The 57,671-nt window shown below is 56.1% G+C and carries 51 protein-coding genes, 1 tRNA gene and 6 pseudogenes (1 of these 58 running past the window's edge); 24 read left to right on the forward strand and 34 right to left on the reverse strand.

Annotated features, from left to right (window positions below; all coding sequences use genetic code 11):
• From PMI11_RS17930 to PMI11_RS37355, 3 genes and pseudogenes are all read right to left on the reverse strand, one after another.
• On the reverse strand, positions 1–424 hold a 424-nt coding region (locus PMI11_RS17930), incomplete at its 3' end, for a YHS domain-containing protein (RefSeq protein ID WP_007819668.1).
• Positions 425–532: 108 nt separating this feature from the next.
• Positions 533–3,142, reverse strand: coding sequence for a malto-oligosyltrehalose synthase (gene treY / locus PMI11_RS17935; RefSeq protein WP_007819670.1), 2,610 nt, complete (start codon positions 3,140–3,142; stop codon positions 533–535).
• Between the two features lie 434 nt (positions 3,143–3,576).
• Positions 3,577–3,696 (reverse strand): annotated as a pseudogene (locus PMI11_RS37355) (IS110 family transposase); the annotation flags it as partial.
• A 267-nt stretch (positions 3,697–3,963) separates the two neighbouring features.
• Here PMI11_RS37355 and PMI11_RS17940 point away from each other — a divergent pair.
• The 3 genes and pseudogenes from PMI11_RS17940 to PMI11_RS17945 all read left to right on the forward strand — a co-directional run.
• Positions 3,964–5,529 carry a Fic family protein gene (locus PMI11_RS17940; protein WP_007819672.1) on the forward strand — a complete coding sequence of 522 codons (1,566 nt, stop codon included), beginning with the start codon at positions 3,964–3,966 and terminating at the stop codon, positions 5,527–5,529.
• A 69-nt stretch (positions 5,530–5,598) separates the two neighbouring features.
• A pseudogene (locus tag PMI11_RS37360) lies at positions 5,599–5,702 on the forward strand (DUF736 family protein); the annotation flags it as partial.
• Between the two features lie 418 nt (positions 5,703–6,120).
• Positions 6,121–6,309, forward strand: a pseudogene (locus tag PMI11_RS17945) (DUF736 domain-containing protein); the annotation flags it as partial.
• A 17-nt stretch (positions 6,310–6,326) separates the two neighbouring features.
• Here the strand turns inward: PMI11_RS17945 and pbpC are convergent.
• Together pbpC and PMI11_RS17955 are read right to left on the reverse strand one after the other, a co-directional pair.
• Positions 6,327–8,408 (reverse strand): penicillin-binding protein 1C, encoded by a 2,082-nt coding sequence (gene pbpC, locus PMI11_RS17950; RefSeq protein WP_007819675.1) that lies wholly within the window; start codon positions 8,406–8,408, stop codon positions 6,327–6,329.
• Positions 8,405–13,885 carry an alpha-2-macroglobulin family protein gene (locus tag PMI11_RS17955; protein WP_007819677.1) on the reverse strand — a complete coding sequence of 1,827 codons (5,481 nt, stop codon included), beginning with the start codon at positions 13,883–13,885 and terminating at the stop codon, positions 8,405–8,407. Before PMI11_RS17955 ends, pbpC begins: the two co-directional genes overlap by 4 nt.
• A 203-nt stretch (positions 13,886–14,088) precedes the next feature.
• Here PMI11_RS17955 and msrA point away from each other — a divergent pair, with 203 nt between their 5' ends.
• From msrA to PMI11_RS17970, 3 genes are all read left to right on the forward strand, one after another.
• Entirely contained in the window at positions 14,089–14,799 is a 711-nt protein-coding gene (gene msrA, locus PMI11_RS17960; protein ID WP_007819678.1) for a peptide-methionine (S)-S-oxide reductase MsrA, read from the forward strand.
• A 227-nt stretch (positions 14,800–15,026) separates the two neighbouring features.
• Positions 15,027–15,467 carry a response regulator gene (locus PMI11_RS17965; RefSeq protein ID WP_007819680.1) on the forward strand — a complete coding sequence of 147 codons (441 nt, stop codon included), beginning with the start codon at positions 15,027–15,029 and terminating at the stop codon, positions 15,465–15,467.
• A gap of 214 nt (positions 15,468–15,681) precedes the next feature.
• A complete protein-coding gene (locus PMI11_RS17970) occupies positions 15,682–16,488 on the forward strand; it encodes a hypothetical protein (RefSeq protein ID WP_007819682.1) in 807 nt (268 codons plus the stop codon).
• A gap of 52 nt (positions 16,489–16,540) precedes the next feature.
• Here the strand turns inward: PMI11_RS17970 and PMI11_RS17975 are convergent, their stop codons facing one another.
• Genes PMI11_RS17975 through PMI11_RS18050 form a run of 16 tightly spaced genes read right to left on the reverse strand, consistent with a single transcriptional unit; the run spans position 16,541 to position 32,368 of the window.
• Complete coding sequence (locus PMI11_RS17975) at positions 16,541–17,335, reverse strand: glycosyltransferase family 2 protein (protein WP_007819684.1); 795 nt, start codon at positions 17,333–17,335, stop codon at positions 16,541–16,543.
• Positions 17,336–17,394: 59 nt separating this feature from the next.
• Entirely contained in the window at positions 17,395–18,567 is a 1,173-nt protein-coding gene (locus PMI11_RS17980; protein WP_007819686.1) for a glycosyltransferase family 4 protein, read from the reverse strand.
• A complete protein-coding gene (locus PMI11_RS17985; protein WP_007819688.1) occupies positions 18,564–19,514 on the reverse strand; it encodes an NAD-dependent epimerase/dehydratase family protein in 951 nt (316 codons plus the stop codon). Before PMI11_RS17985 ends, PMI11_RS17980 begins: the two co-directional genes overlap by 4 nt.
• A 6-nt stretch (positions 19,515–19,520) precedes the next feature.
• A complete protein-coding gene (locus PMI11_RS17990) occupies positions 19,521–20,378 on the reverse strand; it encodes a class I SAM-dependent methyltransferase (protein ID WP_348257845.1) in 858 nt (285 codons plus the stop codon).
• Positions 20,378–20,965, reverse strand: coding sequence for an acyltransferase (locus PMI11_RS17995; protein WP_007819692.1), 588 nt, complete (start codon positions 20,963–20,965; stop codon positions 20,378–20,380). The genes PMI11_RS17990 and PMI11_RS17995 overlap by 1 nt, the downstream gene beginning before the upstream one ends.
• Positions 20,962–22,053, reverse strand: coding sequence for a glycosyltransferase family protein (locus PMI11_RS18000; RefSeq protein WP_007819694.1), 1,092 nt, complete (start codon positions 22,051–22,053; stop codon positions 20,962–20,964). The genes PMI11_RS17995 and PMI11_RS18000 overlap by 4 nt, the downstream gene beginning before the upstream one ends.
• A gap of 5 nt (positions 22,054–22,058) precedes the next feature.
• Positions 22,059–23,420 carry an oligosaccharide repeat unit polymerase gene (locus PMI11_RS18005; protein WP_007819696.1) on the reverse strand — a complete coding sequence of 454 codons (1,362 nt, stop codon included), beginning with the start codon at positions 23,418–23,420 and terminating at the stop codon, positions 22,059–22,061.
• Entirely contained in the window at positions 23,410–24,573 is a 1,164-nt protein-coding gene (locus PMI11_RS18010) for an N-acetyl sugar amidotransferase (protein WP_007819699.1), read from the reverse strand. Before PMI11_RS18010 ends, PMI11_RS18005 begins: the two co-directional genes overlap by 11 nt.
• A complete protein-coding gene (locus PMI11_RS18015) occupies positions 24,566–25,324 on the reverse strand; it encodes a HisA/HisF-related TIM barrel protein (RefSeq protein WP_007819701.1) in 759 nt (252 codons plus the stop codon). Before PMI11_RS18015 ends, PMI11_RS18010 begins: the two co-directional genes overlap by 8 nt.
• Positions 25,324–25,923, reverse strand: a complete 600-nt coding sequence (gene hisH, locus PMI11_RS18020) for an imidazole glycerol phosphate synthase subunit HisH (protein WP_244430611.1) — start codon at positions 25,921–25,923, stop codon at positions 25,324–25,326. Before hisH ends, PMI11_RS18015 begins: the two co-directional genes overlap by 1 nt.
• Positions 25,924–25,935: 12 nt before the next feature.
• Positions 25,936–27,534, reverse strand: a complete 1,599-nt coding sequence (locus PMI11_RS18025) for a lipopolysaccharide biosynthesis protein (protein WP_007819704.1) — start codon at positions 27,532–27,534, stop codon at positions 25,936–25,938.
• On the reverse strand, positions 27,531–28,634 hold the full coding sequence (locus tag PMI11_RS18030) for a DegT/DnrJ/EryC1/StrS family aminotransferase (protein WP_007819706.1): 1,104 nt from the start codon (positions 28,632–28,634) through the stop codon (positions 27,531–27,533). The genes PMI11_RS18025 and PMI11_RS18030 overlap by 4 nt, the downstream gene beginning before the upstream one ends.
• A gap of 47 nt (positions 28,635–28,681) precedes the next feature.
• Positions 28,682–29,176 (reverse strand): acyltransferase, encoded by a 495-nt coding sequence (locus PMI11_RS18035; protein ID WP_007819707.1) that lies wholly within the window; start codon positions 29,174–29,176, stop codon positions 28,682–28,684.
• Entirely contained in the window at positions 29,173–30,237 is a 1,065-nt protein-coding gene (locus PMI11_RS18040) for a Gfo/Idh/MocA family protein (protein ID WP_007819708.1), read from the reverse strand. The genes PMI11_RS18035 and PMI11_RS18040 overlap by 4 nt, the downstream gene beginning before the upstream one ends.
• 31 nt (positions 30,238–30,268) lie before the next feature.
• Positions 30,269–31,387: a GDP-mannose 4,6-dehydratase gene (gene gmd, locus PMI11_RS18045; RefSeq protein WP_007819709.1), complete on the reverse strand. Its 1,119-nt coding sequence runs from the start codon at positions 31,385–31,387 to the stop codon at positions 30,269–30,271.
• A complete protein-coding gene (locus PMI11_RS18050; protein ID WP_007819710.1) occupies positions 31,388–32,368 on the reverse strand; it encodes a GDP-L-fucose synthase family protein in 981 nt (326 codons plus the stop codon). It abuts the gene before it with no gap.
• Positions 32,369–32,830: 462 nt separating this feature from the next.
• Between PMI11_RS18050 and PMI11_RS18055 the strand changes: the two genes are divergently transcribed.
• The 9 genes from PMI11_RS18055 (at position 32,831) to PMI11_RS18095 (ending at position 42,928) form a co-directional block, all read left to right on the forward strand.
• Positions 32,831–33,757 carry a lysylphosphatidylglycerol synthase transmembrane domain-containing protein gene (locus PMI11_RS18055; protein WP_007819711.1) on the forward strand — a complete coding sequence of 309 codons (927 nt, stop codon included), beginning with the start codon at positions 32,831–32,833 and terminating at the stop codon, positions 33,755–33,757.
• A 3-nt stretch (positions 33,758–33,760) separates the two neighbouring features.
• On the forward strand, positions 33,761–35,080 hold the full coding sequence (locus PMI11_RS18060; protein ID WP_007819712.1) for a glycosyltransferase family 2 protein: 1,320 nt from the start codon (positions 33,761–33,763) through the stop codon (positions 35,078–35,080).
• Positions 35,077–35,856, forward strand: coding sequence for a class I SAM-dependent methyltransferase (locus PMI11_RS18065; protein WP_007819713.1), 780 nt, complete (start codon positions 35,077–35,079; stop codon positions 35,854–35,856). The genes PMI11_RS18060 and PMI11_RS18065 overlap by 4 nt, the downstream gene beginning before the upstream one ends.
• On the forward strand, positions 35,853–36,605 hold the full coding sequence (locus PMI11_RS18070) for an FkbM family methyltransferase (protein WP_007819714.1): 753 nt from the start codon (positions 35,853–35,855) through the stop codon (positions 36,603–36,605). Before PMI11_RS18065 ends, PMI11_RS18070 begins: the two co-directional genes overlap by 4 nt.
• A gap of 10 nt (positions 36,606–36,615) precedes the next feature.
• Positions 36,616–37,464, forward strand: a complete 849-nt coding sequence (locus tag PMI11_RS18075) for an FkbM family methyltransferase (RefSeq protein ID WP_007819720.1) — start codon at positions 36,616–36,618, stop codon at positions 37,462–37,464.
• A 56-nt stretch (positions 37,465–37,520) separates the two neighbouring features.
• Positions 37,521–39,050: a hypothetical protein gene (locus PMI11_RS18080; protein WP_007819723.1), complete on the forward strand. Its 1,530-nt coding sequence runs from the start codon at positions 37,521–37,523 to the stop codon at positions 39,048–39,050.
• Between the two features lie 110 nt (positions 39,051–39,160).
• Positions 39,161–40,168: a fatty acid desaturase family protein gene (locus tag PMI11_RS18085; RefSeq protein ID WP_007819729.1), complete on the forward strand. Its 1,008-nt coding sequence runs from the start codon at positions 39,161–39,163 to the stop codon at positions 40,166–40,168.
• On the forward strand, positions 40,125–41,147 hold the full coding sequence (locus PMI11_RS18090) for a class I SAM-dependent methyltransferase (RefSeq protein ID WP_244430615.1): 1,023 nt from the start codon (positions 40,125–40,127) through the stop codon (positions 41,145–41,147). Before PMI11_RS18085 ends, PMI11_RS18090 begins: the two co-directional genes overlap by 44 nt.
• 461 nt (positions 41,148–41,608) lie before the next feature.
• Positions 41,609–42,928: a hypothetical protein gene (locus tag PMI11_RS18095; protein WP_007819733.1), complete on the forward strand. Its 1,320-nt coding sequence runs from the start codon at positions 41,609–41,611 to the stop codon at positions 42,926–42,928.
• A gap of 741 nt (positions 42,929–43,669) precedes the next feature.
• Here PMI11_RS18095 and PMI11_RS18100 read toward each other — a convergent pair.
• The 3 genes from PMI11_RS18100 to PMI11_RS18115 all read right to left on the reverse strand — a co-directional run bounded on the left by PMI11_RS18100 (position 43,670) and on the right by PMI11_RS18115 (position 45,677).
• On the reverse strand, positions 43,670–44,344 hold the full coding sequence (locus PMI11_RS18100) for a hypothetical protein (RefSeq protein WP_007819737.1): 675 nt from the start codon (positions 44,342–44,344) through the stop codon (positions 43,670–43,672).
• Positions 44,345–44,471: 127 nt separating this feature from the next.
• Positions 44,472–44,645 carry a hypothetical protein gene (locus PMI11_RS18105; protein ID WP_007819739.1) on the reverse strand — a complete coding sequence of 58 codons (174 nt, stop codon included), beginning with the start codon at positions 44,643–44,645 and terminating at the stop codon, positions 44,472–44,474.
• A gap of 576 nt (positions 44,646–45,221) precedes the next feature.
• Positions 45,222–45,677: a hypothetical protein gene (locus PMI11_RS18115; protein ID WP_007819742.1), complete on the reverse strand. Its 456-nt coding sequence runs from the start codon at positions 45,675–45,677 to the stop codon at positions 45,222–45,224.
• Between the two features lie 388 nt (positions 45,678–46,065).
• Here PMI11_RS18115 and PMI11_RS18120 point away from each other — a divergent pair, with 388 nt between their 5' ends.
• The 4 genes from PMI11_RS18120 (at position 46,066) to PMI11_RS18135 (ending at position 48,830) form a co-directional block, all read left to right on the forward strand.
• Complete coding sequence (locus PMI11_RS18120) at positions 46,066–46,995, forward strand: hypothetical protein (protein WP_007819743.1); 930 nt, start codon at positions 46,066–46,068, stop codon at positions 46,993–46,995.
• Positions 46,996–46,999: 4 nt separating this feature from the next.
• Positions 47,000–47,326 carry an STAS-like domain-containing protein gene (locus PMI11_RS18125; RefSeq protein WP_037071650.1) on the forward strand — a complete coding sequence of 109 codons (327 nt, stop codon included), beginning with the start codon at positions 47,000–47,002 and terminating at the stop codon, positions 47,324–47,326.
• A complete protein-coding gene (locus PMI11_RS18130) occupies positions 47,319–47,801 on the forward strand; it encodes a hypothetical protein (RefSeq protein WP_037071641.1) in 483 nt (160 codons plus the stop codon). Before PMI11_RS18125 ends, PMI11_RS18130 begins: the two co-directional genes overlap by 8 nt.
• A gap of 228 nt (positions 47,802–48,029) precedes the next feature.
• Positions 48,030–48,830 (forward strand): hypothetical protein, encoded by an 801-nt coding sequence (locus tag PMI11_RS18135; protein ID WP_007819748.1) that lies wholly within the window; start codon positions 48,030–48,032, stop codon positions 48,828–48,830.
• A gap of 321 nt (positions 48,831–49,151) precedes the next feature.
• Here the strand turns inward: PMI11_RS18135 and PMI11_RS18140 are convergent.
• Positions 49,152–49,826, reverse strand: a pseudogene (locus tag PMI11_RS18140) (IS66 family transposase); the annotation flags it as partial.
• Positions 49,827–49,898: 72 nt separating this feature from the next.
• On the opposite strand from PMI11_RS18140, the gene PMI11_RS18145 reads away from it, so the two are divergent.
• A complete protein-coding gene (locus PMI11_RS18145) occupies positions 49,899–50,294 on the forward strand; it encodes a tyrosine-type recombinase/integrase (protein WP_157179655.1) in 396 nt (131 codons plus the stop codon).
• Positions 50,295–50,314: 20 nt separating this feature from the next.
• Here PMI11_RS18145 and PMI11_RS18150 read toward each other — a convergent pair.
• A tRNA-Val gene (locus tag PMI11_RS18150) sits at positions 50,315–50,390 on the reverse strand.
• 159 nt (positions 50,391–50,549) lie between these two features.
• On the opposite strand from PMI11_RS18150, the gene PMI11_RS18155 reads away from it, so the two are divergent.
• Positions 50,550–51,167 carry a class I SAM-dependent methyltransferase gene (locus PMI11_RS18155; RefSeq protein WP_007819751.1) on the forward strand — a complete coding sequence of 206 codons (618 nt, stop codon included), beginning with the start codon at positions 50,550–50,552 and terminating at the stop codon, positions 51,165–51,167.
• Between the two features lie 11 nt (positions 51,168–51,178).
• Here PMI11_RS18155 and PMI11_RS18160 read toward each other — a convergent pair whose 3' ends face one another.
• The 5 genes from PMI11_RS18160 to PMI11_RS18175 form a co-directional block, all read right to left on the reverse strand.
• Complete coding sequence (locus PMI11_RS18160) at positions 51,179–52,204, reverse strand: NAD-dependent epimerase/dehydratase family protein (protein ID WP_007819752.1); 1,026 nt, start codon at positions 52,202–52,204, stop codon at positions 51,179–51,181.
• 159 nt (positions 52,205–52,363) lie between these two features.
• Entirely contained in the window at positions 52,364–53,305 is a 942-nt protein-coding gene (locus PMI11_RS18165) for a HEPN domain-containing protein (RefSeq protein ID WP_007819753.1), read from the reverse strand.
• A gap of 206 nt (positions 53,306–53,511) precedes the next feature.
• Entirely contained in the window at positions 53,512–54,174 is a 663-nt protein-coding gene (locus PMI11_RS38115) for a hypothetical protein (protein ID WP_244430617.1), read from the reverse strand.
• Positions 54,171–54,293, reverse strand: a complete 123-nt coding sequence (locus tag PMI11_RS38400) for a hypothetical protein (protein ID WP_007819757.1) — start codon at positions 54,291–54,293, stop codon at positions 54,171–54,173. The genes PMI11_RS38115 and PMI11_RS38400 overlap by 4 nt, the downstream gene beginning before the upstream one ends.
• Positions 54,290–54,532 carry a hypothetical protein gene (locus tag PMI11_RS18175; RefSeq protein WP_037071644.1) on the reverse strand — a complete coding sequence of 81 codons (243 nt, stop codon included), beginning with the start codon at positions 54,530–54,532 and terminating at the stop codon, positions 54,290–54,292. The genes PMI11_RS38400 and PMI11_RS18175 overlap by 4 nt, the downstream gene beginning before the upstream one ends.
• Before the next feature lie 204 nt (positions 54,533–54,736).
• Between PMI11_RS18175 and PMI11_RS36610 the strand changes: the two are divergent.
• Both PMI11_RS36610 and PMI11_RS38120 read left to right on the forward strand, forming a co-directional pair.
• Positions 54,737–54,853, forward strand: a pseudogene (locus tag PMI11_RS36610) (type IV toxin-antitoxin system AbiEi family antitoxin domain-containing protein); the annotation flags it as partial.
• Positions 54,822–55,066 (forward strand): annotated as a pseudogene (locus tag PMI11_RS38120) (nucleotidyl transferase AbiEii/AbiGii toxin family protein); the annotation flags it as partial. The pseudogenes PMI11_RS36610 and PMI11_RS38120, both read left to right, overlap by 32 nt.
• Before the next feature lie 116 nt (positions 55,067–55,182).
• Here the strand turns inward: PMI11_RS38120 and PMI11_RS18180 are convergent.
• Genes PMI11_RS18180 through PMI11_RS18185 form a run of 3 tightly spaced genes read right to left on the reverse strand, consistent with a single transcriptional unit; the run spans position 55,183 to position 56,843 of the window.
• Entirely contained in the window at positions 55,183–55,695 is a 513-nt protein-coding gene (locus PMI11_RS18180; protein ID WP_007819759.1) for a hypothetical protein, read from the reverse strand.
• Positions 55,692–55,916: a type II toxin -antitoxin system TacA 1-like antitoxin gene (locus PMI11_RS36620; RefSeq protein ID WP_280110103.1), complete on the reverse strand. Its 225-nt coding sequence runs from the start codon at positions 55,914–55,916 to the stop codon at positions 55,692–55,694. The genes PMI11_RS18180 and PMI11_RS36620 overlap by 4 nt, the downstream gene beginning before the upstream one ends.
• Positions 55,917–55,940: 24 nt before the next feature.
• Entirely contained in the window at positions 55,941–56,843 is a 903-nt protein-coding gene (locus PMI11_RS18185; RefSeq protein WP_007819764.1) for a ribokinase, read from the reverse strand.
• A gap of 164 nt (positions 56,844–57,007) precedes the next feature.
• Between PMI11_RS18185 and PMI11_RS18190 the strand changes: the two genes are divergently transcribed.
• Positions 57,008–57,671: the 5' portion of a FadR/GntR family transcriptional regulator gene (locus PMI11_RS18190; protein WP_007819766.1), read on the forward strand. The gene runs 92 nt beyond the window's last position; the window shows 664 of its 756 coding nt (coding positions 1–664); the start codon lies at positions 57,008–57,010; the stop codon falls past the right edge of the window.

The raw sequence follows: 57,671 nt of genomic DNA on the forward strand, positions 1-57,671 counted from the left end.
GCATGGCGCCTGCCGTTGGCTTTTTGCCATGGCGATAGGTTTCGGGATCGGCCTCGAACTTCGCCTTGCAGCCCGCGGAGCAGAAATAGAATTTTTCGCCCTCGTGCTTCAGGAAGTGTTTCGCGTTCGAGCGGTCTACGGTCATGCCGCAGACCGGGTCCTTGGCGGTCAGATAATCCTGCGGTGCCGCCTCGAATTTCTTGCGGCAGCCATCGCTGCAGAAGTGATAGGTGTGACCTTCATAATCGAGGGAAGGTTTTCCAGCGTTCGGATCGACCGTCATGCCGCAGACGGCATCGCGCACCACCACTTCAGCCTTTTCGTCGTGGCCGCAGCCACATTGCGCACCGTCGGCATGATGGTGATGGTCGTGGCCATGCCCATGATGATCGTGGTCGTGGTGATGATCGTGCTTGTTATCCATAAACTGCGCCTTTCATGCCTTTCTGGCATCCGGACAGCTTTATGAACCTTCCAGCAACTGGAAGGTCAACGTCTTTTTTCGTCCGTGCAGATTTTTTCGAGATTGCCGTCAGGCCGGCACAATCAGAGCCGCCGGCTGGTCTCCGAGAAGCGTAGCAAGCGAGATCTTGCTTCCGGGCTCCAGCATCTTGCCGGTCAACAGATCGGCCTTGAGACCGTGCATGGGCGAGGGCACTGATATTGCCGTATCTTCCCAGAACTCCGGTCCGGCAAAGAGCACGCCGGGATCGAGCCAGCCGAACATCAGTCGCGGCACAACTGTGATGGCGAAGTTCTCCTGGTGCAGGCGGGCAAAGGCGACGACATGATCACTTCTGATGCCGTTGACGGCAACCGGGAGGTAATCGCCTTCCGTGAATAGCCGGGCGCGCTCCATCCGGAGCCTCAGGCCGATCTGGATGATGCGCTGTTTCAATGCCGCGGCCTGCAGCCGCGCGAGCGCACCGCCTTCTGCAAGCCAGCCGCTCAATGTCTCGAAATCCGGCACGCGCCTGTTATCGGGATCGACGAAACTGAAATCGAAGCCCTCTGCCCCCTGATAAATGTCGGGAATGCCCGGCGCCGTCAGTTTGATCAGCGTCTGCGACAGGCTGTTGACGTAGCCGGCTTCGATGAAGGGCTGCAGGACGCGGGCGAAATCCTCGGTGAATGCGTCATTATCGGTTGAGAGGAGCGCGGCCGTATAGGTGCGCACCGCCTCCTCATAGTCCCTGTTCGGCGTCGTCCAAGCCGTGCGCAGCTTGGCTTCGCGAATGGCCTTTTCCGCATAAGCGGTGAAGCGGTCGCGTAGTGTATCGGCATGATGGCGGTCGAAATCCTCGGGCCAGGCGCCGGCAAGCGCCTGGTAGAGCATCCATTCCAGATTGGGATCGGGTGCTGCGCCATCCATAAGTTCGGTGCGGTGGCTCTCATTCAGTCTTCGCCAGTGTTCGACGGCGTCGGCAAAGACGCCGGCGCCTTCGCTCAAAGCATAAAGCCGCGCCCGCGCATCCTCGCCGCGCTTTGTGTCATGCGTCGATGTTGCCGAAAGACCTGAGGGCTGGGAGCGCGCGCGCGCTTGCATGAATTGGTGAAATTCTTCGACGCCTCCTGGCACATGATCCAGCTCGCCTCCGACCTCGTTTACCGCCAGCAGCCGGTTGTAGCGATAGAAGAGTGTGTCCTCCATTGCCTTTGCCATGACGGGGCCGGAGAGCTGCTGGAAGCGGAGGCGGAATTCGCGAACCGCCTCGTTGTCGATCGTGCCTTCGAGTATGGCCGCGATGCTCTGCAGCGGCTGCGCATAGTCCAGATGTCCGGCGGCCGCCATCTCGGCTTTTTTCAGGAGATCAGCATCTCGCGCATCGAGCGGACCATCGGCCCCATAGGTGCGATAGACGGAAAAGGCGATCAGAAGCTCGCAGATCGCCCCAGTGATTTCCTCCATAGACAGTTCGGGAAAGAGGCCGGCTGCAATGCGTGCAAGGCGGGCCGTCTCGCCGGCGAAATTCCGTTCGACCATCAGCCGCTTGGCCGTCCGCCGCCCGGCTTCAAAATCGCCATTGCCATCCGCCAGTCGGCGATAGGCTTCATCGAGCTTCTGTAAACCATCGCCCTCCACGAAAAGCCCGCTCAAGGCCGCAATGAACTCGTAGCCCGTCGTTCCCTGCACCGGCCAGTCGGCGGGCAATTCCTCACCCGCGCCGAGGATCTTTTCGACGACGATATAGGTGTGTGCGCCGACAGCTTCGCGCAGGCGGTTGAGATAGGCTCTCGGTTCCGCCAGCCCGTCGATATGGTCGATGCGCAGGCCCTGCACCTGGCCCTGACGCACGAGATCGAGAAGCAGCCGGTGGCTCTCATCGAAAACCCTGGTATCCTCGACCCGCAGGCCGACCAGCCCTGTCACCTCGAAAAACCGCCGATAGCTCAGATGCTCCGAAGCCTCCTGCCAGCGCTGAAGCTTCCAGTGCTGTCTCCCGTGCAGCCGCGTCATGAAGGCATGGTCCTTCGAAAGTTCGGCAAGCTTTTCGCTCAGGCTTTTGAGATCGCCGCCCTCGAAGATCATGTCGCGCAGGCCGCGATGCAGGTCACCGCCGTCGACAGAGGCCGTCAGTTCCGTCATCGCCGTGAGAACCGGATCATCCAGTTCCGCCGAGAGCAAAGGGTAGCTTTCCATGCTCAGCGGAAAGAGGCTGTCATAGTAGCCGATCGCCAGATTGCCATGCGCCTCGTCGACGGTGATCGTCAGTTCGCCGGCAGCAACGCTTTCATCGAAGCTCTTAGCGAGCTGGGGCAGGGTCAGCGGCTCGCTCCAGTCTATGTCGAAATAGTCTGCAAACGGGCTGTGTTTGCCGAACTCCAGGACGCTCCGCCACCAGGCGTTCTCCAGCGAAGCGGCCATGTGGTTCGGCACGATGTCGAGGATCAGGCCCATGCCTGCTTCTGACAGCGCCTCCGTCAGGCGATCGAAGCCCGCCCTTCCGCCAAGTCCCGGATCGATCTCGTTGGCATCGGTCACGTCGTAACCGTGGGTCGAGCCCGTCGTGGCGGTGAAGACCGGCGAGGCGTAGAGGTGGCCGATGCCGAGCGACTTCAGATAGGGTACGAGCCCGCATGCGTGATCGAATGTCATGCCGTTGCGGAACTGGACCCGGTAGGTCGCGGAGGGGAGCGTCATGGGGTCATTTTTGCCGTTTGGAGGAGATATATTCCAACGGTTGCGAAGCGCTTTTGTTCCCGTTCCTTAAGGTAGGTTCGTTGATGGTAGTGAATGCGAAACCATGAGGAGTGGATGTCTGAAGCCTATCCACACCGCGACCGTTCCTGACCTTGCCCCCATATGTGGAATGGCCCGCGTGGCAAGAGCTTTTTTAGTCGATTTCACACATTGGAACGGTGCGGTCATATGTCCGGCCTTTACGCGCGGCAACTGGCCACTGGCCTTGATGAGATCTGCGAAACGAGGAGCTAAATCAAGTTTACGCGCTTGGAGCGCATTGGGGGCAGTAGCTTCACTCGTGTCAGGATTATGTCCCATGGGTTCATCGCCTGTTATTGCACCTTGCCCTCTGCCAGCCTGCGCCGGTCAGATCGTTTTGGGGGCCACGGCGTTCATACGACGGAGACCGCTGTAGTCACCAGTGGAGCGGCACGCCGATAGGTTCCGCCCTGGTTTAGAAGCGCCCAGATGATCCGCGCCGTCTTGTTGGCCTGCGCGACGGCTGCAACCTTGAAGTCGGGCGAGCGGGGATACGGATCGACCTGTCCCGCATTGGAGGTCAGCCATAGCGTTGAGTTCGGTTCACCGCGGGCGGCGAGGAGGGGTCTCCAAAGTGCGGCGCATGAAATTAGTGCATTTCAAATGCATAAAATTAGTGTTGGGAAAACACATTAAATTAGTGTAGACGCAATGCATGAAATTAGTGTTCTTCCAAGGCGCTAAATTAGTGCAACAACAATGCACGTAAGTAGTGGCCCACACGGTAGCCGGAGGCCAACATGGCGAAGCCCCACGAACTGCTCGCGACATCCCTGGCTGAGCTCAGGGGGGTGACGCAGAACGGCACCCGGTCGGTGGTGAAATCCGAGGAACTCAGCCGTGTTCACCGGGAACGGCTCCAGGACAATGGCTTCCTTGAGGAAATCATGAGGGGCTGGCTGGCGGTGAACTCGCGACCGTCCGCCAATAACAGGATCGATGCCGCCTGGAGCACGGTCTACTGGGAGTTTGTTGCCAGATACCTGGATGACCGCTTTGCCGACGAATGGCGGCTCTCCGCGGAGGCATCTGTGGCTTTGTGGTCCGAAAACCATTCCATTCCTGCGCAGGTTATCGTCAGAAGTCCGAAGGCGAACAATCAACTTGTGAACCTGCCAAGCAACACGTCGCTCTATCTGTTGCGCTCCAACCGAAACGAGCCGGCCGTGACAAGGGAACGATTGAGATTGATGCCGATGGAGGAGGCGATCTGCAACCTTTCGCCGGAGACGTGGAAAACGTCGGCGACCGATGTCATCGCCATCATCGGCTCGATCCGCGGCACAAACACATTGCTGCAATATCTCTTGGACGGCGGACGGAGCCACGTCGGCGGTCGCATCGCGGGAGCCCTGCGCCATCTGGGAAGAGTACGCGACGCAGACACGATCATGAAGGCGCTGGAGTCGGCCGGCTATACCCCGCGCGAAGACAACCCGTTCGATCCGATGGTTGACCTGATCACGCTGGATGCTCGACGAGCTCAGGCGCCGGCCGCCACCCGGATCAAGAACCTCTGGGCGAAAATGGGAAAAGACGCCCTCGATCACATTGGATTTGACCAAGTGCGGATAAACGACCGCGAGGGGTATATCGCCGACATCGATGAGCGTTATGTGGCCGACGCGCTGAATTCGCTTTCGATCGAGGGATACGAAGTTTCCGAGGAGCTAATCCAAAGGGTCCAGGACGGCAAATGGGAGCCGGACGCCGACGCCCGGGATCACGAAACGAAGAATGCACTCGCCGCCAAAGGGTACAGGCTGGCCTTCGAGGAAGTTAGGGAGGATATCAGGAAGATCCTCGATGGCGCGCCCACGGGTGAACTGCTCGAGGCACGGCACCAGGACTGGTTTCGTGCCATGTTCAGCCCCTCGGTGAACGCGGGCATCATCAAGGCGCATCAACTGGCTGGCTATCGGTCGCACAATGTCTATCTGCAGGGATCTTCGCATGTCCCCTTGCCGCCGCACGCAATCGCTGACGCCATGGATGCGCTATTCGAGAGCATTTCTGAGGAATCCGATCCGCGCGTGAAAGTAATTCTCGCGCCGGTTCTCTTCACCTACATCCATCCATTCCCGGACGGGAACGGACGCACGGCGCGCTTTATTATGAACGCGCTTCTTGCCGAGAGCGGAGCTCCGTGGACCGTCATTCCTGTCGCGCGCCGCGACGAGTACATGAACGCCCTCGAGCAGGCGAGCCAGCACGAGAACATCGTACCCCTCACGAACTTTGTGTCCGAGCTCGTCAGGGCCCCACCGCCATCCACGGAAGTTGGAGTCGCGGGGAAAGGCAACTAGAGCGGGCCCGTTCGGCTCATACCCGGCTGCTCCGTGCCAATAGCCTCAAGGCCGGCCATAGCCCCGGACAAGCTGGACGACCCGAGGTTCCCCGCCCCGATCTACGCGACGCTTGCCGAAGTCGAAGCGAAGACGGCCTGCTGCTGATCTGGTCGCGCCCCAAACGCGACTGAAGTCCTCGAGGCTCCGCTGCGAGGGCGGGGCCTTTGCCTCTACCTTTTTCCGCCATTCTTCCATATTGGATGAAAATGGATGGAAAAATGGAGCCCGGTGTGTCGCCGGGATCGGAGGTTGGCAATTACGCAAGGCCGCCATTGTCAGGTTCCTCAGCCTGATGTTGGCGGCGCTCCATTTGCGGTCTCGATGAGGCATGTCTGACCGGTGAGCGGCTTCGCCTCGATCGTCTTACCGCAACGGCCATCCAGAACTTTCTTTCCTGTCGGCTCCGCCGCCGTTCCTCGCGCGGAAACAAAGTTCCTCCCCGGCCGCCCTCCATTTCATGTTGGCCCTGCGGTCCGATCGTCTCCGGTCATTGCGACAGCCATCGAGGCCGCAATGGAGTGGCCCGAGACAGCAAAAGGAACTTGGACAATGGCTACCATCGGCGCCTTCACCTCCACCGAAAATGGCTTCTCCGGCTCGATCCGCACTCTCGCCCTCGACGTCAAGGCCCGCATCGCCCGCGTCGAAAGTCCCTCCGACAAAGGGCCGCACTTTCGCATCTACGCCGGCAACGTCGAGCTTGGCGCCGCTTGGCAGAAGACCTCCGAGCAGGGCCGCGTCTTGAGGCTCCACATCTAGTCGACGAAGACGCCGACACTTGCCGCCCGGCCCATGGAATCGATCACCGTCAGCTTCGAATAACCGCCGCCGTCAGGCATCCAGCTTTGCGTGCGCCGGCGGGAAAGATCGGGCAGCGGCTTGCCGTTGGCAAGCCAGCGGAAAGGCGCACGGCCGCCTTGCAGCTTCAGCATCAGCGGCGAAAGATCGCCTGCTTTTGCTCCAAGATCGACATGGGCGCCTTCCGGCGGATAGACGATCTGCGGTGACGGCTCGCGGCCCGACGCGACGAGCAGCCCGTTGGCATTGACGGCAAAACGCCGCTGGCTGATCGGCAGATCGGTCTGGGCGATGCGCACGGCGCCTGCTGGTGGACGCGGCAGCGGCGTGGTGGCGATGCCGGATTTCGCAAGCGCCTCGAAGAGGATGGGTGCGGCCGTGCCATAACCCGTCAAACCGGGTACGGCGCTGTTATCAGGCCGTCCGACCCACACACCAAGCACATAGCGTCCGTCATAACCGACCGACCAGGCGTCGCGATAGCCGTAGCTCGTGCCGGTCTTGTAGGCGATGCCGCGTTGCGGCGCGCCGGCCGGCGGTATGACGCCCGAGAGTATGTCGGCGACATTCCAGACAGCGACCGGCTCCAGCAAGGGCTCGCCATCGATCTTGCCCGGCGCATTCGTCACACCGTCGCCGATCCTGACCGGCTGGCCGCGATTGGCAAGCGCTGTATAGAGCTGCACGAGATCCTTCAGCGTGATGCCGACGCCGCCAAGGCCGATCGCCAGGCCCGGCGTCTCGTTTGGCGGCAAAACGGGGCGCACCTCGGCGCGGCGGAAACGCACCATAAGGCGAGACGGGCCGACCGCATCGAGCAGCTTGACGGCCGGCACGTTGAGGGAGAGTTGCAGGGCCTCGCGCACAGTAACGTCGCCCTGGTAACTCATGTCGAAATTGCGCGGCCGGTAGCCGAAGAAATCGGCCGGCCGGTCCTCGATGATGGTCTCCTGGCTGACCAGTCCCTGCTCGAAGGCAAGGCCATAGATGAAGGGTTTGAGCGTAGAGCCGGGCGATCGGTTGATACGCGTCATGTCGATCCAGCCGGAGCGGCTGGCATCGAAATAATCAGCGGAACCCACCTCACCGACGATCTCGCCGGTCTCGGCGTCCGCCATCACCATGGCGAGCGACAGTTTTGGTCCGAGCTTCATCGTCGCGGCACGCGCGACGGATTCGAGACCCGTTTGGACCTGTTTCTTCAGCGTCGTCTGATACTGGATCGCTTTCGGATCCTTGCGCAGGGCGGCTTCCGCGACATGGGCGGCAAGGGCTGGAAGCTGCAGCCTGCGGGCGGGAATGGCGACACCCTCGGCGCGCTCGGCTTCGCCATCGCCGACCACCTCGGCCACGGCGATACGGTCGAGCACCCGCTTGCGCGCCGCTTCCGCAGCTTTCAGGTTCCGGTCCGGGCGGCGCTTTTCGGGCAATTGCGGCAGCGCGACGAGCAGGGCGGCTTCGGCCACCGTCAGCCGCTTCGGCTCCTTGCCGAAATAGGCAAGGCTTGCGGCGCGCACGCCTTCCAGATTGCCGCCATAGGGCGCATGGGTGAGATAGAGATCGAGGATTTCACCCTTCGAAAGCCGCCGCTCGATCTGCACGGCTCGCATGATCTGCAGGAGCTTTGCCGAAAACGACCGGCTTTCACGCGGCTCGATCAGCCTTGCCACCTGCATGGAGAGCGTCGAGGCGCCAGACACGATTCGGCCGTTGCTGACAAATTGCAGTGCCGCGCGCCCGAGCGCCCAGACATCGATGCCGGAATGCTCGTAGAAACGCTGATCCTCGTAGGCGACCAGCATGCGAGTGAACTGGGAATCGACGTCGGAAACGTCGGTCTTCAGCCGCCAGCGCCCCTCCGGTGTGGCAAAGGCGCGCAGCAACTGCCCGTCGGAATCCAGCACTTCGGGCGAGACGGCTTCTGCTTGCTCCAGCGGCGGCGGATAAGCACGGTCGGCGGCATCGAGCACGAAAAGACCTGCGCCGGCAATGATGATGCCGGCCGCTGTCCCGATCGCAAACTTTTGCCACCGCCTCATTGTCGAGCCGCAACGACCTCCATCTTGCCGGTCGCCGTCCGCGCAGACATATCGGGACGGTACATGTCCTCGACTGTCGCTGCCGGATGATCGTAGGCGCCAGGTGTTACGGCGCGCACGACATAGGCGACGTTGAAGTCACGCGCTGAACTTTCGTCGCGGTTGAAGGCGGCGACGAAGCGGTCGTAGCGGAATTCCGTATGGGCGGCGGACATCTCGCCAACCCAGTCGAAATTCGTCATCTGGGCGCTGTCGACAAGGTTCGGATTGTCGATCTCGAATCCGGCCGGCAGGAGATCGGTGATGACGATGCGCGAGGCCCAGTCGTTCTGCTCGGTAACATGCAGCACCACGACGTAGCGCTCGTTCTGCTGCGCCTCGCTGACATTCGCCTCCTCGCCATCGAGCGTGTAATAGGTCCGCTCGATGGTAAAGCCGTTGCCGCCGGCCGGCAGCGGCTTGACAGGGGCGGCGACCGTGGTGACGACAGCCGAGACCGTGTCGCTCGTGGCACTCGTCAATGTCAGCGGATGGTCGATCAGTGCATCGCCGGTCATCTTCGCCATATAGGCGCCGGTCCGCTCAGCGCCGTTGACGTTGACTTTCAGATCGTCGTCGCCGTTCTGCAGGGCACGCGCCGCCAGCAGCATCCAGGCCTGTTCCTGGGTGCTTGTATATTTGCTGCGATCCCATTCCCGCGCGACCGCCTTGGCGAGTTCGGGAATGACGGGCGGAACCGGACGGCTTTCGGCGGCAAGCGCCAGGATCGCCGCGCCATCGCGCAGCACCGAGCCATAATCGGTGCGCGAGAAATTCACGCGGGTCACCATCGACTGTTTCGACATTTGCAGCGCATCGACGAAAATGTTCTTCGAGCGCGTTGCATCGCCATAGAGCGCCAGTGCTGCAGCGATATGGGCCTTGGCAAGCGGCGTCGGGAAGTCGTTGATCATCGTGTCGGCATAGTAGCGCAGGTCGCTGACGGCGGCCTTCTTGTTGCGGGCAAGCACATAGAGGGCGTAGGCGATCTCATCGCCCTTGCCTTTCACATCCGTCGTATAGGAGAGCGAGTTCTGCAGGTTTTCCAGCGCCTGCACCAGGGCGCGATCTGGCACGTCGTACTTCTGCTCGCGCGCCCGCGTCAGGAAGTCCGTGACATAGGAGTCGAGCCAGAGATCGCCGGAATCCGGTCCCCACAGACCGAAGCTTCCCGCATAGGCCTGGTAGGACAGCACGCGGTAGATCGCATCCTGTACGCGCTTGTGGATGTCGTCATCCGTTTCATCCATACCGGCCTGCTTGGCGACCTCGGCCAGATAGAGCAGCGGCATGGCGCGGCTCGTCGTCTGTTCGGCGCAGCCGAACGGATAGCGGTCGAGCGTCATCAGCAGTGCTGGAATGTCGAAGGCAGCCGAGCGGGTGACGTTGACGCTGATCGAGGCACCCGGAAGCACGCTGTCGGCCAAGAGGTTCTTGTCGACCGTCAGGCTCTTGCCGGGTGCAAGCGCAATGACGCGCCGTTCTGTGACCGGTAGCGACGACGGCCGCACCGGCACATCGACCACCTGGTCGAGCGAAAGCCCCTGATCATTCGACAGGTTGATCGCCACGCTGCCATCGCCCGGCTCGCCGCCGACAAGCGTCAGCGTCAGGTCGGATTTGGCGCCGGCCTCAAGCTTCAGCGTCTGCTCGGCAGGTCCGTCGATGCTGAGCGCGCTGTTGCCGGTGAGCGTCAATTTGTAGTCGCCGGTCGGCGCATCGGTATTGGCAATGTCGAGCCGCAGATTGGCCTTGTCCCCTGGCGCCAGGAATTTCGGCAGGCTTGCGGTGACGACGACAGGATCGCGGATGATGACGTCCTTGGCGCTATGGCCAACGCCGGTTTTCGTCCAGGCCAGCGCCATCACGCGGGCCGTCCCGTTGAACTGCGGAATGTCGAAGCTGACTTTCGCCTTGCCTTCGGCATCGAGCTTTACCGGACCGGAGAAGAAGGCGACGAGCTTCTGCGTCGGCGGGCTTGCCTGCAGTGCGATCGCGCCGCCATCGCCACCTGTGCGCAGCTTTCCGGTCGCGCCCAGCGAACCGTCGATCAGCCGGCCGTAAAGGTCGCGGATTTCGAGGCCGAGCTGGCGCTGGCCGAAATACCAGTCCTCAGGGTTCGGCGGCTCGTAGCGGGTCAGGTTCAGGATGCCAACATCGACGGCGGCAACCGTAATATAGGCCTCCTCATTCGCGCCGGCGCCTGTGACCTGCAGGCCGATATCAAGCGGTCCGCGCGGCAGCATCTTTTCCGGCGTATCGATCTTGACTTGAAGTGCACGCTCAGCGGGATCGACCTTCAGCCATTTGATGCCGATCGAGCGGGCGGGCATATGGGTGTCGAGCGAATCGCCCGGCCGGAAAAGGGTGGCGGTCACATAGGCGCCGGCACCCCAGTCGGCAGTGACGGGAATATCGACCTCGCCACCGGTTTGGCCCATGGTGGCGTTCTCAACGGCAATCAGCTTTTCCGTGCCGGCCGTGATCATCAACTCGCCGCCATAACGCGACGTGACCTTCAGCTTGGCCGTCTCGCCGACATGATAGCTGTCCTTGTCGAGAGCGATTTCGAGACCGTCGGGCGTTTCCGTCGAAGTCGAGGCGACGAACCAGCCCGCATCGAACTCGACGCTGGACGTCGGACCGTCGGCGTCAGGGCTTTCGACCTCGAGCCGGTAACGGCCCCAGTTGACCGGTGCCTGGATCTTGCCGCCATTTTCAGCCGTTGAATCCACCGAGCCTGAGGCGACCTCTTCGGGTGTATAGGTGGGTTCATATTTCCAGGCTGTGCCTTCGCGATACCATTGATAGTCGCGGCGCAGCTTGTAAAACTTCCAGCGCAGGCCCTTCATCTCCTGCTTCTGGCCCTGAGTATCGAGGCCGATCACCGTGAAATTCGCGAGCGCGTTCTCCGGCAGGTCGCCGTCGAATTCAGGCTTGATGCCGATTGCGGTCGCGTCGGTCTTGACCGGGATCTCCAGGGAGCGCTCGATGGCCCGGCCGCCGGGCTCCTGCATGCGCAGATAGACGGTGGCATTCAAGAGCTGGGTCGTGGCCGGCAGTTCGCCGATCGTCAGATCCGTCGAGGCCTCGCCGTTCTCGTCGAGCGCCGGCAGTCCGTCGATCGGTTGGCGCGAATCCTCACTCGCCTCTTCGTCGGCAAGGCCGAACTGATAGCCGGGATAGGCGGCATTTTCGCGCGTCGGCCTGACGACGACGTCGCCCTCAATCGTCAGGCCCGCCGCTGGCGCGCCATAGAGATATTTGCCGGAAATAGTGATCGTCGCGGCCGTATCCGTGCCGATCTCCTTGGAGTCGGTCTTGATCTCCATATCAGTACGGTCAGGCACGAAATCGTCGACGAGGAAGGTCTTGGTGGCGATCGCCGAGCCCTTCGGGTCAGTATAGACATTCATCGTCCAGGTGCCGCGCATGGCGTTTTCCTGCGTTTGCAGGTCCACCACATAGCCACCGAGATTGCTCGTCTGGCTGACGATACGCCGGTCTTCCACACCGTCCGGCCGTGAGAAGATGAAGGTCAGCGGCAGGTTTTCGATCGCCTTGCCGTCCGTATCGCGGGCAAGAGCTGCTGCATGGACGATTTCGCCGGCGCGGTAGATGCCGCGTTCGGTCCAAGGCAGCACGTCGATGGCGCCCGGCGCGGCGCGTCCGGTCACGCCACGGTCGGAAAGATCGAAGCCGGCGCGCGTCATGTCGAGGAAGACATAGTCGGACGTGCCGTTTTTGGCGCTGATGACCGCAGGCGTGAGTGCTGCGGTGCCGCGCATCAGGCCGGCCGTGAAGGTGGCGCGGCCGTTCTGATCGGTCGTGGCGGTGCCGAGCACTTCATTGTTCTTGGCAAGAAGCTGCAATTCGACGCCGGCCATCGGCTTGGCAGATGCAAGCGAGCGGGCAAAGACGTTCAGCCCGTCCGTGCCGGCATAGGTGGTGATGCCGATATCGGAGACGAGGAACCATTGTGTGGCCTGCGAATCCCAGTCTTGCGCGGGGCCGGTCGATGGGGTTGCGACCATCACATAGATGCCGGGCTTGCGTTCGGGCAGCGCCTCGTCGACAGGGAAGCTGGTGACGACATCCTTGTTGAGTTCGTTGGCGATCTCGATCGACCCCTGCCAGACGAGCTCGCCGCTCTGATCCTGGATATTCTGGGCGCTGTAGCCGTCGAGCTGCGTCAGGAATTGCGAGCCGGTCAGCAGAGGCGCGATGCCGCGATCGCCGATCCGGTAGAGCTTCAGATTGGCAGACGCCATGTTGACGGAGACGATTGGGATGCCCCGGCGCGCTGTGGACGGCAGCACGAAGCTGTCGCCGGTGAACCGCACCATCTGGCTGCGGTCCTTGATATAGACGTCGATCGTAACAGGCGCTTCCAGAACCTCGTCGACCGAGGAGGGCAGGCCGGTGCGGAAACCGATCTTGTAGGTCTCGCCGTGGGTGAGGCCCTCGACGCAGATCTGCTTGTCCTTGGCTTCCATCGCCTTGGGCGCAGCGCCGTTCAGCGTCACGAAGGGCGCATAGTCGACCGTCTTGACCAGCGCCTCGGAGAAGGTGACGCAGGCGCGCGGTGTGGCGCTATCGGCATCGACCGTATGCTCGGTGATGCGGAAGCCCTGCGTCTGCTTGAGCTGCAGGTAGTCCGCCTGCACATCCTTGGCGCTGACGAGGGCAAGGCTTGCCTTGTAGCTATTCAGCGCATCGCGATAGTTGGCATTCTTTTCCAGGGCCTTGGCAAGTACGGCCAGCGCATCGGCGCGCTTATTGGTGGTGCGCGTCAGCTGGTAGCCGTTCAACGCGTCGATCACCGCCTGACCGAAGATGCCACTGTCAGGCGCGCCGAGCGAGGTGGCGGCACGCGCCGTCTCGATCCAGAGGTCGCCATCATCAGGCGTGATCGACAGGGCGCCATGGAAGGCCTTCAGCGCATCGGAAAGATTGCCGCCGGTGAGATCCAGCCGCGCGCTTGCCGTCAGGCTGTCGACGCCCTGGCCCCGCTGGTCGTCGGCGAGCGCGAGATCGTTCCGGAAATTGCGAGCCTGCTGGACAAGATCGTCCGAGAGGAAGGGCAGGCGTGGGGCCGCGCCAATATCCGGCTCTTGCGGGGCTGCGGCTGCCGTCGTTTCGACGATCCTGCCGGCAATCGCACCGGGGAAGGCATTCATCGTCTTGAAATCGGATTTCAGGAAGCACCACTTCACCTTGGGATTATAGGTGAAGGCCTTGCAAGTCTTGTCGCCGATGCAGGCCGCCTTGCACTGATCGAGCGAGAGATTCTGTTCGGTGCGCAGGTCGAAGCCGAAATAATCCGCGTCCTTGACGGTGACGATGTCGCGCTTGGCGTCGGCGGCAAAAGTCGACTGGCCTGCGAAAATCATAGATGCGACGATGACGGAAAAAGCGAAGAACGAGCGCACAGACATTGGTTCCCCCCGGATGCTGGCTCTGAGCCGGCCGGCACTGTCCCCACTCCCCAGGGAATTGTCAACTCACCTTGCCGCCTGTTCCGGTTTCGCACATTCGCTTTCGTGGAATCGTCACATCGGTGTGAGTGAACAGCTTGTGATTTGCGGCTTTTTCGTCGATCGGCGAGGATCTGGCCATGTAGTTCCCGGAGGTAGCCCCCATGCCCATATCCACATCAGGCAAGTTCCTTGCCGCGCTCTTTGCAACCGCTGCCCTTTCGCTCGGGCTCGGTTCCGTCGCCACAAAAGCGGCGGAAGATGCCGTGGTCATTCCAGCCCCTGCCATCGACGAGGCGGGTAAGTCCGGCACCGAGACGGCCGTCTTCGCCGGCGGTTGTTTCTGGGGTGTCCAGGGCGTCTTCCAGCATGTGAAGGGGGTCAAAAGCGCCATTTCCGGCTATGCTGGTGGTGAAGCCGCAACCGCCCAGTACGAAACGGTCAGCTCCGGTACGACGGGCCATGCCGAATCCGTCAAGGTGACCTTCGATCCGAGACAGGTCAGCTACGGCAAGCTCCTGCAAGTCTTCTTCTCGGTCGCGCACAACCCGACGCAGCTCAATTTCCAGGGACCGGACGAAGGCACCCAATACCGCTCGGCACTTTTCATCTCCGACCCGGAACAGCGCAAGGTCGCGAAAGCCTATATCGCCCAGCTCGACAAGGCGCATGTCTTCAAACAGCCGATCGTCACCAAGGTCACCGATTATACCGGCTTCTACCCGGCCGAGCAGTATCACCAGGATTTTTTGACGCTCAATCCGACCTACCCTTATATCGTCTATAACGACCTGCCGAAAATCGAAAACCTGAAGCAAATCTTCCCGGCCGATTACAGCAAGGATCCGGTTCTGGTGCTGAAGGCCAAGGGCTGAGGATCCTCCAAAATCAGAATTTCAGAAGGCGGCCAGAGAGGCCGCCTTTTTACGATCTGCAAAGGCTTTTAAGAATTTATCAATATTAACAAAAGTTTAATCGAGAAATAGTGCGTTTCATGCCGGAACATATCGTCGCATCGCCCGTTTAAGCTGCGAGCCTCGTCGAAGCGATCTGTCTTCAACGAAGCGGAGTCTCCTGAAGTAAAGTGTAAAGGGGATCTGTCATGGCCACGAATGTCATGCGTAGCTGGCAACGGGAACATCTCATGGAACAGCGAGTGCTGATTGTCGAAGACGAACTTCTGATCGCCCTCGATCTCGAAATGACGATCGAGAACATGGGCGTGCATGTAGCTGGCCTCGCATCGGATCGCGAGGGGGCCTTCAGGCTCGCGTCACTCGCCGATATCGCCTTCGTCGATGTCAATCTCTCAGATGGCGCGACCGGCCCGGAGATCGGCCGGCAGCTCGCGGAAGACCATGGCATTTCCGTCGTCTTCATGACTGCCAATCCGGAAGTGGTTGCAGACGGCGTGCGCGGCGCGCTTGGCGTGGTTCAAAAACCTGTCATGCCAAGGGTGGTCGAACAGCTCCTCAGATATGTCGCCGCCCGCCGCGCCGGCCTCCTGGCAGTGGTGCCGCCGCAGATGATGGTTTTTGGTTAATCGACCTGACCTGACTTAACAGCGACAGTTAGGACTTTACTGTCTGACCTTGAATTCTCGTTGTGCGCGATGTTTAGGACAAGCTCTACCGACATCGCGACGAGATGTTTTGAACATTGACTTAAGGGCGAGGATACGCTTGAAGCGGTTCATGACGAGCTTCGAACAAGTGGCACTTCGTTCGGGTTCCGGTTTGTGAACGTCGGGAGCGACCATGTCCGAGAAGCGGTTTGATGAAGAAATAAATCTCTTCGTTTTGGCTTCCTTCCTCAAGAAAAATGCTCTCGTGATTGGTGCATGTGCGGTCATCGGCCTCATCGGTGCAAGTGTTCTTACCAGCAAAGCGCCAGCGGTTTTCGAAGCATCCGCACAACTCGTTCTTGCGAAAATCGGCAGGCCTGGGCCTGATGGAACCGTACTGGTAGTTCCCGTGGAGCCGCGGGACCGCTTCTTGTATCGAATGCGTTCACCAACTGCTTTCGACTTAAAGCTCGCCTCCAGCTGTTCTCAGGACGGCAACGCCACGCGTGAGCAATTGGCACGAGGCGTAAGAATTACAGCTCCGACCGCGCCGGATGATGGGATATCGATATCTTTCACTGCAGCCACGCCGGAACTCGCTGAGCGCTGTGTGACATCGGTCGTTCAGCTGGTGCAAGAGCAGCAATCGCTCTTGGCCTCGCAGAGCGATGACGGCATCAAGGCAGAAATTGCTGCCAGCGAAAATCAACTCGCAGACAATTTGAAACTGATTGAGTCGTCGCAGGGTTCTGACTGGCAGAAAGCGATTTATTTGGCTACGCGGGATGATTCCAATTTTCTTCGCGAGAAAATTATGAATCTAAATTCACGGCTGCAGCTAAATGAGCCCGCGAAGCTTTTGTCTCCAGTCTATGCGTCGCCGTCCCCGGTGTCGTCAAATAGCCTGAAGCGAATTCTCGTCGGGTTGATCGGCGGTTTTGCTGTTGGTGTCTTTGCAGCAATTGCGAAGACCTGGTACAACTCCCGACGTACAAATTAAGCGCGAATCTCTGCTAACCAGAATTAATCGCCGCCGCACTTCGTTCGTTGAGCTATTTGACCCTTGGCGCCGTCGAAACGTGGAACTTCCCACGAGCGAATTGCAGACCTCGTGAAAGAAATTTTCCGCTCACAAACCGAAATAGACGAGCGTTCAGGCCGTGACTCCGAAGCGCACGTAGGATTTCCTTATTCTGGTTCACGATGTTTGTAAGGCTGCGATTGGTTGTGCCTCCCATACGCATCTTGACCATCACTCCTGGCACGTACCGGACATGGATCCGGTGATGCTCCAGGAACCGCATCATCAACTCGACATCGGCGGCGATACGGTAACCGAGATCGAATGAACCAAATCGCTCATAAACACTGCGGCGTACGAAAAAAGTCGGATGAGGGGGAGCCCACCCTTTTTCGAAGGCGGTCGGCACAAAAGGTGACGAACGCCAGTGGCGGACTACGGTTTGGGGATCGTCTTGCTTGACGTAGCAGAGGTCACCGTAACACGCTTCAAGCCGCGGGTCGTCTTTGAATGTCTCGGCCACCTTGGCCAACGTACCAGGCAGGTAGAAATCGTCCCCGTTGATAAAGCCGATGATATCGCCTGTTGCCAATGCGATACCTTTGTTCATCGCATCATAGATGCCGGCGTCCTTTTCGGAGATCAGCTTGCTGATGATCTCCTTGCGTTCTTTGATCCTATCAAGCGTCCGATCCTTCGAGAGACCGTCTATAACGATATATTCCAGATTGGAGTAATCCTGGGCGGCAACAGACTCGATGGTATCGGCAATTGTGTCTTCATTGTTGAAGACGACAGTAATGACGGAAATCTTCGGCTCACTCATTTGCGTTCTCTGATGGTCGACCGAAACTGAAACACCACACGTGCTCGGTCATTGCTCTCTTATTGCACTTGGTTGCAGGTATGGCGAACAAGCGAGGTGAAGTCAGAAACGAAGCGGAGAACTCGTTCGTTGGACACAGTCTGCGCGAAATCCCCGCTTGTAGCGATCGTTGCAGCCGTATGCGGGCGAACAGAGACCAAGGCATCTGCGAGCGAATGTGCATCGTAGCGGTTGAAATAGGTTGCTGCTTTACCTGCCTGCTCTCGATTCACATTGAGATCTGACAGGATCAGGGGCACGCCCCAGGATAGAGCCTCTTCCACCGTGGTGCTCCACCCCTCGAACAGCGAAGGATTTAGGAGCCCCACGCTCGCAATGCCGAGTGGTGCGAGGTCCTGATAGGGGATCAACCCGAGCAAACGAAAATTCTGCTCAAGTCCAGCTTCTTTGATGGCTGCCTTCAAGCTTGGAAAATATGTGGGATCACGTGGATCCGATTGATTGCCACTCGCCGCGATCGTGATCTCGTGTCTCCGCTCACGGAGGATTTTCAGCGCCTCAAGGACGAGAAGGTGGTTCTTATGCTTCCAGAATTGATTGGGCAGGAAGACGTAGTGCTCCGGTAGCCGGTACTTGTCGGCAACTGCCCGCGCCACGTTATAGTCAATCTTGCCTTTTGGCGGCACGGCAAAGCGAACGACATGCGTACGACCTCGAGCTGCGGGATAGAAGTGTTCACAAGACCGTTTGGAATCTTCGCTGCTCAGCATGATCGAGCGATGAGCCATAATCTGGAGCCGAAATCCGATGTCACGTTTCCAGTAGCCAAACCTGCTGAAAAGATGTGGCAGATAACGATGCTGGAAATCCGGAAACCACGCAATGGCAGGTAGGCCGAGCTTGAAGCCAAAAAATTGCGCCACTTCAAAGACCACATCGATCTGGTGTTTGTTGAACACCGCGCGGATGCTTCTATCCGTGCCGGTTGCAAGACTGAGTATTAGCGACCGAAGGCTTCGAGATCTGTTGAACAATGGATGGCGGATGACCCTTACGCCGTCCAGGCTCGCAAATGGCGCTACCTCGTCTTCCTCAACATCGGTTCCGAAGAAAACGACGGGACAAATCTCGTCCTTTCGGTAGCGGGTTAAAAGCGTGACGAGGTTCAGCAAATAATTGTATCCGCCGGTCCAGTTGCGACCGCCGATCATGGTAAAACCGATATTGATCATCTTGCTGTGCCGGCCTCCGACCGGAACCAGCCGACATACGCGGAAAGCCTATCCTTCAAATCGCCGCGCGGCTCAAAGCCGAGGGATTTGAGCCGGGTCGAATCCGCGACGAGGCTTTGAGGATCGCCTTTTCTCGCCTCGCGGGAAAAAATGATATCCGGACGAGAAGGTTCTTTCTCGAACCATGCGTCCACAACCATCTCAACAATCGAGCGAACACTTGTGCCGGTACCCGTGCCGACATTGACAACCGGGCGAGACTGTTCGGCCTGTGCTTCAATCAAAGATAGCGCACGTGCAACATCCCCAACTTCGATCCAGTCTCGGAGTTCAGTGCCCCCGCCGCCAAGACCCAGACGATCCGGATTTCTTTCGAGTTGAGAACAGACGTCCCATAGCAGTTGCTTGCGCAGCCCCTGTCCATAAACCGAAAAGAGACGGGCGATTGCAACCTTCAACCCATATGTGTCGCAGTAGGACTGACACAGGGATTCCATTATGCTTTTGTGATGGCCGTAGGGCGAAAACGGGTTCGTAGCCGTTGTTTCCGCGATTGGACCCTCGTGATTGGCGCCGTAAACCGCAGCGCTTGAAATAGCCACCAGTCGGCAGTCCGGCGCTTCCAGTCGAAGCCACTCAAGGAGTTCGGCTGTCGAATTGACCGTGCGGTGAAAATCTTCGCGGGGATTTGCGATCGCGACGCCGACCGATGAACCGCCGCCAAGATGATACACGATGTCAGGAGTACCGGACTGTCGTTGTATCAGCCGAAGATTGAGGCCATCAATCTCACCATTGTGCCAAAGCGCCAGCCCCCACCGTTCCGCGTGGAGAGGAGGCCAAATACCATGACCAAGACCAAGCACAACATGCCCGTTTTCCGAGAGATGCCGCGCCAGATATCTACCGATAAAACCGTGAGCGCCAGTGATAAGGATTCGAGCCATTCTTCTCTATCTGGGCCTCGTGGCTATGAAGGAGTACAGCCGTCCGGGTCGGTTGTCGAACACCCGTGCAATACGTGACAGAACGGTCCAAACCGGGTCGAAACGCAAGATTGCGGAAGCGGCACCGCCGACGAGTGGCAGCTTGGCTTCGACACGCGCCCCGAGTTCTCTTTTTAGTTCATTCCTGGTGTACGGAGCAAAATTTATTTCGCTTTCGAGAGGTGCCAGGACTTTGTCCATATCAAACCCGGCGGAAACAATAGCATTTTCGTAATCCGTCAGAAGGAAAGCATTCTCTCCACCATACAACTTATGAAGAGGATGCTGGTCCAGAAAGACCGGAAGATCGTTTTTCGAGGAAATGACGTGTTCTCTTACGGCGATCAGGCGGCCGCCGGGCTTCAGGACACGAAAGAACTCCCGGCAGGCGGCTGCCAAATCCGATGTGTGGTGTAAGACGGCTCTTGCAAAGACGACATCAAACGCCTGGTCGGGAAACGGTAATTTCTCAGAGAACTCTTCCACCGCTTGAATCGGCAGCTTTGTTTCCTCCGCGAGATGTTTTATCGCTCCGGAACCGACGAGGTCGCTTTTGTCGGGTTCAAGGGCAGTGACATTGAAGCCTTCCTTGGCCAGAGCATAGCTTGCGATACCTCGCCCTGCGCCGATATCGACGGCGCTGCCCCGCTGCTCAGGAAGAAACTTACGGATGGCTGCCCACTCGTCGCTACGCCAGTAACGGTCGGCTGCTTTCGAAAGAGGGTCGTCATAATAGGCATCGATAACAAGCTTCTGCTGGTCGGGTTGTTCCCGGAGCCATTGTACAGCCTGCTCCCATGTATCCAGATGCTGCGATGTCATCATCAATCCTGAGTTAAGACTGCTTCCGGCGTTATGTGGCGAATGATCCGAGCCGGGTTACCTGCGACAACCGTGTAGGGTGCTACATCGCGCGTCACAACGGCTTGCGCACCAATAACCGCACCTTCGCCGACTGTCACGCCCTTCAAGATACTGGCGCCAAAGCCGATCCACACTTTATCTTGGATCACAACTGGCCTAATCGCGACTCCGGACCAGTCCTTCCGACCTATACCCCAATCCCGAACATCGTTTTTTCGCTGGTTCCAATCCAGCGAGTGAGAGTCGTGGTCTACGATCGTTACGCCCCAGGAAATAATGACATCATTTCCAATTTTGATGCCTGAGTGGCAAACTAGATGGCTTGATCCCAGGTAACATCGATCGCCAATCGAAACGCGCCCATTCGGGTCGTCGAAACTGATAATGCAGTTTATAATGCAGTCTCGACCAATTTGAGTGTTACCACCTCGTACGGAGCGCAAGGCCAGCCAGCGAACCCTGCTCCGCGTTCCCACAACGAACCGACTTCTGTTCCGCACCAAAATGCCAGCTAGAAGATTACCTATTGCTGATGGATTGAGCTTCATGCGATCTCGACCAGTCGATTGAACTGCTGCCACTGAGCATCTTTGTTATAGAGTGTCCTGATCATACTGTGGCCTTTGGCTGCCACTGATTGTAGGTGCCGTCGATCAGCAAGTAGGTCGCGTATGATAGATACCGCGGCTCGAGCGCTATCATAAGTTAACATGGTTTCGCCATCCACCATGCCCTGTGGGTAGTTCCCGGCGTCGGATACCATGGCTGCGCCACAACCTAGTGCCTCCCAGCAGCGCATATTACCTCGGTCGGGGCCGGCCATGTCGACAGCACCATTCAACACGATTTTTGCCTGTGAGATGGCGCTATAGAGGTCCCGTCCAAAAATAGCTTGCTGGGAAACTGCTCGGATGCTCTTCGGCCGTTTGTGCTCACGCAGAGGCGGGAGCCAGCCTATCGGGCTTTCCGCGAGGCGGGTGAGGCGGGATCGGTCAAGGTGATATACAACCCTAAATTCCTTGCCGAGCTCAGAGACCGCCTCCAGAATTTCGGCGCGCTTGCGATGGTGGCGGCTGTAACCTCCAACAAATAAAACATCCACTGACCGGTTGCCGTTGGCGGCATAGTTATCCATTGCAGGGTCATGTGCCGGCGCAAAATACTCCGCATGCCATCCATGCTTGCGGTAACTTTCTAAAATGATTGGAAAGTTGCAAACGATAAGATCATACGCTCCGAAATCAACATTACCGGACGGAGCCGCCCTCCACATGATGGATTTGCGAACACTACCCGGCAGTTTTCGTAAAAACTCGCTGCCGTAACGCATCGGATCCATGTTATAAAAAACCTCAGTTCGGTGATGCTCTATTTGACTAAGCAGGATCTCTTCCATGCTGGTTGAACTCGGAAGACCATTCTCTGCAGCCCAATATTTTTGAAGCTTTTCATCGTCGCCATTTGTGAAAAAGACGTCAGGCGCCAACTCGATTGGAGGTTTGAGGATGTGACATGCCCCATAAGAGTCGTCCAGAAAGACCTGCAATCGCTTCCGGAACTCTATTTCCTGGTTTGCAAGGCGATTGAGGCGCGGCAAATAGGATGCATATACACCTGAGTTCTGGAAAATACGCATGTCGTTTATGCCTGCTTCAGGCTGGCCATGTTGTCGACACTGCCTGGATACTGGTTGATCGGGCGCCATTTGAAAGCGCAAGACATTGCTATGGTCAATGGTACAACCAAGATCAATCCGCCCGTGACCATTGCGGTTTGCAATGCGGTGGATAGCATGATGAAGACGCCCGAATGGCCGAGCGCCAGACCGGAAATGGTCGCTGCCGTCTTGCCTCGCTTTACGATTAGCTCGGTATCGAGCCATCTCACGAAAAAGCCCGCCATAAGTGAGAGAGCAAGGACGCCAGCCCAGGAAAAATCTGCCCAGGCATCGGCAATGAACATCGCGGTTGTCGTCGAGCCCATCACTCCGCGATGCACTGCGCCAACAAGCAGATAGGTGGGCGGAGTTGACTCTGATTGCAGGATATTGGCCAACCAGCTGAACTGACGACCCCAACTATGCGGAAGCACGCTTGGGATTGCTGCGAAATATTCCAACAGGCTTTCATTAACGATCATGAAGACACGGTAGAAGAGGAAATCGAGCGTTTCTCCGACACCGCTGACTTCTCGAATGGCGATCGCCGTCATCGCTCCGAACAGCACAACACAAACGGCGATAAAACCGAGAGCCGCGCCGAGGCGGACCTGAAGTGATCGCCGGAGATATTCGATCACCATCAATTGCAAGATGAAAATCGCTAGCGGTGCCTTGCTCAACGTCGCTGCCTTTTCGAAAAGCACGACGGCAATAAACGCCCAGGCCAAAGGTCGGAGCCAGATAGACCTCTCCCTCAATGCGACGAAACAGCAAAATGCCAGAAACGGGAACAGGTTAGAGTTAAAGAGGTTCAATAGATAAAATTGGCTGCCCCCGAATTCACGGCGCATCGCTATCTTTTCGAGTTCGCTCGCACCTGTGTGAAAATAGGTTAGCACATGCGGAACGCTGTTCTCGCTGAGGATAAAAAATCCGAGAACCAGCACGCCGATGGTAGCTATAATCTCAAGCCTCTCGGAGAAGCCTCTAGAAACCCGTACACCTTGCAGGTTCCAATTGCTAATGGCGTCGCGCATTTGCTGACGGCTGATCCCCAAAACTTTATCGGAGAGAGCTATTCCAATACATACGGAACAAAACGATAGAGCTAAAGCGAGATCCAGGGTGGGAATGACCTCCCCTTCGGGTGCCGCAGACAGTATTTTTTCAAAAAATGCGGTCTGGGGCCCCCATATACGTGTGTAATAAAGATAAAGCGGGCCATGCAGAACGAGCATCAGCCCAAGCAGCAGGGAGGAAACGGTAAAATTTACCCCGATGCGCCGGAAGTAAAATACCGCAGATAGAACAACCGCGATCGAGAAGACGAGGCTAGTCGACATTTGTTGCCTTAGCGGTCACGTGACGACGGGCCGGCACCAGTTTTCGAACCCAGCGACGCAACTGCATGAGTACCTTGTGCAGCATCATACCGTTGGGATAATCAGTGTGAGGAACTGGCGGCGCCAGGATGTAGGACTGGAGTTGTTGTTCGGTCAATCCCAGCTTTTTGGCGACGAACTTGGTTTCCCTGCGTGCATCTCTTTCAAGTATGATCGGCTTTGAAATCTCTGCCAGGGCGTCATCGCGTGTCATCTGTCCTGCTACGATCAGGCTCGACAGATGCAGCCTTCGCTTATCGAAGTGGAATTTCGCCGGCAGATATATGTCCTGATAAAACTTCGTGAAACGAGACTCGCTGTGCTTGCTGCCATAGTCGCGCCAGCCATATTCTCGGCGCAGCTCTTCCTGTGCCTTCTCCTTGTCGTAATCGAAATAATTCAGCGGGCGATGAATTGTAAGCTGCTTCCGTACCCGCGTCATCCAGATATATTCCGGAAAGCTCATGAAGGGGTAGGTGGCGAGCGTTATGGAGCCGAAGCGTTGCTGAATGGCGCGTGCATGTGTTCCGTCGACGGAAGGGTAGCCGAAGCCGGGAGGAATGACGGATTCGGACGCGAAGTTGACGCCGCTCAGAAAATGCCGAATACCGAACTTTGCCGCGGTCCTGTAGAGGGTCGAAAAAAACGCGTGATCCTGCGGGATATCCTGATTGAGCACGGATGCTTTCAGGAACGAGACCTGAAGATCGCGCATTTCCTGCCACTCGACAATATAGGTATGAAGGTCGAGGTCAAGCTTCCGCACCAGTCTTTCGATGTTGTGGACGGCAGGCTCGGAATTCCAGCCGCCATCGATGTGGACCGCGAGCAAGCGGAGACCATGCTTGCGACCGGCGAGATGGGCGAGGAAGGCGCTGTCGATACCGCCGCTGAGCCCCACCATCGCATCATAGGGCTTATCCTTGCCTTCCTGCTTCAGCATGGCGACAAGACGTTGCATCCTGAGATCGCCCTCGGGGCCGGGCCACCATTCATGCGATTTTCTGGTGAGCGCATCGCGGCAACAATTGCACTGCCCGCTGGCGTCGAACTCGATTGCCGGATTGGAATTGTCCATAATGCAGAAGGAACATATCCGTTGCGCTTTACGCATGGGCGTGACGCTCCATTCCTTCAAGCATTTCTGGATCGGGATAATTTACCAGAACCGCACGCAACCGGCCGACAAAGGTGAATGTGCTTCCTGATGCCGCAGCCGATGCGCCTGCACGCAAACCCTCGGCCAAGTGATCATAGTTTCCTGCGCCGCCGAGCGCGATGACGGGTACGCTTAATCTGCTCGTCACAGACTTTATAAGTTCGAGGTCGTAGCCCGATCGCCTCCCGTCGAGCGTTACGGACTGAAGGATGATTTCGCCGACACCCAGATCCTGAAGCCACAGGCAAAACTCCACCGGATCCTCCGGCGCATCGGAATTCAATTGGACGCACCTTGCCGCAGAACCTTGTCCTTTGACGTCGACGCAGGCAACAAGCGCCTGGCTTCCCATATCCGCGGCAATCGCCTTCAGCAATTGTGGGTCGCCGGCGCGGCTTCCAAGGACGAATTTTTCGACGCCGAAGCGATTAAGATCTTCGCATTCCTGCAGCCGGCTTATTCCGCCGCCATAAGCCAGCGGCATGAAACATTCGGTTGCCAGTTCACGCATGAAGCCGATATCAGGTCCGCGGCCCTTCTTGGCGGCATCGATATCGAGGATACATATCTCATCGACTTCCTTCTCGTTGAAAAGCCGCACGACATTGAACGGATCGCCGATATAGGTCCGCTCGCCGAATTCAACAGTTTTGACGAGCCGATGTTTTTCGTCGACCAGCAGAACAGGGATAAGCCTTTTTCTCATCAAATCTTCCCGAAGGCCTCAAGCACGCGCATGCCGAAGCGGTGGCTCTTTTCCGGGTGGAACTGCACGCCGCTTACATTTCCGGAATTCACGGCGCAGCAGATTTCGCTACCGTAATCGATTGTCGCCGCCACGTCCTGAGGGCTGTCGCACTGCACATAATAGCCGTGATCGAAATAAAAGCGCTCGCCATGTACTGCCGAGTCGAAAAGAGCGCTCTTGCGCGCCGGCTTCACCTCGAGCCAGCCGATATGCGGCACTTTAAGAGGGGATTCGGGCGGCAAGGTGATCCGAAGTACATCCGCCGCGACCCAGCCCAAGCCGGCCTGAACACCTTCGTCGCTTCTGCGCGCCAGCAACTGCATGCCAAGGCAGATGCCAAGAACGGGAATTTGCCGCTTCTGTGCCGCTTCATTGAGCGGGTCAATCAATCCCTTGTTCTGCAGGGTCAGCATGGCTTTGTCGAACGCGCCGACGCCTGGAAGAATGAGCTTGGAGGCATTTCTGATCTTGTCAGGATCGCTGCTTGTTTCGGCATCGATCCCGAGATAGTCCGCCATATTGATGATCGCACCAATATTACCGACACCGTAGTCCACTACAGTGATCACTCAAAGCCCTCTCTTATGTTTCGTCAGGCCATGCAACCGGCCGAAATACCGATCTACGATTGTGCTTCTAACGGAGCTATAAATCCTGGACAAGATAATACGTCCGGTTTTTGACGACATGGCGGTGAGCACCATCGCCATTCCGACAATGCCGAAAAACAGGATGTAGGCGAGGCCGAGCAGGAACCAGTTGTCGATCCACTGGAATTGCACTTGATAGAAAACGAGCGAGAGCACGGAACCAACAACAGTTGGGCCAACGGTGCTCGCAAACATCTGCTCACCGCTGAACGCCGCAAAGAAGCGGCGGCGGATCACAACGAGCGTGAGGCCGAATCGGATGATGGTTGCAGCCAACAGGCCACTGCCTGCAGCGACGGGGCCGAAATATCCTATGAAAACAATCGAGAAGATGACTGTCATTATAGAATATGCCAGCGAGACCATCGTCACGGTCGCATTTTTCCCCATGCTGGCGGCATAGTAGAAAAACACGTTGTAGCTGCATCCGATCAAGCCTCCGAGGATGAGAACCTGTAACAGATGGCCGGCAGCCTCGGCCGTTTCCGTCCCGACCCAAAGTGTGAGCAGGGGTCGTGAGAGAATTGCGATCGGCGATAGCATGATTGCGCCGAATGCCGCATTGACCCATGAAGAGCTGAGGAAAAAATCAAATCGTTCGGACTCGCTGCTGGCGGACATGCTGCCGAAGCGCGGAAAAAGCACCTCGCATGCACGTATCGTCGCAATGTAGCCGGCCTCCTGCACGCGATTGCAGATATTATATTGTCCGACCACGGCGGCAGGGGCCAGGGACGCAAGCACGTACCTGTCCATCTGGTTGCCGAAAATACCTGCAAGTTGCGATAGTCCTTGCCATTTCCCGAAATGTAGCAGGGCGTTTAGTTCGTCTCCGACCTTTGGGCCTGCGTGTTCGTCACGGCGCAGGATATGACGTGTGACAAGGAGCCATCCTGCCGCAGACAGGATGAGGCTTCCGGCGAAGCCGGACAGATAGCCATTCAGCGTTGGGATAAACCAGGTAAATCCCAACGTGACGAAAACCGTGACAAAAGAACTCCAGGCGGAAGCCTTGGCAACATTCTTGAAATTTTGTCGCCCTACGGAAATGGCCTGCAGCACCAGTGAAAACTGCTGGGCAAAAATGCCCGCTGCAGCGATCAAGAATGGAACAGTGAAGCTCTGGGAGCCAGAGCCCCCGTCGCTTACGAGGCTTCTCATGATCCATGGTCCGGTCAGCACCAGGGCGATACAGCCGATTGCCGACGCGATGAGACACATCTTCAATGCAACGGCTGCGACGTGAAATGCAGCGCCATATTCACCGCGTCCTGTTCTCGTCGAAGTCTCGCGGACCGTTGCCTGGCCGAGGACGGTGCCGATGAGCGTGAGGGGCGCGGTGACCGCAATGACAATGCCGGCATAGCCGAAATCATGCAATCCGATCCAGCGAACGACAAAAGGCACCGTGGCCAGATTCGCAATAAGCGTAAAGACGAAAGCCGCCAGATTCCAGCTGGAGTTACCGAGGAGGCTTGAGCGTGCTTCTCCCCGGTCGCCGGATTGCGGCTTGCTCACGCAGCAAATCCCCTGACGGTGTCGGCCACGTAAGCGAGCTGATCTTCGGTCATCTCGGGGAATATCGGAATTGACAGGATCCGCGATTGATTATGGAAGGCATTGGGAAAGTCTTCCGCGTGAAGGCCCAGATGTTCGTAAGCGGAGAGAAAGGGCAACGCGACCGGATAGTTTATGACTGTCTGGACGCCATGTTCATTCAGGTGAGCAGCAAGGGCGTCACGACGCTCATGCTTGACGACGAAAAGGTGGTAGACGTGCGTTCTGCCAGGCGCAGTTTCCGGCAGTTCCAGCCCGCCGACATTGCCGAGCGCCGCGGCATAGCGCGCCGCAACCTCTTGCCGCTTCGCGGTCCATTCGGCGAGGCGCGGAAGCTTGACCGACAGAATGGCCGCTTGAAGTCCGTCGAGCCGGCTGTTGATGCCTTCGATCCGGTGCTCACCCTTTATCAGGCCACCGTGACGGGCAAACATTGCCATTTTGTCGGCAAGGGATCTGTCCTTGCAGGTGATGGCACCGGCATCCCCCATGGCGCCAAGGTTTTTCCCCGGATAGAACGAATAGGAGGCCGCATCCCCGAAGCTTCCGACCATCTGTCCGTCAACTTCCGCCAGATGCGCTTGAGCGCAATCTTCGATAACCCAAAGGCCATGCTTGCGGGCAATCGCCATGATCGCACGCATGTCGGCGGGCTGCCCATACAGGTGGACAGGGATAATGCCGACGGTGCGCGAGGTAATCTTTTCTTCGAGCTTGGCGGGGTCGATCGTGAAGGTCGTGGCATCCGTGTCACAAAAGACGACCTTGCCGCCGGCTTGCGTGATGGTCTCGCTGGTGGAAATCCAGGAATGTGCGGTCGTAATGATCTCGTCGCCGGGCTTTACACCGAGCGCGTGCATGGCGATGTAGAGCGAATCCGTGCCGTTTGCGCAGGAAACGCAATAGGGCGCGCCGACCGCGGCAGCAAATTCGTCCTCGAACTTCTGAACGAAGGGGCCCCGGATGAAGGCCGAGGATTTGATGACGTCGGCAATAGCTGCATCGATCTCGTCCTTTATCGACAGATATTGCAGATGAAGATCGGCGAAGGGGACTTTCATGATGTCGCTCTCGGTATGTCGATTGATGTTGATACGTCCGCTTTATTTCAATTCTCGGCAGATCCGGTGTCGTCAACAGGGCGCATGAACCGAGCCGGATTGCCGACATAAATCCCGGAAACCTCGATGTCACGGGTCACGACCGCTCCGGCGCCGATAACCACATCGTCACAAATGGTTACCGGCAGGATTGTGGCATTCGATCCGATGGACACACGATTTCCGATGCGTGTCTCCTTCCAGAGTGTCCGGTTTCCTCTCGCCGGTCCGCCGTTGGAGAAAAGATCGTTGATGAACATCACACCATGTCCGATGAAGCAATCGTCGCCGATCTGCACGAGCTCGCAAATGAAACTATGCGACTGCACCTTCGTGCGAGCGCCGATCTGAACACCCTTCTGGATCTCGACGAAGGGGCCTACGAAACAGTCATCCGACAGCGCGCATTCATAGACATTGGCAGGCTCCACGATCTTCACGCGATCGCCGCAGGTTACATCCCGGATCTGCGCCTTCCAGAGTGTCGGCGAACGACCCGTCACGAGGACCGGCTTCCCAATTTGGAATATTTGACCTCCAGGGGCAGGCTGATTTCCTTCTGGGATGCGATCGATTCATAGAGCGCCATAATGAGCTCCAGGCTCTGTCGGCCCTCGTGACCGTCGACAAGAGCCTTGCTGTTATTCACCAGGCAATCAACCACATGCTCGTAATAGGCCTGATGGCCGAAGCCATAGACATTTGGCGGATTGACCGAATACTTTTCCATGACCTCGGCATCGGCGGGATCGTTGTCGCCGAATTGCCAGGTCCTAATCTTGTTGACCGCAAAACCTGCAATTTCCACTGACCCGCCGGCGCCAAGGATCGAGATCGAGCCCTCGATATCCTTGGGGCGTGTCGCGGAGGTCGCCTCAATAATCCCCAGGGCACCGTTGCGGAATTTCAGCGTGGCAACGGCGGTATCCTCGGCCTCGATATTGACCAGTGCTGTGGTGGCACGGGCGTGAACGCTCTCCACTTCGCCCATGAACCAAGTCAGCATGTCGATGTGATGGCTTGCCTGATTGGCCAGAACGCCCCCGTCGTAAGCCCAGGTGCCGCGCCAGTTGTCCTGATCGTAATAGCTTTGGTCGCGGCACCAGCGGACCCGGACGGTGCCGAGGACGAGTTTGCCGAAACGGCCGCTATCCAATGCCTCGCGTGCCTTGACGACAGGAACGTTGAAACGGTTCTGCTTAACGACGAACAGGCGTACGTCATTGTCATCGCACGCCTTAATCATGGCCTCCGCATCGGTCAGCGTCAGCGCCATCGGCTTCTCGACGACGATATGTCGCTTGTACTTGGCCAGTGCGATCACGTGCTCGGCATGCATGCCGCTAGGCGTTAACACCGACACGACATCAATCTGCTCGTTCTGCATCATGTCGTCAAACGACTGGTAATAGGGCACGCCGAAACGCTCGCCGAATTCCTTTGCCTTTTCGAGAACAACATCGCAAACCGCTGTCAATCTTGCGTCTTCGATCTGCTCAAGGCCAAGCAGTTCCGAATGTCTTTTTGCGATCCGCCCGCAACCAACAATAGCGAAATTTATCACGATCTCTTTCCTGGTGACTTTGAGGCCGTTATTATTCGGTGCTGACCCTGACGTCAAACCCGTGACGTTTGAGCAGAGCGTGTCGCTGCGCCTCCACCAGATCGTGCGAGACCATTTCAGCGCACATTTCCCTCGCCGAAATCTCCGGGACCCATCCCAGCAGATCCCGGGCTTTGCTGGGGTCACCAAGCAGGGTCTCGACCTCGGCCGGGCGGAAATATCGAGGATCGATCCTGACGATGGTATCGCCTGGCTTCAGCGCTGGCGTATTATCTCCGGACACGGATTCCACGATGCCTTGTTCCTCCAAGCCGCTTCCCTCAAAGCGCAGCTTGATGCCCAGATCCTCCGCGGCCCATTCGATGAACTGGCGCACGCTATATTGCTTGCCGGTAGCAATAACGAAGTCCCGTGGGTGCTCCTGCTGGAGCATCATCCACTGCATGCGGACATAATCCTTTGCATGTCCCCAGTCGCGCAATGCGTCAAGGTTGCCCATATAAATGCATTTCTCGAGGCCTTGCGCGATATTCGCTATCCCACGCGTAATCTTTCTCGTCACGAATGTTTCACCGCGGCGGGGGCTCTCGTGATTGAACAATATGCCGTTGCACGCGTAAATGCCGTAGGATTCGCGATAATTCACGGTAATCCAGTAAGCGTATAGCTTTGCGACTGCGTAAGGACTGCGGGGATAGAAGGGGGTTGTTTCCTTCTGTGGCGTTTCCTGGACGAGCCCATAAAGTTCGCTGGTACTGGCTTGATAGAAACGCGTCTTTTTTTCGAGGCCTAGAATCCGGATGGCTTCTAAAAGCCGCACCGTGCCCAAGGCGTCGGTATCGCCAGTATATTCGGGGCTTTCGAAGCTGACGGCCACATGGCTTTGGGCGCCAAGATTGTAGATCTCATCAGGCTGGGTGTCTTGAATGATGCGGATCAGGTTGCTCGTATCCGTCAGATCGCCGTAATGCAGCTTGAACCGCATGTTCTCGTTGTGCGGATCTTCGTAGATGTGATCAATACGCTGCGTATTGAACGAGCTCATGCGCCGCTTGATCCCGTGAACCTCATATCCTTTCGAAAGAAGGAGTTCCGCAAGATAAGAACCGTCTTGTCCGGTTATGCCGGTTATTAATGCGACTTTGCTCATTTATGCAACTTTCTCTCGGGATAGGAAATCTTCGTAGGCCAGCTTGAGGCCCTGCTGCAGGTCAACGATTGGCAACCAGCCGAGATTTCTTGCGACTTCGCTTTCCATCAACTTGCGGGGAGTACCGTCGGGTTTAGTTGTATCGAAGCCGATACTGCCAGTGAAGCCAACGATCTCGCTAATGAGGGTTGCAACTTCAAGGATGGTTACGTCGCTTCCGTAGCCGACATTGATGTGGCTTTGTCCTGCTGGCATCAGCCTCTTATAGTCTTCACGAGGCAAATCCATGATGTGAACACTCGCCGCGGCCATATCATCGACATAAAGAAATTCTCGCATAGGCGTGCCGCTACCCCATAGCGTTACACTTGAGGCTCCGCTCACCTTTGCCTCGTGGAAGCGCCTTATCAATGCGGGAATAACGTGGGAATTCTGCGGGTGATAGGAGTCGCCAACACCGTAGAGATTGCTAGGCATTATGCATCGGTAGTCGACATCATGGCTATCGCCATATTGGCGGTTGTAGCTCTCGCACAACTTGATACCGGCGATCTTAGCAATGGCATAGGGCTCGTTGGTCGGCTCCAAAGGGCCCGTCAGAAGTGCGCTTTCCTTGATCGGCTGGTCGGCGAGCTTTGGATAAATGCAGCTCGAGCCAAGCAACAACAGCTTTTTAACGCCGGTTCTAAACGCTGCGTCAACGACATTCAGCTCCATCATCAAGTTGTCATAGATGAAGTCAGCCGGATAAGTGTTATTCGCGTAAATACCGCCGACCCTTGCCGCAGCAAGATAAACTTGGTCGGGTCGTTCCCTTTCGAAGAACCGGCGGACGTCGGCTTGTTCGATCAGGTCTAGCTCTCGATGCGGTGCCGTGACGATCAGATCCGCGGGGCAGCCGCTGGCTAGGAGGTGCCGCACAATAGCTGACCCAACCATACCCCTATGTCCCGCCACGAATATTTTCGAAGATTTACGCATGGTTTGCTCGCGGATAGTTAAGGCTTCTTTAGAGGACGCGTCGCCTCTAGCGCCGCATATTATGCTTTTGGCATTTTGCGGACCGTTACGTTGCGCCTGATTGCGGGTTCCGATTGTAAAAGTCAATCTTGGTCCATCTATTGAAATCGGCCATTCGCAACCCCTCAGTTATGCCTCAAGTAGTACGGGCGCGTAGATCAGGCCTCATGGCACTCCGTGCTGGTCGTGGGACAGCGTATTCCGAAGGGCATTTCCACGACGTGAAGAAGCGGTTGCGACGACAGTGATCGCTGAACAGCCCTGTGGATAATAATCTCGTGGTTGCGGCACTTGGTTATTCTGTTACAAATCAAAAATCTTCGGAAGTTCCAAGAACTCCCGAGGGCAGCGCTATGCTGGAAACGAACGGAAAGGCGGCCTGATATCCGAAATTCTAAAATTCTCCGAGCGACCGCTGCCGGGATGGTAAGTCTAATTTTCGTCTTCGTTTTGGCCAATCGTATAGAATGGCGAGATGCCTTTCGGGTGATGGAATTTGGTATCTCGCCCGGGAGGGTTGCGCTTTTTCTGCTGCTCACAAGTGCGATTGCGTTTGTCTATGCTCTGCGCTGGCGGCTTCTTCTCAATTTTAAACTTGGTGCAATGGCTTCGTTCACCGCTTCGATAATTGGCCTCGGCGGTAATATGTTGCTCCCCGCGCGCGGAGGAGATTTTCTCAGAGTATATTATAGCGGTCAGCGAGTGGAAATTCCCTATGCTGGGGTTTTTAGTCGCCTCGTTGTCGAAAAATTTGTAGATCTCCTTACGATCTTTCTCGTTGGTTTTCTGGCGGCGGTACTAAATCGCTCCTTGGATTCTAATGATTACATCCTCTATTTCTCTGTGGTTGGATTTGCCGGGACGTTGTTAGGCGCAATCGGGTTGCGCTTTTTTTCAAAGCAGTTGTCAGCTGTTGCCAGCAGGCTGCTCCGTCTCTTAAAGCTCAGTTCAGTCGCGGGAAAAGGGGTGGAACGTGTACTGTTTGATATGGGGCGCGGTCTTTCAATCTCCGCAATTGCCCTGCCGAGTTTACTGACCTTGTCGATGTGGGTGTCGTTATACGCTTGGACTTACATATTGGCAGGCCGCATCGTGGGGGTATCCCTCTCGTATGACGAGTCGATTGTCGTTCTGTTTGCTGGGGCGCTGGGTTTAATGATACCCGCTGCTCCTTCAGGCGTTGGGACATTTCATGCTTCCATCGTCTCTGCATTCATATTGCTCGGAAGACCTTCTTCTGAGGGCTTGGTGCTCGCAACCGCGATACATTTTCTATTTTTGGTGATCTACGCAGTTCCTGCCCTGATGATTGGTTGTCAGTGGCGGTTCGGCCGTCTAGCGATAAGGTAGACGATGAAAAAATACTTCTATCATCTTCTGCGCCGATACGTTTCCTTGTTCGTCTTGCCGCAGAATTCCGTTGTGGAAATAGATCCTGCCAATACTCAATTGATAGGGAGTTTCCCCCAGGGAAAAATCGCCTTTCGAAAAGAGGATCGTGACGAGGGCTTCGATGGTGCCCATGCTCTTTCCATCGAGGACGTCCGGAGGAATCCGCCGGATTTTCTGGTTGTAAGTGGATTGATTCACTATGAACGAGACATCCAGGCCCTTTTTGCAGCTGTAAGGGAGCTTTGCCGGTCTGATACAAGGCTGGTCGTGACTTACTACAGTAGCTTGTGGCGGCCTTTTGCAGCGCTTGCATCAAAGCTCAACTTACGCAGTAAACTTCCCGAGGCCAACTGGTTGGCGCACGAGGATATTCACAATCTTCTCGATCTTGAGGATTTTGAACTCATCCGGTTGGATCAGCGTATCCTCGTTCCTTTTTACATTCCCTTTATCAGCGGTTTTACAAATCGCTTTATTGCGCCGCTGCCGTTTTTCAGAATTTTTTGTCTTCTTAACATCGCGATCGCTCGCCCCAAAGTGACTATCCTGGAGAAACCCAAGCCGTCGGTTTCGATTGTCGTCCCAGCCAGGAATGAGGCCGGCAACATAGAACAAATCGTTCGCCGCATTCCCGCGATGGGACCAGAGGACGAGATTATCTTTGTTGAAGGCAACTCCACGGATGAGACGTGGGAGACCATAAAGAAGATAAGCCAACGCTATGGCGATCAATACAAAATCGTAATCGCCCAACAAGATGCGAAGGGAAAAGGCGACGCTGTCCGTAAGGGGTTCAGTTTAGCAACAAAAGACATACTCATGATCCTGGATGCAGACATGACTGTGCCGCCAGAGGATCTTCCAAAGTTTTATCAAGCAATTGTGGCTGACAAAGGTGAATTCATCAATGGAACAAGACTTGTTTACCCGATGGAGAAGGGCGCAATGCGATTCTTCAATCTTATCGGGAACAAGTTTTTTGCGATCGCTTTTTCCTTTGTTCTTGGTCAGAGGTATAAAGATACCCTATGCGGCACCAAGGTGATCAGCCGAGCGAACTACTTGAAGCTTGAAGCCAACCGTTCTTATTTCGGGGAATTCGATCCCTTTGGTGATTTCGACTTGATCTTCGGCGCTGCAAGAATGGGCCTGAAAATCGTTGAGGTACCCATAAGTTATCGTGAGCGGCTCTACGGCGACACCAACATCTCCCGTTGGAGGCATGGCGCCATTCTCTTGGCAATGCTTGCTTTTGCGGCGCGGAAGATAAAGTTCTTATGATGGCCGATGATCTCTATAACCACGACCTTCAAGCAACGCTTGCCAACCGAAGAAGGTTGAAGGCGAATGTGAACCTGATGTACTGGTATGAACAGCTTTACCGTCAGTTGTTTGCCAATGAACCGGATTTTAATTCGTGGCGCGTTCTCGAAATCGGGAGCGGTACTTCGCCGCTGAAACTATACTTTCCGAACGTCATTACATCCGACATACTGAATCTGGACTATCTGGATTTGGTCTTTGATTGCCATGACATTGATGCCTTATCGGAAATTCCGGATCACAGTCTGGATGCGATCACGCTGACAAACGTGCTTCATCATCTTCGCGATCCCATCAGGTTTCTCCGCGGTGCTACGCGAAAACTCCGTGCAAATGGCAGCCTTTATATGGTCGAGCCGTATTTTTCCCTAACCTCTTACCCATTGTACAAGCTCTTGCACCATGAGCCTGTGGATTTCTCGATTAAGCGACCGATCTTAGACAAGATCGACGGTCCCCTTTCATCATCGAACCAAGCGCTTCCGCACATGTTATTCTTCTCACGGAACGGCTGGGAAGATGAAATTGCGGACTGCTATGATCTATCCCGTACAAGACGAAGCTATTTCTCGGCATTTTCGTACATGGCAACTGGCGGGATATCTCGCCGTATTCCGGTGCCGCCATACATCTATAGCATGTGCTTCAAGATCGATCAGGCGATGGCCCGCGCAGCGCCAAAACTTTTCGCTTCTTTTTTCACAGTTCGTCTTTTTGCCCTAGGTGAAAAATGAAGTTGTCCCTGTTTCGCTTGGCAAACTGGCTCTATTCCAGCAATTATCCGCTTTATTATCTTTTATACAGAAATTGGAAAGCGATCGCCGACCGCAAGGAGCGCAAGATCGCTCGGCTGATCTTGCGGCCCGGCATGACGGTTGTCGATATCGGTGCAAATATTGGTGTCTATTCTCGATTTTTTTCGCGCCTCATCGGATCGGAAGGCTCGGTTCACTGTTTTGAGCCCGACCCTATCAATTTCAGCAGGCTTAAGAGGAATATTGCGAGCCTTACGAACGCGATCGCAATTCCAAGCGCGGTCGGCGAGCGTACAGGCAACATAAAGCTCTACACATCCGATGAAATGAATGTGGATCACAGGACATTCGATAGCGGAGATGGTCGCAAGAGTATTGATGTTCCGTTGGTCGCTCTTGATGATTATTTTCGTCCAGGTCATCGTGTCGATTTTATGAAAATCGATGTTCAGGGGTATGAATTGAACGTCTTGCTCGGCGCAAAAAGAGTATTGACGGAAAATCATGATATAAAACTTCTGATGGAATTCTGGCCTTTCGGGCTGCAAAAGGCGGATGTGAACTCCAAAGACGTAGTGCTTTTCTTACAGTCTCTTGGATTTTCTTTAGAAAGTATTGCGGGCTACCCAAATGAAAAATTTGATCCGAGTGAACTTAAACATTTTTCTGCGGACAGCTATTGTAATCTCTTGATATATCGAAAAGAAATCGGCGAAGTTTTAGGATAATAGATCAGCGATGTTTTCAACGGGAACAAAAATACGAATCGCGCGCTGCCTTTCTGCGCTTGTATTGGCTCTCAGGCATGTCTTTGGACTTCCCGACAACGTGGTGGTCGTCCGGAGGGGCATTCGGTGGTCGCTTGATCTAAAGGATGGTATCGACTTTGCGATCTATTTGCTCGGTGGCTTCGAGGTAAGAACGCTTCGGAAATATGCGACCCTAGTTAAGACGGGCGATGTCATTCTCGATATTGGAGCAAATGTTGGCGCTCATACTCTTCCCCTTGCATTGCTGGCTGGTGACTCAGGAAGAGTTCATTCCTTCGAGCCAACCGCGCACGCATACTCGAAGCAATGTGCCAATATTGCATTGAATCCATTGCTTCAATCTCGCATCCGCGCGAACCAGATGATGCTTATGGCGAGTGCGGAGGGTGTTGTGCCGACGGCCGTTTATTCCAGTTGGCCGCTTGAGAGGGCGGACGATCTGCATGCCGAGCATTTTGGACGCTTGATGTCTACTGACGGTGCATTGATGGATACCGTCGACCGTTATGTAGTGGGACTTGGCAATCCAAGGATCGATTTTATCAAGCTCGATGTGGATGGAAATGAGCTCGATGTTTTAGTTGGGGCGCAAGCTGTCCTGAAGCATAGCAAGCCCTCTATCATGCTGGAGCTTGCGCCATATGTGTATGATCAGCAGCCGGAAAAATTCGACCAGCTTCTTCAAATTTTGTGGAACTGCGACTACGAAATTTCGTCTGTTGACTCTATGCGTCCGTTGCCGAGAAACCCCGATGCGGTGCGTAAAATGATTCCGGTGTCCGGCGGAATGAACGTCATTGCTTCACAGAGGAGCTGAGTGGAGCTGGTTAGCGATCTAAATCCAATCAAAGCACCTCATGGGAGGTAAGGCCGATGAATAGCGGAGTGGATATCAACCGCTGGGATAGGTGTGTTTTGATTGGGTCTTTGGCGATCGTTATCGTGCATATTTATGCCTTGATCGTTTTCGGGGCAACTTACTGGGTTGATGGCAGAGATTACATTGAACTTGCGGCGGCTATGAGATCAGCAGCGTCCCTGACTGCTTTTTACGCGACTATTGGACAATGGATTTACAGCCACCTCGGCCCCGGCGTCCCAGTGATTTGGGTCGTTCTACAATTCTTTCCTTCGTCCTGGCAGTGGCCGCTACTTGCGATTTTTCAGCACGCGTTTGCTGCTATCGCGCTCATATTTGCCTTCCGTACGATCTGCGAGTTCTGGCCGTCGCGTTTCCACCTCATCTCGCTGTTTGTGCTGTTGTTTTTGCCTGCCTACCAGTCGTTCCATAATGCGCTTCTCACGGAGTCCGTTACATCCTCTTTGGTTTTGATCGCATTCGCCTGTTGCTTGCGCTTGTCAGTCCGAGGCGAATTTGGAGGGTCATGTTTATATGTAGCGCTCGGAGCGTTATTTGTAGTGACGCAGTTTCGAAGCTATTGGGGAGCTATCATTGCTGCAATGCTATTTTGCTGCTTGTTGTATAGGGGGAGGCTTTTGTCGAGATGGTTGCCTATCTTGATTATTACCTCCATTTCTTCCGCAGTCGCCTATCCTGCCTATCGGTTCCTGGAGACCGGAAGATTCTTTATGCCCTCCGGCGGCCTGAATTTTCTGGTGGCTGGTTTCCAGATCAATCCTCACCCATCAATTGCAGTTCGTAATCTATTCGACACCGTTGATTTCCCATCTTCACTTCCGCGAGATCAGAAAATTGAAACAGGGATGGTCATGGATGACGTCCTCAAACTGGCTCAATTCTGGCATGAGGAGGGGCTTGAGAATGCGGCAATTAACCGTCAAGCAATTGACCTTGGTCAGGCCCTCAGCAACGACGGCATCAGCGTACAGGTCAGTCGGTTCCTGTATAGCCTGGCGTCGATAGGGGTGATTGTTCCACATCTTACGGCTGGATCCGAAAGGGAGATTTTCCGGGGTTACACAGCACAGGCAATGTTCGACCATCAATATTATTATTATCGCTGGCAAGCCTGGACATATGATCAGGATTATGGCGCTTTATTCGCTAGCTTTTTTGATAGCGATAATAGTAACGATCCTGCTCTTCTTGCTGAGACTGGCTTAGCAAACGCTCAAATTCGACAAGCATTCGCCGCTTATATAACGAAGCTGCCGAACCGTTTTCGTGATCCGCTCGAATTGGGCATGGTGCCCCCTGACTTTTGGGTCATTCTGTCTTTTGTCGGCTGTGCACTCCTGATCAGAAGGCTGTCAATTGTGCCCGTTTTTATGTTGTGTGCTGTCGCTATAGCGTTCGCTACGGCTTTCCTTTTTCCAGTTGGAAATACCCGATATGCTGTGCCGCTTCTCCCGCTTTATATACTTTCCACGTCCATTGGTGTAAGTCGGTTTTTTGCTGGAAAGCGGGTGTGCCGATCATGAGTTACCGTGGACTTTGCTCTTCCGTCGAACTGCCTCCTGTGATGCTTGTGGCGCCAGGAACCGGTTTATGTCATCAATCCAGCTCACTGATTTGAGAACTCGTTTTCTGTATGGACGCACGATTCAATGAATGTATGAGGGTTGCGCGGAAGTATGTCGATTCCGATACGCTGGAATCACTTAAGAAGCCGCGACCATTTGCGATACTCACAGCTACTTCGCTGATCTGGCTGCAGGTTGCAGCCTCCTGGGCGATCGCTCTCCTAGGCCCCTGGTGGCTCGTTTGGCTCCCGTTCGTGGTCAATTGCGCGGTGACGCAGGCCATGCTTCTTTGGGTTCATGAGGCCTCGCATTTTCATCTATATTCCAACCGCCGAAATAATGATCTTTGGTGCGATGTCTTTTTCGCTGCGCCTGTAGGCATGTCGGTTGCCGCATATCGGTTCCGTCATATGAGTCACCACGCTCACCTCGGCAGTGAGCAAGATGCAGATGGATATCCTTACCGGCAGTCGATCAAAGGACTTCGTGCCCTGGCTTGGGTCATGGTGAAGGCGCTGAGTGGTTGCATGGGTCTATGGCTCGCCATAGACAAATATGGGGGCGTTGCGCGTAAAAATGCTACGGTTAGCTCAGTTTCACCTTCGTGGGTGGCGCCGCTCGTAACCTTGGTATTCAACGGTATGCTTCTGACCTTGTGCGTCGCGGTGGGCCGCTGGTATTTATATATTTTTCTGTGGGGCTATCCTATTGTCGGCGTTGCAATAGCGCTCAATATCATCCGCACAATCGCCGAGCATCAGCCGGAGGATTATCCAAGCTATGAAGATGGCAAAGAACTAACGATGATGCCGGTTGCGCGCACAACGGTGCCGAACTGGTTTGAAAAGTGGCTTATGTATCAGGCCAACTTTAACTATCATGTCGAACATCATCTTTTTCCAGCGATCCCTCAACACAATCTGACAAAACTGCACAAGCATCTGTTCGATAAGGGCTTCTACGATCATTTCCCAGGAAACCTTCAACAGAGCGGCTTCGTGAAGTTCATTCACCTGTCAAGAAACCGCAGAAATGATGATTTTTCGGATCCCGTCGAAGACGCGCTTGCGGTCTAATATCTTTTCTGAGTTTACAATTGCTGTGATTGATCAAATGAAATGCTCATATACAATCTGTTCGAATTGCAACAGTAGCAGTTTCTCCAGCATTGCGAGCGGGCGAGATTATATCTATCACGGCACCGAAGATGTATTTACTTATGTTCAATGCGATGACTGCCAGCATTTCTATTTGAATCCAAGACCGGCAATAGACCAGTTGTCGCTCATGTACCCCGAAAATTACGGAACGTTTTCAAATAGATTTCAAGGGCGCACCAATATTTTAGCGCGAGTGAAAGTCTTGGTGAATCGGAAGCGTCTGAAGAGCGTTCTGGCTCAGCTTCCGGTTGGTGGCAGAATACTTGATGTCGGATGCGGAAATGGCGAGCTGTTGATTGCGCTCCGGGAAATACGGCCAGACCTCGAGCTTTTTGGGCTGGACTGGCACTTTCCACTGGCGACGCGTCAGGCTCTTGAGAGCAGAGAGATCCATCTGCTCGAGTCCGCGCTAGAGACTGCCGACCTGCCGCCTGTACCCTTTGACCTTATCATTATGCTTCAATTGATTGAACATTTGTGGGAACCGGAAAAAAGTGTCCGTCAGCTTGTCGCTGCATTGGGCGCTGGGGGTCGGCTGCTTATCGAAACGCCGAATACCGACGGTTGGGATAGAAAAATGTTCTCGAGTGGTGCGTGGGGAGGTTACTACTTTCCGCGGCATCTCAATTTGTACAATTTCGAGCGACTCGGCTCGCTTTTGCGCAAGGCGGGAATGGTTGTTGAAACTCAACGCAGCCTGCCGGCGCCGCTGATTTGGGTGTATTCGTTTCAAGCCGCAATACAAGCCCGTTTCGGTTGGAAAAGTACCGTGACAAAGCTGGTGGGGGTGAAAAACTTGCCGCTTATCGCGCTATTTGCATTCATTGATAGTGCATCGATCATTGTGGGACTCACGACGTCAAACCAGCAAATGGTTGCCAAAAAGGTATTCTGATCCGCTGGGATGTTCTCCAATAGGGATGGTCCGGCCTGCTGGGGGCATCCCCAACGAGACGGTTTATTTCATCGGGGCAAGGTCAGCGGGGCAGGCAAGCAAAGCGTCTGCATGCGGTATTTGAACAGCGCCATCGGGCAAAGTCGCTGATATTCCCCTACTCGAAATGCGCAGCTATAGATTTTCAGCGAATTATGAAACAGACGTTGCAATTTGCGTTCACGGATCGGGATCCTACTCAGGATACATTTGAAATCCGGGCTTGTCTGAATTTGACGAGCGGATTGGCAGTGGACAGTCCGGGGCGTTCGGAAACGAGAGACGAGTGATAATAGCCGACATCACCGCCCAATATCAGGTAATGGAGTGGTTTGGGTTGAAAAAAGTATGTGACAGATCGTCAACTAGGGGTGACAAGTATTTGACGCTGCTCGATTAGTCTCGCAACCAAGGGGTGAATCATGCAGGGCATAAGATCAAAAGTGGGGCTTATTTTCTCGCTTTCTGCGACAATACTTGTTTTTTTCAATTATCTGTATTTTTTGAAGTGGTATCAGCTTTCTGGAAGCCGGCTGTGGGTGATTGGGCTTATCGTCATTTCCGCCCCTTTCGCCATCATGGCGTTTCGAAACTATCGCCAGCTTCTGCTGCCAGGGGCAATTCTCGTCGCCTACTGCTGTTATACGGCGATTGGGTATTTCGCGTTCCGCGGGACTGAATTCAACATCCGCTATCTCTGCCAATTCATACTGACGGTGCTGCCCTTCTTTGCTGCCGGCGTACTGGCTGGGCAGCGGCCGGCCGGCGTCATTGTGGTCGTGATGATCGCCGGTGGTACCTTGCTACTTGCCTTGCCGGTTGCGTGGATCCAGTACGGATCTTTTTGGGAGGGTGATGATTTCCGCGACATCCTGGGGATCCCGCAAATCGCAGGCAGGACGCCGTACTATAGCTACTACCAGCTTGTTGCTTACGGCATTGCGCTTGGCGCGATCCCTGCTTTCGTCTGGTTGCTGACAAAGGCGCGCATATCGATCGCACTGGTGGTCGGCTTGGCGGTCACGCTACTGCTTGCCGAGCTCGGATCTCGGACGATCTTTCTGCTGTTCCCGATCGTATTTACGGCGCTGGTGTTCCGGATCAAAGGAGCGGCACATGCCTTCGTCTTCTTCGGCCTCTCAGCGACGCTGGTCGTCGGCGTCTTCTATGCGCCGATCGCCCGCGATCTCGCCGTCGTCCAGCGCATGGAAGGCGAGACGGAACGATATCAGCAGGGCGCAATCTTCCGGCCGAAGGCTGACGGTCATAATCCCTATGATGCTGCCGGTGCCTTCGACACCGGAGATGGCGGTGATCATCGGACATGGTCGCGACGCACGTTATTTGACTTCGCCTACAAGGGCTGGATTTCTGGGCCGGCAAGTGTCGCTTTCGGCCACGGTCTCGGATCCTTCTCCCTCGATCTGACTGGCGTCTACCCGGGCTGGCTGCCGGCGCCGCACGATGGCGAGATCTATCCGCACAACTGGATCCTCGAGGCGGGCTATGAAGGTGGCGCGATCGCGGTCTTGCTGCTGGGGGTGGTACTTGCGTTTCCGATCTGGCGCAATCTTTCGGAGTCGGCAACTTCGGCCGGCGCGCTGTCTATCGCGGGCATGTATCTGCTGGTCTTCGGGGCGGCGTTCCTATCCGGCGGCATCGCTCTGAACTATGCGCTGTTCTTTTTGTGCGGCGCCTCAATTTCGGCGCAAGCCAGCGTGCAGCCCACCACTTCTCATTGAGGCTGCTGAATTTCAGTTGCCTGCGTCTGTGGTTGCTGGACGTGCAGCGCAATCGCTTTTCTACCCTCCCGGCCTGAGCATCTCGGGCGGGCAGGGATACGGCGGAAGGCCGCTTGCCCGTGGAGGTGCCGGCCTGAAGCTCTGGGGCGCTGGGCTCACCATCGACCGGAGGCACGATTGAGGAAATCTGCACCCTCTATGCACGCCATCGTGCGCCGCATCAGGGACAGAGGCATTTGGTGCGTCCTGATGACCGTGACATGGAGCGATACCGCTGCATTCCCAGCGTCCAACCCCACTTGCGTGGCTGGGAAGCAGCAGCTCAACGATCTCATCATCTCGATGGACGGTGAGAGTGGCGCTAAGGTGTGCAACACCTTGAGCATTGACGGGGAAGCAGGTCATCTCGATAACGAGTGGCGCACCCGGAGGCAATTGCGCCTTTGCGTTCCCGCATTCTGCTTCTCCATGTCTGGAGTGAGAGTGCCATCGCATACCTCGGCGCGAGGTGTATGTGCCCGAGCGAGGTTCAGTGTGGGAACCCGGCGATCCTCGCTGACGAGAATGATAAGTGGGATCCTGATCGGCTTCAAGCCTCAACGCCCATGGGTTATTAGCGTCCGGTCTTTTCTCCGATCGCCCGCTCAATCTGCCTTGCGTGTCAATCAGCACCGAACATTGACCCCCAGCGGAAGCTCTGGCTGCTTGAAGCGCACCGCCCCATCATCTTCATGTTCAAGTCTAACTCGGCTGTCCGCTATAAGCATAATTGGGAGCAATTGTTGACCGAGTGACACGCCCGTTTGTATCCGCCTCGAACTCGGCGATGTATGCGAATGGGGTGAAGGCCCAAGGAGATGTTGAGGTCTGCCGATAGCTGATTACTCCTCCGAAGTGGAAGCCCATGGTCCCGTCGTGATAGCGGACCGGAAAACCAGTCGTTCCACTTTCTGTGTGGGACTCGCCGGGAAAGAGCGTGTAGCCAAAGTTTTCAAGTAAAGGCTCATCAAACCTTCGCGCGGCATCTATCACGCTCTGCACATCTTCAGACACGTTCGGACCGATCGTTGCGTATAGGCAATTGGCGTTGATAGCGGGCCGAGTACCAATGTTTGTTATTGTGAACTTCAAACGCACAATCTTCGTGAGATTGTCATCGTCGTCGGGATTGTCGACAAGATCGACGATTTCGAACGACGGTTTGACCCATGGTCTTTGATCGCTACGAACGCTTTCCAGTTCATCACGTTGTAACAAGATCTGGTCTTTAAGTAGTCGCTCGCTGGTTTTGGAGGCCTCTCTTGTCGCCTTTATCGTTTTTGTTGCTGCATATAGCGCTAAATATCCGGCGACCGCTGTAGCTGCGGCTGAGACAAAGCCGCCAACCGCACTCCATTCTGCTGCACCCCAAGTCATGTGACCTCACAAGCCATTATGTTCATAGGGGGTATAGTCGGGACGCCATCATCATAGCAACTCCCCACGGCCTTCTCCGCGACATGTGCAACCACCCCAGCCGCCATCTCCTTAAAAGCGGGGGCGCTTATTGCTGGCTGGTCCCGTTTTCTTTGTCGAGCTTATGGAGTTTATCGGCTAACATGAAGCCGAACATGGCAGGCCATAGCAGGCTAATAATCACGCTTTGCCTTCCGGCGCGCATGCCGAAAAAGACGAGGACGTAGAGAACCACAAGAAGTCCGGCGCTGTAGTCGATCATCTGTCGTCCCTCGGCTCTCGTCTTTTCAACTCGTTCTCGCCAGACACCCCACCGCGCCATCATCATCTGCTTGCGACCGGCCTTCAGGATTTTGACATGCGTTGCAGGAAACTCGCACGATCAGAAGGCCATTCGGCATCCAGAAGACGCAAACCCTCTTCTGTCCAAAACCCACCTCCGAGTTCCGGCTGCACTAAGCCGTAGGATGCCAACACTTCGACAGCGTGCTCGCCGGGACCCATAGATTTGTGCATGAGCCCTTCCGTGCCTTCGTCCAGGTACTGGAGACACATATGGGCTAGAGCCTTCAAAATTGTTCGTTCATCGGGTGTCATAGGATCTGTGTTCCTAAACGCGGCAAAAACCTTGAGGAACGAAGCGTATAGGACATCCTTGCCACCCACCACCCCGTCATCGGGCGGTGGGGTGGGGCGCCGCGCACCGGTCTCGGATGCCCGGCGCCGGAGGCTGCAGAAGCTGCGGCGGTTATCACCAGAAATTGGATGGCTGCAAGAGAAGGTTAGGCGCTGGCCGCCTGATCTCCGCCGCCCCATCATCATAGGTTATTGTCGACGATCAGGACGCAATCCAACGGCGGATGTAAAGGTCTAGCTGCTCATCCGTCGTTGGGCGGTATGTGTCTTTGATGACGTCCCGCAAAGACTTGCCCCCGTAAGCCTGTTCTGGCCTATCTACTTCTGACATATCAATGGCGGCGAGCTCCTCTACTGTGAAGCCACCCGCCGGCATAGGGTTTATCGTCCAGATTTCGCCAAAGCCAGCCCGCTCGCCATTCCCAAACTCAATGCTTTCGAACAACTCCTTGAGCTTGGCAGCGCCTGCGCCGTACATCAGCGCGGTGGAAATGCGCTCTGATATCTTGGTATTAATGATAGGCGCGCGCTTGAAAAACGTAATGTCGCAGGGCTGGCCGGAACGAGAAAGTTCTATGATTTGCCACCCAAGATGGCCCTCCCGGCTTCCGAATGTGTCAAGCATTGCTTTCTTCATCTGCTCGAAGTCTGTGGACATTACTACCTCCAGTGTTGATATGCTTACTTTGTCGAGCAATCGATGATTGTGCAAGATCGTCGTGCTTGGGAGACACCGCCAGTGACCGGCCTGTCTGCGACGAGGTTATGAAAATTTGGGGATCGTTAAAATTGTAATGTCGCGTCCTGCGCAACAATGTGCGACACGTTTATCCGGTGAGGACATTTTGAAGCGCACAACCTTTGATCAGATAGAGTGGCACCGTCTCCGCGCCCGAAACGAATTTAGGCGAAGACAGCAAAGAGGCCGAAGAATGGCAACGGCTAAGCGCGTGCCGTCATCACAAGAGCATGTTGATCGTGTAAGCCGTCCCAGCGGTTCGGCAATTCGGCCGGCAATAACGTCGGCTCGGGGTTCCAGGCGTGTCATGCATGACTTCATCACACCGCCGGCAGATTTCTCTCTTCGCAACAACTATGACAAGGTCATAGGGTTTTTCAGTCATTTTCGCTCAATGGCATATAATGACCGCGCGTTCGATCGTCCTTTTGGGATCGAGTTTGCGGCGCTGAAGAAAGTGGCGCCGGGTGCAGCATTGATGCTTGCCGCGGAGCTCTATCGGCTTCAACGGTTCGTCGGTCGCCGTCTCTCGGCTATTCGGCAGGACGAGTGGGATCCTGAGGTGCGGCGCACCCTGCAAGAGCTCGGCCTGTTCAAATTGCTCGCTACGCCGAACGTTTATCCAGTAATGCGGCGAGATGACAACCCGAGCCTAGAAATCATAGAATATAGCGTCGACGCCGAGGTTGACGGCAACAAGTGCGGCCATTTGCTTGATTGCCTTGCCGAAATCGCCGGTGATCTGCCGGCGCAGAACTTCATCTATGATGGACTCATAGAAGCCTTAAAGAACTCGAAGCACCACGCCTACTCGGAAGAGCGATGGTATGGGGTCGAGCCTGGCACATGGTTCATGACAGGCTCGTACGATAGGTTTGAGCGGCAGCTGACCGCGGCCGTGTTTGATTTAGGGGTTGGTATTCCTGCAACGCTGCCACGGTCGGGTTTGTGGGAACATTTAAGGCCCATCCTGAGTTTAAGTGGGTCGGATGATGCCAAGATGATTTCGGCGGCAATGGAATATGGTAGGACGCGCACCCATTTACAGGGGAGAGGCAAAGGCCTGCCAATCATGATGAGGCTGCTGGACCATCATCCCGGATATCTCAGAATTGTCAGTGGCAAAGGTGAAGCGGTTTATGATAGCTTGACAAAGTCCATCCACGAAACTAGTCACGCCGAATCAATCGGCGGCACGTTGATCGAATGGAGCATTGCAAGTGATCGGCGGAATTAAGACCATGGCTGAGAAGATCATCAACGTCGCCAAGGAATTCTCGCGGGTACCTGGCGGACGCTATTACACAGACGGTAAGGCATCTGGACAAGAATTTCGCGAGAAATTCCTCATTCCTGCATTTCAGAACTATGACCGTGTTCTTATAGAAATGGATGGCACGCGCGGCTACCCATCGTCGTTTTTGGACGAGGCCTTTGGCGGTCTTGTACGCACGCTCCACCTGACCCCGGATCAGTTTTTCGAGAAGATCAAGCTGGTAGCCTCTCCAGACTTCGACATTTACGTGCAGGACATACGTTCCTACGTCGACCAAACAACGCATGCCTGACCTCATCCAGACGTTCTTCGTCTCGATTATGGGTGGTCTTGCGACCGGTATAACTGGTCTGGTTGGCCTCTCGTTCACCCAGCGCTACACCGACAATCGAAAGTTGATCGACGCTACTCTCAATGAAATTGAGAATGTGGCCGAAGCTTGTGCGAAAGCTGCAGGCGAGGCTTGGTCCAAGGTTGGGGACCCTTCCGCCCCGGACGTATCAGAAACGGTGTGCCTGTTGCATGAGATTGCCAGCTTCATATCGTTCATAAAAGATCGGGTGCCTGGCTCGGCACTGCGGCTGGACGCAGCGCACCTCAACTTCCGTCGAGCGGCAAGTGGAGACGATTTCGACGTGAAGGATCGCCCTGCTGATTTGGGGCGCGTTAGCGAGATCAGATCCTCAAAGGCGTCGTTGAAGATGGCGTGTCGGGCAGTTATCTACGAACGAAACAGGCTCGGGATACCCTTCATTTCAGGCGATTGAGCTGTGGCGGCAGATGTTTTTACGACTCTAGAGTTCTGCCGCTCTCGAAGAGATGCTCGTACGCGAGCCGACCTTTTCGACAGCCGATTGTCGGGAGAAGTACCGTCGCGGCGCGCGAGAGGCAGCTAATCTTATAGGGTAAGTGCGGTGAGGATGCGACGATAAGTAGTCGCGCTGTCGACGCGATTGCGCTAAGTTATAAGCGGAATTTGGGCTTTGGGGGAGGCTATGACTGCATATCAGAATCAGTCTCGACGGGCGACACCTGACCTCATTGACGTTTTTATTATCATACTTCTAGCTGGTGCGATTGATATTTTCATCTTCACGATCGCTACGCAATTTGTTGCAAGAAACACATTTCAGCAGCTTCCGAGTTTTCTGACGGACGCCTACAAGGCCGTATGGGCGAGTGTGGTCTCGGGCACAGCTGGCGTCGGGCTTGTCATAGTTAAGTCCCTGAGGTCGACTCGCATTAGGCGCCCGAATTATCTGCTCTGGGTGCTGGCGACAGCAGGGACTTCGGTTGTTGCGATCGTTCTTGTGGCGATACTCGCGCAAATATTGAATCCGCGGCCGGCGCTCACAGTTCCTCCGGGCGTCGCGCTAATCTCATCCGGGATGTCTGCGCCAAGCACCTTTGAATTCAAGCCACTACCTGGCGCACCTGGCGCCGAATTCGATTTGGTTGGAACTTTTGCTGTTAGCTCCAATGAGGTTACTGGGGAGCTTAAAAGCGGGTCGTTTACCATTCCGAATGGGCTGAAATACGCGCCACAGAAGATATCCGAAGCAGCCTTTCGTGTTTGCTATTTGCATAGTGTCTACGGCGCCGACCAAATGGATCTTTTCCCGCCGATTGCAAAATCCGAAAACGCCATTCCGCTCAATATAGCGCCGGAGATGGGCAAGGCTTATACGATCCCCCCAGGTAAATTTAAGTTCCAGCTTCCGAGTGATATCAACCCTCAACGCGCGTGGCTGTGTTCCGCTTTGAACACTGATTTCGGATACATTCCTATGCAGTGACTCACCAATATCATGTCGCCGCGACTACATGATGAGTGGCTATATCCAGCTTTCCGATTTTCTCTTCGGTGGCGACGTTTCACGCGGAACGAATGCTGTAACAGATTGATTTATCGATCAGAATTTCCGCTGGACTTCCTCAGCGCCGCCCAACGCCAATTATCAGTGAGTTCATTTCTGCTGTCGACGATGCTGCCTCTCGGCGGAGGAACGGCCGCAATTTCGCGCGCACGATTGAGCTGATCAGAACGCGGCGCCGATGCCAAATCAGGAAATTCCAGCGAAGCTTCACTGGGGCGGTAAGCGACAAGCTGGGGCCATTCAGGCGGTATAGTTCCACGGCATGAGGGCTTCGATTTCGGTGTTGGGCCATGCCTTCGCAAGGCGCTCAAGCGTCTGTCTGAGCCAGGCCTGCGGATTAACGTTGTTCATTTTGGCCGTTTGAAGCAGCGTCGCGATGGTCGCCCAAGTCCTGCCGCCGCCGTCGCTTCCAGCGAATAGGCTATTTTTTCTCGTAATCGCCTGGGGCCTGATCGCCCGCTCAACAATGTTGGAGTCCAGTTCGACGCGGCCGTCTTTCAGGAAGCGCTCGAAGATATCGCGGCGCGATATGGCATAGCGGAGAGCTTCCGCGAGTTTGGATTTTCCGGATACCCGCGGCAGGCTGGCCTGCCAGAGAGTGAAGAGGTCACGAACGATCGCCGCGGAGAACTCCTGTCGTGCTGCGACACGAGCCTCAGGGCTTTGGCCGCGCACACTCTCCTCGATCTCCCACAGCTTTGCCATCCGCTCGATAGTGTCTGTAGCGACCTTCGAGCTGTTTGCGGCATGCAACTCGTAGAACTTCCTGCGGCTGTGCGACCAGCAGCCGGCCAGAGTGGCGCTGTCATTGCCTCCATCCTTGCGGACGAGCTTGGTATAGGCGGTGTAGCCGTCCACTTGCAGAATGCCGCGATAGCCGTTCAGATGTCGTGCGACGCACTCGGTGGCGCGGCTACAGGGCGGCGGTGGCTCCGCTTCACCGCCTTCAAGAATCGCGATCGGTTCCCGGTGACGATCGAAGCCCCAATGACCAAGGATCTGCAGGCGGCAATCGCCGCCATGGAGGTCGGCCGCGATGCGTATTTGCTCACCTCATTCGGAAAACCGTTCGTCATCGAGGGCCTTGGCAACAAGATGCGGGATTGGTGCGATGAGGCGGGACTGCCGCAATGTTCGTCCCACGGACTTCGAAAAGCGGCCGCCGTGGCTCTTCCCGAGAGCGGCGCTTCGGCCTCGGAACTCATGGCGATCTTCGGTTGGACCAACCTGAAGACGGCGCAAATCTACGTCGAAAAGGCAAACAGGCGGCGGATGACAGCGAACGCTTTCGAGCGTCGCGAGCGGTCTAGCGAGGCGGAAAGTGTCTCACTTTCGCGGCCTCAAAATCCAATTGAGACAAACGAGGAAAAAAGCGATGCGTAATCAAAGGGAAAATACTGGAATGGTGGGCGATGAGAGACTCGAACTCCCGACATCCTCGGTGTAAACGAGGCGCTCTACCAACTGAGCTAATCGCCCTCGATGCTCTGTGTCATCGTTCGGTGCAGCGTCTCTAACGATATTGAGAAAGAACCGCAAGCCTCTTTTTGAGTTTCTGTGCAATTTGCTTGCGGGCGCCGCTCTTCCCCATAGCGGGCATTCTCTGTAGAGGTGCGGTTGAAAAAATTCGGAGCGAAAATGACGACGCGAGAGCAGCGAGCGGCCCTTCGGCAGAGCACCCCCCGGACATTTCTGGATTACGCCCACACGGAAGAAGCACGGTTGCTGCCCGATCGTGGCAAGCTTCTCGACAATCTGCCGAAAGGCGGGATCGTGGCCGAGTTGGGCGTTGCGGAGGGTGCCTTTAGCGAGGAGATCATTTCGCGCAATCAGCCGCAGCGGCTCTATCTCATCGATCCCTGGAATATGGACCGATACTCAGAAGGTCTTCAAATCATCAATAACAAATTTGGATCGGAGATCGCCGGGGGTAGCGTTGTCATTCGCCAGGGTACGTCGCTCGATATGCTGTCCCAGTTCGACGACAGCACGTTCGATTGGCTCTATATCGACACCGATCACTCCTTCGCGCTGACATGGCAGGAGCTCCTGCTGGCGGATCGCAAAGTAAAGCCGGATGGCAGAATCGCTGGCCATGATTTCTGCACGGGTAATACGGTCAAACCCGTCGTCTATGGGGTTGTCGAGGCGGTCAACAAGTTCTGCGTGGCGTACGGCTGGCGCTTCGAATTTCTGACGCTCGAGCCGGATGCTCACTTTTCCTACTGCCTCAAGCGTATCGGCGCATCGCGATAGCCGTCAGGAGCTTACATATCGATCGTGCCGAGTTCCTGCTTGGCTTCCAGATACCACTCGACGAAGGCCTTGGCGCCTATTTCTAAAGGGGTGTTCGGCTGGTAGCCTGTCAGGGTGAGGAGAAGGTCAGGGCTTGCAAAGGTGCGGGGCACGTCGCCCCTCTGCATGGGAAGCATGACGTGCTTTGCTCCGTGCCCCATTACATTCTCGACCTTCTCGATGAAGTCCATGAGGCTGACCGGTTGCCCGCCGCCGATATTGACGATGCGAAAGGGAGCCTGGTGAGAAAGCGTTTCAATTCCTGCGTCGGTGACGCGGTTGGTTTCCGAGGGAATGACGTCTGACAGCCTGACCACGGCTTCGACCAGATCGTCAATGTAGGTGAAATCGCGGCTCATATTGCCCTTGCCGTAAATCTCGATCGGCTTGTCCTCGATCATGTTCTTGACGAACTTGAAGAGCGCCATGTCGGGCCGGCCCCACGGGCCGTAAACGGTAAAGAAGCGGAAGGCCGTGGTCGGAATCTTGTAGAGATGTGAATAGCTATGCGCCATCAACTCCATGGACTTCTTGCTGGCGGCATAGAAGCTCAGCGGCTCGTCGGCGCGGTCGGTCTCGCGGAAGGGGACGATCGTATTGGCGCCGTAGATCGAGGAGGTCGAGGCAAGCATGAGATGGCGAAGCTCGATACGGCTGGCTAGCTCCAGAATGTTCCAGGAACCTTCGATGTTTGAACGCAGATAGGCTTGCGGGTTTTCGATGCTGTAGCGCACACCGGCTTGCGCGGCCAGATGAACGAGAACATCCGGCCTTGCAGCTGAAACGGCGGCCTCCAGCGCTGCCTTGTCTTCCAGCATAGCGACAATCGGGCGGAAGGCAGGATATTGCATCAGCGCGGCATGACGCATCTCCTTCAGCCTGACATTGTAATAGGCTGTCAGTCCGTCGAAGCCTGTTACCTCATGCCCATCCTGCAACAGCCGGCGGGCCAGATGAAAGCCAATGAAGCCTGCCGTTCCCGTAATGAAGTAGCGCATCTCTGCCTTTTCTCGGGTCCCCTGCCGATGGCAAGTAGCCGAATCCCTATTTGCTCGCTTCCCTTATCGGATAGATGCTCCCGAGATCAACAATCACCTAGATTTTCGGGCGATTTTGAAGCGCTGGCACCACATTCATAGCGCCGCATACCGGCTGCGCTAACCGGCGTCCTCCAGCTTCTCTTGGCATATCAACGTCACCGTTTCTTGGAGAACCTTCACTCGCTCGACCAGCCATGCGAGATCTTCTGCGGTAATCTCATAGCTCGCTGAATAGCGGGCTTCGACATATGCCCTAGACAGGAGTTCGAACCGTCGGCGGGCAATGCGATTGTCTCTTGGCCAGGCGTTGACCAGCCTCCTATCCAGGTCCTCTGCCTTGGAGCGCAGAACCTTGATGCGATGCGATTTCGGGCTGTAGAGCGTCAGCGTTAGCAGAAGGCAATGATAGGCGCGCTCGGTTGCCTGATGAAGCATGAAGGCGCCGTCGCGCCAGATGTTTCGTTCGAGCATCAGTTGGGCTCCAACGAGGGCCTCTTGCGACAGCTGGTACCATTGCTCGAAATTTTTCTGTGCCTCAGCTTTCGCCTCGTCCTTGGTCAGTGGCTTCGGATGGGCCAGTGGATAGCCTTCCTCTTCGTAGAGAACCTTTCCGTCTCTTTTGATATCGACGAAGAAGGGTCGGCCGCGTGAGAGCTGGTCGTTGACATCATGCAGGCTGTGGACGATCGGGATGACCGGCGTTTCGATCCGGTGGGCGATCTGCTCTCGGAGAAGCCGCTCATCCAGGCCGAGCCACAGTTCTTGCTCTTGCGCGAAGGTCTCGGAATTGACGACGATCAGGATATCGTAATCGGAGCGGTAGCCGCTCAAACGGTCCTCCACCCAGTCGCCGCGCGCATAGGATCCGTAGAGAATAACCTTGAGGATTTTGCTATTGGCCTTCTTCGACGACTGCTTGGTGGCACGGAACTGCTCGACCTCTGAAAATATGATTTCCAGCACACGGGCAAGCTCGCGCCGTTTGTTGGCCGGCAAGTGGTCGAGAGTATCGGTCAAGGTCAAAGCCGCGTCAAAGTCTTCGGTAGGAATCGTATCCATCGTAACGGCTCACCCGATGTTTCGCACGTGTAATTTCTACGCGATTATTGCCGACGGAGCAACCACAGATAGATTTTAGGATGTTGTGATCCTGATTTCGTATCTGTGTTTTTGGAAGCTGAAACTGTACCAGAAGCCTCGCGAAACGAGGCGAGTGTATGCTCCTTTCGGACTCAATACCAAAATCCGGATTGCCTCAGTGTGCTTCATCGCTTGAGCACCCAAACGGTCTTGCCGTTCTGCGACGCTTCGATGCCGGCTTTGGTCCGCGTCAGTTGAAGGCATTTTTCGGCCTCCCCCGGCCGCGGCCTTATGCAAATCCCATCCGGAGCGGCCCTCCATGTCGGACTTATGCTCACCAGGCTGTCGCTGATCGTTCCACCGCCATCCGGACGAAACACGAGGATGTTTGAGGCTTTTCGTTTGACGACGACCATCTCCCACGGCTTGCCGTCGGCGATGACGCCGGAAAGAGGTTCTTCGGCTCGCGCCGGTGCGCCGGCGAAAATTGCAAGGACAAGCAATGGCATGAAAAATTGGCAAGAAGAGAGGTCGCCTGGCAAGCGAGCTGCGCGCATTCCGTGTTCCTTTGCGTGAGTATGACCCTCTGATGGCAGGTCGTGATCGAGGGATAAAATTAAGCGAGCGGAACATGGCCATGCCCTTCCGCCGGTGGTGATGTTGTCGCGATATTCTCCAACGCGCTCGGCAATGTCATCACGAGATATATTTTGATTTGTTAAGCGCGCTGAGCCGTCTATCGCCGCATTGCCGTCACTCGATGGGATCATGCGGCATGTCTGCAGCAGCGCAAGTTTGCACAAATGCCGCGCACCGGAATATCCCATCTGTCGTTTCGGCATGGTCACAGCGCAAGCCGCTCTGAAAACAAAATGAGCATCACGATCGGACCGCCGAGAAGCGCACCAAACAGGATCGTCACGAAGAACAGGTTTGCGAGCATGCGAGCAATGGTCTTGCGCGTCATGGCTGGCCACCGACCCGTCTTGCCGGTTCTAGCGGCACGGGATGCGGTTTCATCCCGACCATCGGCATCTTGCCTGCCCAGACATGGACAATCTTTCCGTCCCTTCTGACGATGAGGATGATCGGCCATTGCCTGGTGCCTGGTGTGCCGCATGCCGCACCGAAGATCACGATGGTAGTTTGAATGGATTCGACAACCACCGGCGCCGCTGCTGGTTCTGTCGTTCGTTTTGAAGCCATGCTCTGTTCCAAAGGATGAGGGCGGGTGAGGTCTGCCCGCCGTTTCCAAGTTGCGTGGCTTCTATTTGGGCTCCGACAATTGCGGAAGCATGACCGGATTTGTTTTTCCGCATGTAGTGCTGCCGCGACGCGAAAGGAAAAGACTCACTACGCGCATCAAACACATGAGGATCGCCGCACTGCCGGACTGATGCCTACTTCGGCCGGCTCGATCTCAAACGTATCGACCTCGGTCATGGCAAGCGTCAGATCGTGGTCGACGGTCGATTGGACAGTAAGTATCAGATCACTGTGCCGGCGGCACTCGACGCCGGCGTCTGAAGCTTACCGCGCACAAGTCAGTCTCCTCGTTCGGGTTCTGCCACTCGTTGCTGAGGAGGGTGTCTTCGCTTTGAAGGGCGCCATGGCCATCAATCTCTTCGTTAGAGACCTTCCACGCCGGTCGGTCGATATCTGACCTATCTGCCGGTTGAGGACCGTGCGACGTCCCTCGCCAAGATCGACGCCGCCATACGGCGGATTGGTGCTCGCATGGGGTATGCCGCGCAGCCGCAGCCAGGTCGTATCGGTGCACAGCGAGGCTTCAATTCTGGATGAAGTACGGTCAGTCGCATTAGCTAACCCTGAAAGAACGAAACTGCGAACGACCGTCAGAGAAGGCCCTTGGTCTTGAGGTCGGCGGCGAAGGTGGCGAGCGGCATGACCAGCGTGAACGTGTGGTTCTCCAGCGGCTCGGCCCCATAGCTGGCATACCATTGGGCCGCGCGCTCGCCCTTGGCGTCGATAATCAATAGCACGCCGCCAGCCTCGGACGCGATCCGGAGGCAGCGAAGCGCCGCGGCGACGAGGAGCTGGCCGCCCAAACCATGGCCCGCGACGGAGACATCGGTCGCGATCCGGGCCAGCTTGAAGCCAGGAACTTCGTGTTGGGCCAGCCCCTTTGTCATCGACGCCGGCACGCCTGCGTGCGCCACAGTGTAGAATCCCAGCACGCGGTTGGGCGTAGAGGCGTCGATTGCACAGAAGGTCTTTGAGGCGTTCTGTTCGTGACTTTGACCGGCGTAGCGTCGGAGGAAATCGTTTATCGCCGGATCGCCGCAGTCGAAGGACTGGCGACCATGCGAATTCGCGATTGCTTCCTCTCTCCAGTCGGGCAGCGTCATAGAGTGTCGGGCAACGCCGCTATCGCTGCCCGCAGCTTCGCGTTGGGCTTGGGCGGATTTTCTAGCAGTTCGAGCACGCGCGCATGATCGCGCGCCGTTAGACGAACGACCTCGGCCGCCTCGATCACGGCTTCGGCTTCGCGGCGATCGGGATTAAGTGGGAAATCCTCGCCTCTCGAAAGGCACGGCCTCTCAGTTCTTGTGGGGCCGGCCCATCGGATATGAACCCTGCTTGGCTAAACTCATCAGGCTAGGGCTTTTTCAGCGCATCCAGCATCCGGAATCGCCGCTTGCGCTCCAGTGGCAAGGCAGGCCAGCGACCCAGCAACGGCTGCGCGTCGAAGTGCCTTTTTCAGGTCCAGCCCCTGTTCGAGGCTGCCCGCGAGGTAGCCACAGAATGTGTCACCGGCCCCGACCGTATCCACCGGTTCGATTTTCAGGCTCTTTGCCTGAGTAATCTCGCCGTTATGGGCCGCCATCACACCGTCGGCACCAAGTGTCAGTACGAAAGTCTGACCGTTCTGGCGATGCAGGCGCAGCAAGGCCTCGTGCCGCTCGCTTAAATCCGTGAGCGTTGAACCGACGAGCAGGTCAAATTCGGTCTCGTTGGACACGACGATATCTGCGAATGCGGCAAGCCGAGCCACGTCCGCGGTAAATGGCGCTGTGTTGAAAATGGTCGTGATGCCCTTTCTGCGTGCGGCTTTCAGCGCATGCTCAACGGTCTGTGCCGGGATTTCCATCTGCAGCATCAGCAGGTCGCCGCTTGTCATTCCCGCTACCGCTTCGTCTGCCATGTCCGTATCGACGGCGCTGTTTGCGCCAGCGATAATGGTGATCATATTTTCTCCAGAGGTATCGACGAGGATGATTGCGGTGCCGGTCGCCGATGGCATGGTCTTCACCCCGGAAACATCCACCGAGGCAGAGCGAAGCATGCTGAGTGCCCCTGCGGCAAAGCTGTCGTCACCGACGGCACCAACCATACGCACCGCGCTGCCCGACAATTTTGCCGCTAATGCCTGATTGGCGCCTTTGCCGCCGGCCGAGGTGGCAAAACACTTCCCCGCGACGGTTTCGCCGGCCCGCGGCAGGCGTTCGGTGGTGGCGACGAGGTCCATGTTGATGGAACCGAGTACGGTGATCATGGCAGGGTCCTGTTCTGGTTTGTGGCCTCGCCGGTTGGTTCCGAGGCTGTAATTCGACGTTAAATGCAAGCCACTGCAACGGGTTATGAGAAACGTGTCTTTCGGCGCTTGACAGTGTCCCGACCGTGGATAGTTTAGAGGTCATACCACGGTCTGGACAGAAAATGACAGTCAAAAAAACGATCCGACGCGAACCCCAGGAAGTAGGCGCCCATAACAGGGTCGCGGCATTTCTGCGCGATCAGCTCCTGTCGGGGGAATTGAAGGCGGGCGATTGCCTTCTTCCCGAGCGGGAGCTGGCGGCGCATCTGAATGTCAGCCGGCCTGTCCTCCGCGAAGCGCTGCGCGCCTTGTCGATGATCGGCGCCGTCGAGATCCGCCACGGCGTCGGCACGATCGTGCGCCGTCCGGATGCAACGGCGCTTGGTGACGTCTTCAGCTTCATGCTCGCCCACGGCTCGAACGTGACCGGCGATATCATGGAAGCGAGAAAGGCGATCGAACACCACGCGGTGCGTCTGGCCTGCCAGCGTGCGACCGAGCAGGATTTTTCCAATATCGCCAATGCGCTCGGTCACATCGTCGAGACGATCGACAATCCCGAGCTTGGCGGCATCGCCGATTTCAAGTTCCACGAAGCAATCGTCGCCGCGTCGCATTCGCCGACCCTGGTGACGATCTACGCATCGATTTCCCAGTTGATGATGCGCTCGCATCTGGAGCGCCGCGAAAAGATCATCCGGGTTGAGGGGATCGAGGAGTTTCTGATCGACCACCACCGGCTGATCCTGGAGGCCCTTGCCGCCCGCGACCGGGTCCGGACGGACG

It is taken from the genome of Rhizobium sp. CF142 (assembly GCF_000281145.1).
Classification (GTDB): Bacteria; Pseudomonadota; Alphaproteobacteria; order Rhizobiales; family Rhizobiaceae; genus Rhizobium.

Coding starts and splice junctions, on each gene's coding strand:
- PMI11_RS38400 (WP_007819757.1), bottom strand. CDS start 54,293: ATGACGCGCAAGACCATTGCTCGCATGCTCGCAAACCTGTTCTTCGTG.
- PMI11_RS18075 (WP_007819720.1), top strand. CDS start 36,616: ATGTTTTCAACGGGAACAAAAATACGAATCGCGCGCTGCCTTTCTGCG.
- PMI11_RS18005 (WP_007819696.1), bottom strand. CDS start 23,420: ATGTCGACTAGCCTCGTCTTCTCGATCGCGGTTGTTCTATCTGCGGTA.
- pbpC (WP_007819675.1), bottom strand. CDS start 8,408: ATGAGGCGGTGGCAAAAGTTTGCGATCGGGACAGCGGCCGGCATCATC.
- PMI11_RS18105 (WP_007819739.1), bottom strand. CDS start 44,645: ATGATCGACTACAGCGCCGGACTTCTTGTGGTTCTCTACGTCCTCGTC.
- PMI11_RS18180 (WP_007819759.1), bottom strand. CDS start 55,695: ATGACGCTGCCCGACTGGAGAGAGGAAGCAATCGCGAATTCGCATGGT.
- PMI11_RS18115 (WP_007819742.1), bottom strand. CDS start 45,677: ATGTCCACAGACTTCGAGCAGATGAAGAAAGCAATGCTTGACACATTC.
- PMI11_RS17980 (WP_007819686.1), bottom strand. CDS start 18,567: ATGATCAATATCGGTTTTACCATGATCGGCGGTCGCAACTGGACCGGC.
- PMI11_RS17940 (WP_007819672.1), top strand. CDS start 3,964: ATGGCGAAGCCCCACGAACTGCTCGCGACATCCCTGGCTGAGCTCAGG.
- PMI11_RS18125 (WP_037071650.1), top strand. CDS start 47,000: ATGGCTGAGAAGATCATCAACGTCGCCAAGGAATTCTCGCGGGTACCT.
- PMI11_RS17970 (WP_007819682.1), top strand. CDS start 15,682: ATGTCCGAGAAGCGGTTTGATGAAGAAATAAATCTCTTCGTTTTGGCT.
- PMI11_RS18000 (WP_007819694.1), bottom strand. CDS start 22,053: ATGCGTATTTTCCAGAACTCAGGTGTATATGCATCCTATTTGCCGCGC.
- PMI11_RS18175 (WP_037071644.1), bottom strand. CDS start 54,532: ATGGCTTCAAAACGAACGACAGAACCAGCAGCGGCGCCGGTGGTTGTC.
- PMI11_RS18065 (WP_007819713.1), top strand. CDS start 35,077: ATGATGGCCGATGATCTCTATAACCACGACCTTCAAGCAACGCTTGCC.
- PMI11_RS18010 (WP_007819699.1), bottom strand. CDS start 24,573: ATGCGTAAAGCGCAACGGATATGTTCCTTCTGCATTATGGACAATTCC.
- PMI11_RS18130 (WP_037071641.1), top strand. CDS start 47,319: ATGCCTGACCTCATCCAGACGTTCTTCGTCTCGATTATGGGTGGTCTT.
- PMI11_RS18030 (WP_007819706.1), bottom strand. CDS start 28,634: ATGAAAGTCCCCTTCGCCGATCTTCATCTGCAATATCTGTCGATAAAG.
- PMI11_RS18050 (WP_007819710.1), bottom strand. CDS start 32,368: ATGCGTAAATCTTCGAAAATATTCGTGGCGGGACATAGGGGTATGGTT.
- PMI11_RS18070 (WP_007819714.1), top strand. CDS start 35,853: ATGAAGTTGTCCCTGTTTCGCTTGGCAAACTGGCTCTATTCCAGCAAT.
- PMI11_RS17955 (WP_007819677.1), bottom strand. CDS start 13,885: ATGTCTGTGCGCTCGTTCTTCGCTTTTTCCGTCATCGTCGCATCTATG.
- PMI11_RS18135 (WP_007819748.1), top strand. CDS start 48,030: ATGACTGCATATCAGAATCAGTCTCGACGGGCGACACCTGACCTCATT.
- PMI11_RS18165 (WP_007819753.1), bottom strand. CDS start 53,305: ATGGATACGATTCCTACCGAAGACTTTGACGCGGCTTTGACCTTGACC.
- PMI11_RS18185 (WP_007819764.1), bottom strand. CDS start 56,843: ATGATCACCGTACTCGGTTCCATCAACATGGACCTCGTCGCCACCACC.
- PMI11_RS17965 (WP_007819680.1), top strand. CDS start 15,027: ATGGCCACGAATGTCATGCGTAGCTGGCAACGGGAACATCTCATGGAA.
- PMI11_RS18155 (WP_007819751.1), top strand. CDS start 50,550: ATGACGACGCGAGAGCAGCGAGCGGCCCTTCGGCAGAGCACCCCCCGG.
- PMI11_RS18085 (WP_007819729.1), top strand. CDS start 39,161: ATGGACGCACGATTCAATGAATGTATGAGGGTTGCGCGGAAGTATGTC.
- PMI11_RS18100 (WP_007819737.1), bottom strand. CDS start 44,344: ATGACTTGGGGTGCAGCAGAATGGAGTGCGGTTGGCGGCTTTGTCTCA.
- gmd (WP_007819709.1), bottom strand. CDS start 31,387: ATGAGCAAAGTCGCATTAATAACCGGCATAACCGGACAAGACGGTTCT.
- PMI11_RS18145 (WP_157179655.1), top strand. CDS start 49,899: ATGACCAAGGATCTGCAGGCGGCAATCGCCGCCATGGAGGTCGGCCGC.
- PMI11_RS18080 (WP_007819723.1), top strand. CDS start 37,521: ATGAATAGCGGAGTGGATATCAACCGCTGGGATAGGTGTGTTTTGATT.
- PMI11_RS17995 (WP_007819692.1), bottom strand. CDS start 20,965: ATGAAGCTCAATCCATCAGCAATAGGTAATCTTCTAGCTGGCATTTTG.
- PMI11_RS17990 (WP_348257845.1), bottom strand. CDS start 20,378: ATGATGACATCGCAGCATCTGGATACATGGGAGCAGGCTGTACAATGG.
- PMI11_RS18120 (WP_007819743.1), top strand. CDS start 46,066: ATGCATGACTTCATCACACCGCCGGCAGATTTCTCTCTTCGCAACAAC.
- PMI11_RS18095 (WP_007819733.1), top strand. CDS start 41,609: ATGCAGGGCATAAGATCAAAAGTGGGGCTTATTTTCTCGCTTTCTGCG.
- treY (WP_007819670.1), bottom strand. CDS start 3,142: ATGACGCTCCCCTCCGCGACCTACCGGGTCCAGTTCCGCAACGGCATG.
- PMI11_RS18160 (WP_007819752.1), bottom strand. CDS start 52,204: ATGCGCTACTTCATTACGGGAACGGCAGGCTTCATTGGCTTTCATCTG.
- PMI11_RS17975 (WP_007819684.1), bottom strand. CDS start 17,335: ATGAGTGAGCCGAAGATTTCCGTCATTACTGTCGTCTTCAACAATGAA.
- PMI11_RS18055 (WP_007819711.1), top strand. CDS start 32,831: ATGGTAAGTCTAATTTTCGTCTTCGTTTTGGCCAATCGTATAGAATGG.
- PMI11_RS18060 (WP_007819712.1), top strand. CDS start 33,761: ATGAAAAAATACTTCTATCATCTTCTGCGCCGATACGTTTCCTTGTTC.
- PMI11_RS17985 (WP_007819688.1), bottom strand. CDS start 19,514: ATGGCTCGAATCCTTATCACTGGCGCTCACGGTTTTATCGGTAGATAT.
- msrA (WP_007819678.1), top strand. CDS start 14,089: ATGCCCATATCCACATCAGGCAAGTTCCTTGCCGCGCTCTTTGCAACC.
- PMI11_RS18015 (WP_007819701.1), bottom strand. CDS start 25,324: ATGAGAAAAAGGCTTATCCCTGTTCTGCTGGTCGACGAAAAACATCGG.
- PMI11_RS18090 (WP_244430615.1), top strand. CDS start 40,125: ATGATGATTTTTCGGATCCCGTCGAAGACGCGCTTGCGGTCTAATATC.